Origin of the sequence: Thermogutta sp., from assembly GCF_039793925.1 — a bacterium.
GTDB lineage: Bacteria > Planctomycetota > Planctomycetia > Pirellulales > Thermoguttaceae > Thermogutta.
Window position 1 is genome coordinate 1 of record NZ_JBAMME010000085.1, and the last position, 57,515, is coordinate 57,515.

The 57,515-nt window shown below is 58.5% G+C and carries 50 protein-coding genes; 34 read left to right on the forward strand and 16 right to left on the reverse strand.

Annotation, left to right across the window (positions count from 1 at the left end; all coding sequences use genetic code 11):
• Window positions 1-840 precede the first annotated feature (840 nt).
• Entirely contained in the window at window positions 841-1,524 is a 684-nt protein-coding gene (locus ABJK56_RS02950; protein WP_347243173.1) for an FHA domain-containing protein, read from the forward strand.
• Window positions 1,525-1,549: 25 nt separating this feature from the next.
• Window positions 1,550-1,831 carry a hypothetical protein gene (locus tag ABJK56_RS02955; protein WP_347243174.1) on the forward strand — a complete coding sequence of 94 codons (282 nt, stop codon included), beginning with the start codon at window positions 1,550-1,552 and terminating at the stop codon, window positions 1,829-1,831.
• Between the two features lie 63 nt (window positions 1,832-1,894).
• On the opposite strand, the gene ABJK56_RS02960 is transcribed toward ABJK56_RS02955, so the two are convergent.
• The 3 genes from ABJK56_RS02960 to ABJK56_RS02970 form a co-directional block, all read right to left on the reverse strand.
• Window positions 1,895-3,412: a serine/threonine-protein kinase gene (locus tag ABJK56_RS02960; RefSeq protein ID WP_347243175.1), complete on the reverse strand. Its 1,518-nt coding sequence runs from the start codon at window positions 3,410-3,412 to the stop codon at window positions 1,895-1,897.
• Between the two features lie 142 nt (window positions 3,413-3,554).
• Window positions 3,555-4,139: a hypothetical protein gene (locus ABJK56_RS02965; protein WP_347243176.1), complete on the reverse strand. Its 585-nt coding sequence runs from the start codon at window positions 4,137-4,139 to the stop codon at window positions 3,555-3,557.
• A 40-nt stretch (window positions 4,140-4,179) separates the two neighbouring features.
• Entirely contained in the window at window positions 4,180-4,818 is a 639-nt protein-coding gene (locus ABJK56_RS02970) for a DUF1080 domain-containing protein (RefSeq protein ID WP_347243177.1), read from the reverse strand.
• A gap of 456 nt (window positions 4,819-5,274) precedes the next feature.
• Between ABJK56_RS02970 and ABJK56_RS02975 the strand changes: the two genes are divergently transcribed.
• The 4 genes from ABJK56_RS02975 to ABJK56_RS02990 all read left to right on the forward strand — a co-directional run bounded on the left by ABJK56_RS02975 (window position 5,275) and on the right by ABJK56_RS02990 (window position 11,061).
• Window positions 5,275-6,573, forward strand: coding sequence for a homoserine dehydrogenase (locus ABJK56_RS02975; protein WP_347243225.1), 1,299 nt, complete (start codon window positions 5,275-5,277; stop codon window positions 6,571-6,573).
• A gap of 121 nt (window positions 6,574-6,694) precedes the next feature.
• Window positions 6,695-7,906, forward strand: coding sequence for a cofactor-independent phosphoglycerate mutase (locus ABJK56_RS02980; RefSeq protein ID WP_347243178.1), 1,212 nt, complete (start codon window positions 6,695-6,697; stop codon window positions 7,904-7,906).
• 154 nt (window positions 7,907-8,060) lie between these two features.
• Window positions 8,061-9,836 carry an aspartate kinase gene (locus ABJK56_RS02985; protein WP_347243179.1) on the forward strand — a complete coding sequence of 592 codons (1,776 nt, stop codon included), beginning with the start codon at window positions 8,061-8,063 and terminating at the stop codon, window positions 9,834-9,836.
• 394 nt (window positions 9,837-10,230) lie between these two features.
• On the forward strand, window positions 10,231-11,061 hold the full coding sequence (locus tag ABJK56_RS02990; RefSeq protein ID WP_347243180.1) for a hypothetical protein: 831 nt from the start codon (window positions 10,231-10,233) through the stop codon (window positions 11,059-11,061).
• Window positions 11,062-11,184: 123 nt separating this feature from the next.
• On the opposite strand, the gene ABJK56_RS02995 is transcribed toward ABJK56_RS02990, so the two are convergent.
• Complete coding sequence (locus tag ABJK56_RS02995; protein ID WP_347243181.1) at window positions 11,185-11,880, reverse strand: RraA family protein; 696 nt, start codon at window positions 11,878-11,880, stop codon at window positions 11,185-11,187.
• Window positions 11,881-12,403: 523 nt separating this feature from the next.
• On the opposite strand from ABJK56_RS02995, the gene ABJK56_RS03000 reads away from it, so the two are divergent.
• The gene (locus ABJK56_RS03000; protein WP_347243182.1) at window positions 12,404-14,149 is read left to right on the forward strand and encodes a hypothetical protein; all 1,746 of its coding nucleotides are present in this window, start codon (window positions 12,404-12,406) and stop codon (window positions 14,147-14,149) included.
• A 289-nt stretch (window positions 14,150-14,438) separates the two neighbouring features.
• Here the strand turns inward: ABJK56_RS03000 and ABJK56_RS03005 are convergent, their stop codons facing one another.
• Together ABJK56_RS03005 and ABJK56_RS03010 are read right to left on the reverse strand one after the other, a co-directional pair.
• Window positions 14,439-16,907 (reverse strand): hypothetical protein, encoded by a 2,469-nt coding sequence (locus ABJK56_RS03005; protein ID WP_347243183.1) that lies wholly within the window; start codon window positions 16,905-16,907, stop codon window positions 14,439-14,441.
• 373 nt (window positions 16,908-17,280) lie between these two features.
• Window positions 17,281-18,399, reverse strand: coding sequence for an SAM-dependent methyltransferase (locus tag ABJK56_RS03010; RefSeq protein ID WP_347243184.1), 1,119 nt, complete (start codon window positions 18,397-18,399; stop codon window positions 17,281-17,283).
• A 175-nt stretch (window positions 18,400-18,574) separates the two neighbouring features.
• Here ABJK56_RS03010 and ABJK56_RS03015 point away from each other — a divergent pair, with 175 nt between their 5' ends.
• From ABJK56_RS03015 to ABJK56_RS03025, 3 genes are all read left to right on the forward strand, one after another.
• On the forward strand, window positions 18,575-18,979 hold the full coding sequence (locus ABJK56_RS03015; protein ID WP_347243185.1) for a metallopeptidase family protein: 405 nt from the start codon (window positions 18,575-18,577) through the stop codon (window positions 18,977-18,979).
• Between the two features lie 369 nt (window positions 18,980-19,348).
• Window positions 19,349-19,930 carry a UxaA family hydrolase gene (locus tag ABJK56_RS03020; RefSeq protein ID WP_347243186.1) on the forward strand — a complete coding sequence of 194 codons (582 nt, stop codon included), beginning with the start codon at window positions 19,349-19,351 and terminating at the stop codon, window positions 19,928-19,930.
• A 67-nt stretch (window positions 19,931-19,997) separates the two neighbouring features.
• Window positions 19,998-21,254: a UxaA family hydrolase gene (locus ABJK56_RS03025; RefSeq protein ID WP_347243187.1), complete on the forward strand. Its 1,257-nt coding sequence runs from the start codon at window positions 19,998-20,000 to the stop codon at window positions 21,252-21,254.
• Window positions 21,255-21,267: 13 nt separating this feature from the next.
• On the opposite strand, the gene ABJK56_RS03030 is transcribed toward ABJK56_RS03025, so the two are convergent.
• Window positions 21,268-23,337: an ATP-binding protein gene (locus tag ABJK56_RS03030; protein ID WP_347243188.1), complete on the reverse strand. Its 2,070-nt coding sequence runs from the start codon at window positions 23,335-23,337 to the stop codon at window positions 21,268-21,270.
• A 379-nt stretch (window positions 23,338-23,716) separates the two neighbouring features.
• On the opposite strand from ABJK56_RS03030, the gene ABJK56_RS03035 reads away from it, so the two are divergent.
• A complete protein-coding gene (locus tag ABJK56_RS03035) occupies window positions 23,717-24,748 on the forward strand; it encodes a DUF1559 domain-containing protein (RefSeq protein ID WP_347243189.1) in 1,032 nt (343 codons plus the stop codon).
• 62 nt (window positions 24,749-24,810) lie between these two features.
• Window positions 24,811-25,278, forward strand: a complete 468-nt coding sequence (locus ABJK56_RS03040; protein ID WP_347243190.1) for a hypothetical protein — start codon at window positions 24,811-24,813, stop codon at window positions 25,276-25,278.
• Window positions 25,279-25,328: 50 nt separating this feature from the next.
• Here ABJK56_RS03040 and ABJK56_RS03045 read toward each other — a convergent pair whose 3' ends face one another.
• The 4 genes from ABJK56_RS03045 to ABJK56_RS03060 all read right to left on the reverse strand — a co-directional run bounded on the left by ABJK56_RS03045 (window position 25,329) and on the right by ABJK56_RS03060 (window position 28,119).
• Entirely contained in the window at window positions 25,329-26,462 is a 1,134-nt protein-coding gene (locus tag ABJK56_RS03045) for a GNAT family N-acetyltransferase (protein ID WP_347243191.1), read from the reverse strand.
• A 54-nt stretch (window positions 26,463-26,516) separates the two neighbouring features.
• Window positions 26,517-26,663: a hypothetical protein gene (locus tag ABJK56_RS03050; protein WP_347243192.1), complete on the reverse strand. Its 147-nt coding sequence runs from the start codon at window positions 26,661-26,663 to the stop codon at window positions 26,517-26,519.
• Window positions 26,664-26,688: 25 nt separating this feature from the next.
• On the reverse strand, window positions 26,689-27,660 hold the full coding sequence (locus ABJK56_RS03055; RefSeq protein WP_347243193.1) for a hypothetical protein: 972 nt from the start codon (window positions 27,658-27,660) through the stop codon (window positions 26,689-26,691).
• Between the two features lie 180 nt (window positions 27,661-27,840).
• Window positions 27,841-28,119, reverse strand: coding sequence for an acylphosphatase (locus tag ABJK56_RS03060; protein WP_347243194.1), 279 nt, complete (start codon window positions 28,117-28,119; stop codon window positions 27,841-27,843).
• A gap of 466 nt (window positions 28,120-28,585) precedes the next feature.
• On the opposite strand from ABJK56_RS03060, the gene ABJK56_RS03065 reads away from it, so the two are divergent.
• Window positions 28,586-28,807: a Flp family type IVb pilin gene (locus tag ABJK56_RS03065; protein ID WP_347243195.1), complete on the forward strand. Its 222-nt coding sequence runs from the start codon at window positions 28,586-28,588 to the stop codon at window positions 28,805-28,807.
• 29 nt (window positions 28,808-28,836) lie between these two features.
• Here ABJK56_RS03065 and ABJK56_RS03070 read toward each other — a convergent pair whose 3' ends face one another.
• Window positions 28,837-29,286: a hypothetical protein gene (locus ABJK56_RS03070; RefSeq protein ID WP_347243196.1), complete on the reverse strand. Its 450-nt coding sequence runs from the start codon at window positions 29,284-29,286 to the stop codon at window positions 28,837-28,839.
• Window positions 29,287-29,400: 114 nt separating this feature from the next.
• Window positions 29,401-29,976 (reverse strand): sigma-70 family RNA polymerase sigma factor, encoded by a 576-nt coding sequence (locus tag ABJK56_RS03075; RefSeq protein ID WP_347243197.1) that lies wholly within the window; start codon window positions 29,974-29,976, stop codon window positions 29,401-29,403.
• Window positions 29,977-31,871: 1,895 nt separating this feature from the next.
• Between ABJK56_RS03075 and ABJK56_RS03080 the strand changes: the two genes are divergently transcribed.
• Window positions 31,872-32,612, forward strand: a complete 741-nt coding sequence (locus ABJK56_RS03080; RefSeq protein WP_347243198.1) for a hypothetical protein — start codon at window positions 31,872-31,874, stop codon at window positions 32,610-32,612.
• Window positions 32,613-33,349: 737 nt separating this feature from the next.
• Window positions 33,350-34,723 carry a Gfo/Idh/MocA family oxidoreductase gene (locus ABJK56_RS03085; RefSeq protein ID WP_347243199.1) on the forward strand — a complete coding sequence of 458 codons (1,374 nt, stop codon included), beginning with the start codon at window positions 33,350-33,352 and terminating at the stop codon, window positions 34,721-34,723.
• Window positions 34,724-34,854: 131 nt separating this feature from the next.
• Here ABJK56_RS03085 and ABJK56_RS03090 read toward each other — a convergent pair whose 3' ends face one another.
• Entirely contained in the window at window positions 34,855-36,330 is a 1,476-nt protein-coding gene (locus tag ABJK56_RS03090; RefSeq protein ID WP_347243200.1) for a hypothetical protein, read from the reverse strand.
• 539 nt (window positions 36,331-36,869) lie between these two features.
• Between ABJK56_RS03090 and ABJK56_RS03095 the strand changes: the two genes are divergently transcribed.
• The gene (locus ABJK56_RS03095) at window positions 36,870-38,657 is read left to right on the forward strand and encodes an HlyD family efflux transporter periplasmic adaptor subunit (protein ID WP_347243201.1); all 1,788 of its coding nucleotides are present in this window, start codon (window positions 36,870-36,872) and stop codon (window positions 38,655-38,657) included.
• Between the two features lie 61 nt (window positions 38,658-38,718).
• The gene (locus ABJK56_RS03100; RefSeq protein WP_347243202.1) at window positions 38,719-40,002 is read left to right on the forward strand and encodes a prenyltransferase/squalene oxidase repeat-containing protein; all 1,284 of its coding nucleotides are present in this window, start codon (window positions 38,719-38,721) and stop codon (window positions 40,000-40,002) included.
• Between the two features lie 14 nt (window positions 40,003-40,016).
• Here ABJK56_RS03100 and ABJK56_RS03105 read toward each other — a convergent pair whose 3' ends face one another.
• Window positions 40,017-40,892: a serine protease gene (locus tag ABJK56_RS03105; protein ID WP_347243203.1), complete on the reverse strand. Its 876-nt coding sequence runs from the start codon at window positions 40,890-40,892 to the stop codon at window positions 40,017-40,019.
• A 398-nt stretch (window positions 40,893-41,290) separates the two neighbouring features.
• Here ABJK56_RS03105 and aat point away from each other — a divergent pair, with 398 nt between their 5' ends.
• Window positions 41,291-42,019 (forward strand): leucyl/phenylalanyl-tRNA--protein transferase, encoded by a 729-nt coding sequence (gene aat, locus ABJK56_RS03110; RefSeq protein WP_347243204.1) that lies wholly within the window; start codon window positions 41,291-41,293, stop codon window positions 42,017-42,019.
• A 244-nt stretch (window positions 42,020-42,263) separates the two neighbouring features.
• On the opposite strand, the gene ABJK56_RS03115 is transcribed toward aat, so the two are convergent.
• Window positions 42,264-42,824, reverse strand: a complete 561-nt coding sequence (locus tag ABJK56_RS03115; protein WP_347243205.1) for a winged helix-turn-helix domain-containing protein — start codon at window positions 42,822-42,824, stop codon at window positions 42,264-42,266.
• Between the two features lie 710 nt (window positions 42,825-43,534).
• On the opposite strand from ABJK56_RS03115, the gene ABJK56_RS03120 reads away from it, so the two are divergent.
• The 16 genes from ABJK56_RS03120 to ABJK56_RS03195 all read left to right on the forward strand — a co-directional run bounded on the left by ABJK56_RS03120 (window position 43,535) and on the right by ABJK56_RS03195 (window position 57,508).
• Window positions 43,535-44,098 carry a helix-turn-helix transcriptional regulator gene (locus tag ABJK56_RS03120; RefSeq protein ID WP_347243206.1) on the forward strand — a complete coding sequence of 188 codons (564 nt, stop codon included), beginning with the start codon at window positions 43,535-43,537 and terminating at the stop codon, window positions 44,096-44,098.
• Window positions 44,098-46,026: a trypsin-like peptidase domain-containing protein gene (locus ABJK56_RS03125; RefSeq protein ID WP_347243207.1), complete on the forward strand. Its 1,929-nt coding sequence runs from the start codon at window positions 44,098-44,100 to the stop codon at window positions 46,024-46,026. Before ABJK56_RS03120 ends, ABJK56_RS03125 begins: the two co-directional genes overlap by 1 nt.
• A 38-nt stretch (window positions 46,027-46,064) precedes the next feature.
• Window positions 46,065-46,346: a hypothetical protein gene (locus ABJK56_RS03130; protein ID WP_347243208.1), complete on the forward strand. Its 282-nt coding sequence runs from the start codon at window positions 46,065-46,067 to the stop codon at window positions 46,344-46,346.
• 24 nt (window positions 46,347-46,370) lie between these two features.
• Entirely contained in the window at window positions 46,371-46,928 is a 558-nt protein-coding gene (locus tag ABJK56_RS03135) for a hypothetical protein (RefSeq protein ID WP_347243209.1), read from the forward strand.
• A gap of 69 nt (window positions 46,929-46,997) precedes the next feature.
• Entirely contained in the window at window positions 46,998-48,239 is a 1,242-nt protein-coding gene (locus tag ABJK56_RS03140; protein ID WP_347243210.1) for a GNAT family N-acetyltransferase, read from the forward strand.
• 84 nt (window positions 48,240-48,323) lie between these two features.
• Window positions 48,324-48,830: a helix-turn-helix domain-containing protein gene (locus ABJK56_RS03145; protein ID WP_347243211.1), complete on the forward strand. Its 507-nt coding sequence runs from the start codon at window positions 48,324-48,326 to the stop codon at window positions 48,828-48,830.
• Window positions 48,802-50,475: a hypothetical protein gene (locus ABJK56_RS03150; protein ID WP_347243212.1), complete on the forward strand. Its 1,674-nt coding sequence runs from the start codon at window positions 48,802-48,804 to the stop codon at window positions 50,473-50,475. Before ABJK56_RS03145 ends, ABJK56_RS03150 begins: the two co-directional genes overlap by 29 nt.
• Window positions 50,476-50,560: 85 nt before the next feature.
• Window positions 50,561-51,922 (forward strand): phage portal protein, encoded by a 1,362-nt coding sequence (locus tag ABJK56_RS03155; RefSeq protein ID WP_347243213.1) that lies wholly within the window; start codon window positions 50,561-50,563, stop codon window positions 51,920-51,922.
• Window positions 51,923-52,023: 101 nt separating this feature from the next.
• Window positions 52,024-52,893, forward strand: coding sequence for a hypothetical protein (locus ABJK56_RS03160; protein ID WP_347243214.1), 870 nt, complete (start codon window positions 52,024-52,026; stop codon window positions 52,891-52,893).
• A 241-nt stretch (window positions 52,894-53,134) separates the two neighbouring features.
• Window positions 53,135-53,602 carry a hypothetical protein gene (locus tag ABJK56_RS03165; RefSeq protein WP_347243215.1) on the forward strand — a complete coding sequence of 156 codons (468 nt, stop codon included), beginning with the start codon at window positions 53,135-53,137 and terminating at the stop codon, window positions 53,600-53,602.
• 71 nt (window positions 53,603-53,673) lie between these two features.
• On the forward strand, window positions 53,674-54,846 hold the full coding sequence (locus tag ABJK56_RS03170) for a hypothetical protein (RefSeq protein WP_347243216.1): 1,173 nt from the start codon (window positions 53,674-53,676) through the stop codon (window positions 54,844-54,846).
• Between the two features lie 66 nt (window positions 54,847-54,912).
• The gene (locus ABJK56_RS03175; RefSeq protein ID WP_347243217.1) at window positions 54,913-55,740 is read left to right on the forward strand and encodes a LamG domain-containing protein; all 828 of its coding nucleotides are present in this window, start codon (window positions 54,913-54,915) and stop codon (window positions 55,738-55,740) included.
• Between the two features lie 21 nt (window positions 55,741-55,761).
• The gene (locus ABJK56_RS03180; RefSeq protein ID WP_347243218.1) at window positions 55,762-56,160 is read left to right on the forward strand and encodes a hypothetical protein; all 399 of its coding nucleotides are present in this window, start codon (window positions 55,762-55,764) and stop codon (window positions 56,158-56,160) included.
• Between the two features lie 44 nt (window positions 56,161-56,204).
• Window positions 56,205-56,417 carry a hypothetical protein gene (locus ABJK56_RS03185; RefSeq protein WP_347243219.1) on the forward strand — a complete coding sequence of 71 codons (213 nt, stop codon included), beginning with the start codon at window positions 56,205-56,207 and terminating at the stop codon, window positions 56,415-56,417.
• 11 nt (window positions 56,418-56,428) lie between these two features.
• Window positions 56,429-57,064, forward strand: coding sequence for a hypothetical protein (locus tag ABJK56_RS03190; protein WP_347243220.1), 636 nt, complete (start codon window positions 56,429-56,431; stop codon window positions 57,062-57,064).
• 36 nt (window positions 57,065-57,100) lie between these two features.
• Window positions 57,101-57,508 (forward strand): DUF3168 domain-containing protein, encoded by a 408-nt coding sequence (locus tag ABJK56_RS03195; protein WP_347243221.1) that lies wholly within the window; start codon window positions 57,101-57,103, stop codon window positions 57,506-57,508.
• Window positions 57,509-57,515 lie beyond the last annotated feature (7 nt).

Genomic DNA, 57,515 nt, shown 5'->3' on the forward strand with positions numbered 1-57,515 from the left:
CCCCCGTTTTGCAGTCGATCGCCAAAAGGGAAAAATCCCTAGGAGATCGACTGCACTAAGCGTATAATCTTCCACCTGTCCTGTCAAGTCCCACACATGGAGGGTTTAACACCACCTTCCGTCGAAAATAGTCCACTCCGCCATGTCGTGCCCCCCCTGTAGAGCGGTAGACAGTACGCCCGCAGGCTTCAACCGCTCGACTGTCCCGCTCTCAAAGCTCTCGGCTCGGAGGCATGCCGCGATCGCCTTTTTCGCGGGCGTCGTTTCTTTGCCGCTCCGCAGGTATCGACACCTCGATAGAGCGTTCGCGGAGGGTAATTGGCCAATACAGGCGGAGCTTTGCCGTGTTGCGGGAGGCGCGACAGGCAGGTTCCTCGGAAGGGTCAGGGCACGAGAAGCATGTCCCTCCGCGATCAATGCTGCCGCTCCCCAGGATGCCTGTGGCTTGTTTTGATCTCTGAGCCACCCATCGGCTTGCCAACAACTTAAGCTTGGGCCGGGGTCTTTGACTTGCAGGGCGTTCTTTGTTACCATGATAGAGGGATGGAAGTCTGAACCTCGTTTTCACTGTTCGCCGACGCAGGTTTCGGCTGGGAAGCAGGAGGTCTGTGGAGAGAGGGAGCTTTGGGATCCGGCCGACGCCGACGAGAGGTGAAACGGGACCGTTAGCTTCGGAAGTGCAGGGCAAGAGCCGACAAAGGCGCGACGTTGGGAAATTGGTGTTGGGGGGACCCGGAGCCTGATCCGTTCCGGGGCAGCGGTCTGGCTCGTGACGGTCCGAAGTGCTTCGGTTCCAGGCAGGCGAACTGCCGAGTGTCTCTCTCAGATAGGCGTGTGGCGATGGAAGTCAAATTAGAAGTCGCAAACGGCAAGTACGCGGGAAGGTCCGTTCGGGTGACCGGCCCTAAGTTCTTTATTGGTCGGGGTGAGGATTGCCAGCTTCGTCCGGCCAGCGATTTGGTCAGCCGCCATCACTGTGTCATCATCACCGAAGGTGATTACGTGGCGGTTCGGGACCTGGGCTCCAAAAATGGCACGTACGTTAACGGTCAGCGTGTGCGGACGGAGATGCAACTCCGGGATGGGGATCGCCTTCTGGTAGGCGTGCTGGAGTTCATCGTGCGGCTGGGCGAAGGAGCCAAGGTGAAGCCCAAGGTGGAAACGGTTCGCGAAGCAGCGACACGGGCGGCATCGGCCAGTTCTACGGAGTTCGACGTTGAGCAGTGGCTGAGCGATGAGGAATCTGCCTCCGCGGAGGCCTCTCACGCGGAAACGCGCACGATTCAGATTGACCGGCCCAAGGACGCTGCGGAACCCACACCGGCACCGCACCACAGTCCGGAAAAGCCGATCGATGCGGAAACGCGCCAGGCGCTGGCCAGTCTCTTTGAGGAAGAGAATCAAGGCCAGAGCAGCGACGTTCCGAAGAAACAAGGGGATTCGGGCAAATTTGAGAAGCCCAAGCCCCAGGATACCCGGCAAGCTGCTGCCAACGTATTGAAGGCCTTTTTCCGCAAAACTTGAAGCAAGAGCCTCTCGGGGGTGTCTCGTGGCCGACGAAGCCCGTCACAATCAGGAAAATAAAAAGATCGCCGGTCTGTTGGGGATTGGTCTGGATAATGACGATGGCCAGACCCGAATCACACGTGGGAAAAACTTCGTTCTGTGGGGCGGCAGCAAAGACACCCATGCGGTGATGCAGGAGACGGCCATCAAGGTGAACGAACGTCTCGAGCAGAGCGGGAAGCGACTGGAAGACGTGTCGCTGCGGGAGCTCCGGGACATTATTCATGATGTGACGGAGTCGATTGGTATTAGGCGGCCAGAGTGACTCCGCCACCAACGAGCGACGAGGGTACCCGGCAAAGAGTTCGCCGGGTTATTTTTTGCGCTTTTACGGTCGGGTTTCTGCGTTTTCGGTGCCGTTCTGAAGCGTCTTCAGCCAGGAGTCCCATTCCTGTGCAGTAATTGGGCCCAGTTTTTCCCGCGTCGTGGTGATGGCGTAGTCCACGAGCCGGCGCATAAGCGGGTCGCGGAGGTGGTCGCGTATGGGCCAAAGCTGATTGAGGGTGTCGGCGGCCGCCCGGTACTGTTTTTGCAGCACGTGCACTCCGGCAATTCCGGCCAGGCCGAAGGCCCGAAGTTCCGGTTCCGAATCACCCGTCGCAGCGAGTTCCTGAAACAGCCGCAAAGCTTCGTCGAGGCGATCTTCGCGAAGGTAGATTTGGGCCAAGCGCATTTTCGCCCGGGCGGTCCAGTAAACTTTGTCTGGAAAGTATTCGATCACTGCGCGCCAGGCCTCTTCGGTTCCTAACTGACTGGCGTGGAGCCATTGTCCAAAGATCGTATCGTATTTGGGGACATTGAGGCGTGGTGGAGGGGTCGTTTCTGCGAGGAGGGGAGGCTCATGGATGCGATAGTAACCGAGCAAAAGCCCCACCGCCATTGCGATCGCCCAGAGACCTGCCAGTGCGGCCGCCCAAATCCACCAGCGGTTTCGAGTGGGAGGGGGTCCTGCCTTCATGGCCTCTTCCAGTTGGCGAATGGCCGACGTGCCGAGGACGACCGACCACTCACCAGTTTCCAGATCAGGAAGTTCCTCAGGCCAGCTTTCTCCGACATATTCGGCGTAGATTTTGCGAAGTTCCGCGAGCAGTGCTTTGGGAGAGGCAAATCGCTGACTCGGCTCCTTGGCGAGCATCTGATGGACTACCCGGCAGAGCGCTCGCGGGAGATCCGGCCGCTTGTTTTCCAGGGGCTCGGGCTCCTGGGTGAGGTGCATCACTCCCACGACCATGGCATTGTCGCCCTTAAAGGGTGGCTCGCCGGTCAGCAGTTGATAGCACGTCACGCCGAAGGAATAGATATCACTGCGGATATCCAGGGGTTTGGCCTGGATTTGTTCCGGGCTCATGTACAGGGGCGTGCCCATCGTCATGCCCACGCGGGTGAGCTCCAGGCCCTGCTCGGTCGGTCTGACCCGGGCCAGCCCGAAATCCGCCACTTTGACTTCGAGATTCCGGGTGATGAGAATGTTTTCCGGTTTGATGTCGCGATGGACGATTCCTTCTTCTGCGGCCTTGGCGAGGGCTGCCGTCACCTGCCGCATGATGATGAGGGCTGTTCGCAAGTCGGCCGGACCATTCTTTTGCAGCCATTGCCGAAGGTTGACCCCCGGGACGTACTCCATAGCGATATAGTGGATGTCGTCCTTCGAGCCGACTTCAAAAATCTGCACAATATTAGCGTGGACGAGTTTGGCTGCCGCCTGGGCTTCTCGACGGAACCGCTCCAGATATGTGGTATCACTGGCAAGCTCGGGTCGCAGCACCTTTAGCGCCACCTGCCGGCGCAGGGATATTTGCTCGGCTAGATAGACATCGGCCATCGCCCCCACGCCAAGGCGCCGCAAAATCCGGAAGTCCCCAACGGTCTGCCCGGAAAGGTCTCGCGAAAGTGAGGGAAATCGGGCCACAGCTCATGCCCTTTCGTGTGGCAGAAAGCTTATCGGTTTGCGCCGTCCTCTGCCATCTATTCTACACTGAGGAGGGATTTCACATGCCAAGCAATTCTTTCCGAAAAATCACCAGGATGGCCAGCACACAGACCAGCAGAAAGAGAACTATCAAGCCGACGGCCACCGCGGGGTCTTTCCAGAAGTCTCTGCGACGACGTCTCAGGAGCACGGTCACTGGGACGCTCTCACTAGGAATACTCATGGCTGATTGCGGCGTCGGCATCTCTAAAGAAGAACCAGAAATGATCGGATTGTCAGGCACCGGCCCCGCAAATGGCGCTTCCGTGGGAAGCGCCTGCGCCACCGGAAGGGGCAGCGCCACGCCACGCCGCTGCAATTCAAAAAACAATTGCTGGTCGTACTCTCGCTTGCGGACGGGATCGAGCAAACAGATCCGGGCAGCCGCCAGCTCATTGAGAACCCGCTGGCACACCTCGGCGTATTGTCCTGCCTGGAAACGCCGGACATGACCAATCTGGCGATCCGCCGCATTGATGATCACATCGGGATCACCTTCGAACAGCGGTATTCCCAGGAGCCGATAGTAGTTCGGCGGCTGTTCCTCCGGGGGAATGCCCAGCCATTTGCGGTAGGGATCGAAGGGGGGTTCGTTTTCACTCATTGGCAATGGTGCGACATCCATTCCGCCCGCATCGTCCAAGCTATGGAAGCTCCTTGATGCGGATGTTGCGGAATTCGACTTTCATCGGCGGTCCTGCATGCAACTGGAGGGCGATGATACCTTCTTTGGCGCCCTCGGGACTCTTCTCTTCGTAGTCCACCGTGGTGAAACCATTCAATTGCAAACGAATGCGGGGACCGTCGCAGGTGATGGTGTATTCATTCCAGTCGCCGGGCTTGACGTGCTTCGCTACCTCGTCGGGATTCACATCCGCGAGGATTCCCCGACCCCGCTCTTCGTAAAGGATCCCCATGTAGCGTTTTTCCGCAATGTCCGCCTGATAACCGGCCACGATGAAATCATCCAGTCGTTTGCTGCGAATTTGTACGCCGGAATTGTGGTTTCGCAGGCGGAACTCCAATTTCAGGATGAAGTTTTTGTAGGTTTTTGTGGTGCAGAGGAAGGTGTTATGGGGAGTTTTCGTTTCGTCGGTACTTCCCACAATCACGCCATCCTGAACGGACCAGAATCGGGGATCGCCTTCCCAACCGGCGAGCGTTTTGCCGTCGAAAAGCGGCTGGAAACCTTCTTCCTCCGCTGCCGTGACGCTGGCCGAGCGCAAGCCCAGCAGAGCAATCAACACCACCGGCCAAACCTCGACGCACAGGCTCTTCCTCATGGCAGTTGTCCTCCAAGCAGCAATTGCAGGCGGTTTCACCCTCAGTGGGGTAATCTCCACGGACGGACAAAAAGGCAGGAACTCATACTTTTGCCCAGAATACCATCACCTGCCCACCAACTCAAGCGCCAAGGCGTGATGACGATTCTACCACTGGTGAGAAAGAGTTCGCGGCGGACCCGAGACGTGTGCCACGGCGGTCGAAAGTCATCGTTTTTTCTGCCTACTCTGCTGGGAATTGCCCTGTTGGGCGCCCCTGCATGTCCTCAGTCAAATCAAAAGGAAACAACCCGCGGGGTTCCGTTCGGTCTTTTGTGCTTTACCTTTCAGGCCGCCTGATTTACGATAGGGGTTTACACTCCTAGAAGCAGAATTGGGCTTTTTCCGCAACCCGCGTGGGGTCGGGCGGCAGTTTTGAAAATGCCTGGGGCATCAACGGACAGGCTGTCAATGTCGATGAGTCCAGTGAAAGTTGCCATCATTGGGTTTGGAACGATTGGTTCCGGTGTGGCCAAGCTCCTTTTGGAGCATGGCGATCGGATTTCGCGGCGGGCGGGTCGGCCCATCGAGCTTGTGCGGATCGTGGATAAGGACCTCGTTCGTCCACGCAACGTCAGTGTGCCACGGCAGTTACTGACAGATGATATTGAGAGTGTCATCAAGGATCCCACGATTTCGATCGCGGTGGAACTAATCGGTGGGTTGGAGCCTGCGCGCTCTATCGTGCTGTCCCTTCTGGAACACGGAAAAGATGTGGTCACCGCCAACAAGGCGCTCCTTGCGGAGCACGGTCCCGAGCTTTTCGAAGCTGCCCGCAGGTTGGGCCGATCGATCGCCTTTGAGGCGTCGGTGGCGGGGGGCATTCCGATCATCGCGGCGATTGGGGAAAGTCTGACCGCCAACGAGATTCTTTCCATCCACGCGATTCTCAATGGGACCAGCAACTACATCCTCACCCAGATGGAGGAACAGGGCCAGGAGTATGCAGCAGCGCTGGCCGAAGCGCAACGGCTTGGATATGCGGAAGCCAATCCCGCCATGGACGTAAGCGGCGCAGATGCCGCCCAGAAGCTGGCTATCCTTGCCCAACTGGCTTTCGGAGCGGAGGTCAATTGGAAGGAAATCCCGCGGGTGGGAATCGATACCGTGCAGGCGGCCGACATGCGATACGCTACAGAACTAGGATACCATATCAAACTGCTGGCCGTTGCGGAACGGGTCGATGGAGACCTGGAACTCCACGTCTCGCCGACGCTGGTGAAAAAAGGCACACCGCTGGGCGAGGTTCGTGGCGCGTATAACGCGATCCGCATCGTAGGGGATGCTGTGGGGCGGGTTTTTTTCCACGGTTTGGGTGCCGGCCAGATGCCAACGGCCTCGGCGGTGGTGGCGGATATTATTGACACGGCTGTGGGTCGGGCAGCGATCACCTTCCGCACCTTGCGGCTTTGGTCCAACGAAGGCCCCAAAGTCCGGCTCCGCAATCCCGACGAAAGTAAAAGTCGCTTTTATCTGCGATTCAACGTGCAGGACCGGCCAGGTGTTCTGGCGGAGATTGCTGGAATTTTAGGACGGAACCAAATCTCCATTGCTTCTGTCATCCAGCATGAGACCGAAGAAGAGGCCGAAGGGATCGTTCCCCTGGTGATCATGACTCACGCGGCGGCCGAAGGGCCCATGCGTCGAGCGATGGAACAAATCGATCGACTTCCCGTGGTGCGTCCTGGCAGCGTGTGGATGCGTGTCCGCGATTAGCGCATGCCGCGGGGAGGAGGTATCCGCTTGGTTTTCAGCTCAGTGTCGGGAGGAGCACAACTCAGAGAGAGATTGAAGTCACCATCACGCGGACAACATATCTTTGAATACGATTTTTCCCATGAAATACGCGATCATCATTCCTGACGGTTGTGCTGACGAGCCGCAGGAGGCATTGGGGGGAAGAACTCCCCTGGAAGCCGCCCAAACCCCCACCATGGACGCCATCGCGCGGCAGGGTGTGGTGGGTCTGGCCAATCATGTGCCCCAAGCTCTGCCTGCGGGCTCTGACGTGGCCAATTTAAGCCTGCTGGGGTACGATCCACAGTCCTACTACACGGGGAGGGCCCCGCTGGAAGCGGCGGCTCAGGGAATCGAGCTGGGGCCTAATGACTGGGCCATCCGCTGCAATTTGGTGACGATCATCGACCAGGTGATGCGGGACTTTACAGCGGGCCATATTTCTACGGAGGAAGCCCGGCAGTTGATGGCGGCGCTCCAGGAAAAGTTGGGTTCCGAGCAGTTGCAGTTTTACGCCGGTGTGAGCTACCGAAATCTGCTCATTTATCGCGGAGGGTCGCAACCTGCCCCGTTTTCTCGCGACACATTCACGGTGCCGCCGCACGACCTGACCGATCAAAGCGTGTTGGACGCATATCCACGGGGGCCGGGGAGCGATCTGCTGGCCCGACTCATGGCTGAAAGCGAGGCTGTTCTGGCCCATCATCCTGTTAATCAGGCGCGCAAAAAGGCGGGCAAATTGCCCGCCACGAACATCTGGCTGTGGGGACTGGGCGGAGCTCCGCAACTCCCCCGATTCGAAGAGCGGTACGGCGTCAAAGGTGCGATGATCACCGCCGTGGATCTGCTGCGGGGTCTGGCGACGCTCTTTGGCTGGCCGCGAATCGATGTACCTGGCGCCACGGGCTATATCGACACCGACTACGCGGCCAAAGGGCGCTACGCCGTAGCCGCCCTTGCCGATTATGACCTCGTGTGCGTGCACATTGAGGCCCCCGACGAAGCGAGCCACGAAGGCAGCATCGAGGAGAAGATTCGGGCGATAGAGAATATCGACGAGAAAATTGTTGCTCCGGTGTGGGAGGCCCTCCGCTCGTATGGTGAATACCGCATTATGGTTTCCCCCGACCATCCCACGCCTGTCCGCATCAAAACTCACAGCCACGGATATGTGCCGTTCGCCATAGCCGGGACCGGAATTGAGCCGCAGAAGGCGTCCGGTTATCACGAGAAAGCGGCTGAGCAATCCGGCCTGGTCTTTGAACAGGGTTGGAAGGTGATGGGATATTTTCTCCACGGGGAGGGCCGCTAAGGCGGGTGCTTCTTCGCCGACGTCGCGAATGTGGCAGTTTCCAGGATCGGAAATACTGTGGCACAATCAATCTTCAAACCGCTTCCATCACAAGCGGAAGGAAGATCATCGAGAAGAAATCATCAAACTGCAAGTGAATCGAGGGTGACAGACGATGGCCATTCTGGTGCAGAAGTTCGGTGGGACGAGTGTTGCTGATGCTGAAAAAATTCTCGCGGCAGCCCGGAAGGCGATTCGGGCGCAGAAGCAGGGCTACCAGGTGGTAACGGTGGTCAGCGCCATGGGGCATACTACCGATCACCTGATCGAACTGGCGAGACAAATCAATCCCGATCCACCCGCTCGCGAAATGGACATGCTCCTTTCTACCGGGGAGCAGGTGAGCGTGGCCCTGATGGCGATGGCGATCCACCGCTTGGGACATCGTGCCATCAGTTTTACAGGGGCACAACTGGGAATCCGCACGGACAGCACACACACCAAAGCCCGCATCCGCTCGATCCAGACGGATCGTATCCGGCAGGCGCTGGATGAAGGGTACATCGTGATCGCCGCGGGTTTTCAAGGCGTCACCGACACGGCGGATATCACCACCTTGGGACGCGGTGGGAGCGACACCACGGCAGTGGCCCTGGCCGCCGCTCTGCGCGCGGAAACCTGCGAGATTTACACCGACGTGGACGGCGTTTACACAACGGACCCGCGACTGGTCCCGGAAGCCCGCCGGATGAGCCGCGTCAGTTACGATGAGATGCTGGAATTGGCTACAGCAGGCGCGGGCGTCATGCACAACCGCTCGATTGAATTCGCCAAACGTTTCTCGGTGCCCGTCCATGTGCGGAGCAGCTTCAGCGATATGCCGGGCACGCTCATTTCGTGGATGCCGGAATCGCGGAGTGTTCCGGTGTGTGGCGCGGCCGCCATCCTCAAGGAAGCGCGCGTCACCGTCCGTGGTGTCCCAGATCAGCCGGGCAACGCAGCAGCCATCTTTTCTCGACTGAGTGCCCGGAACATTGCCACCGACATGATCGTTCAAAACGTCGCCGAGGGTGGGCGGGCCGACATTTCCTTCACCGTCTTTCAGGAGGAGCTCCCCGCTGCTCTCCGCGTGGTGGAAGAAACAGCCCGCGAAATCGGAGCCGAAGGTGTCAGTTACGACGAAAACGTGGCCAAGGTGTCGGTGGTGGGCCTTGGAATGGCCAAACAACCGGGCGTCGCCCAGCGAATGTTCCAGGCCCTGGCTGATAAGAACATCAACATCCTCATGATCACCACCAGCGAGATTAAAATTTCTGTGCTTGTGGAACGGGACCGTGCTATCGAAGCCCTGCGGACGGTTCACGCTGCATTTGAGCTGGACAAAGAACCCCCGCAGGCCGAGGAAGAGGCCCGACCAGAGGAGATCACTAATGACCGCGACCGAATTATCGGGCGGCTCCAGGGGATGGAGGATCTTGTGATCGAGTCGATCTGTCTGGATGAAACGCAGGCGTGCGTGACACTCTCCGACATTCCAGATCGCCCGGGGCTGGCCGCCCGCGTCTTCCGTGAGGTCGCGGAGCGTGAAATCGTCGTCGACATGATCGTGCAAAGCGTTGGGCGGGACGGCAAGGCGATGATGAGTTTCACCGTACCGCAGTCGTCCTACGAGGCGGCTCTGGCTGCCTGCCGGCCCTTCTGCCAAGAAATTGGCGCCGCTCTCCCAGCCGGCCGACCCCGCGTGGCCAAGCTCTCCATTCTGGGAACGGGATTGAAGAGCCACATCGATGTCGCCAGTCGGACCTTCAAAACCCTCGCTCAATCGCAGATCAACGTGGAAATGATCAGCACCAGCGAAGTGCGGTTGAACGTGGTGACAGCGGGCGACAAAGGTCGGCAGGCCCTCACCGTCCTGCGTCAGGAATTTGCCGAAGAGCTTGTCGATTTGTGATTTCACCTGGCGCGACCGCGGCGGTCAGAAACGCGAAATAGTGCTCTCTCACAACCGTCTTCCGTCATTGAGGGCAGGCCTCTCTGTCCCTGGGTCATAGTGCATGGCTTTTTCGGTGGGCCTTCTTTTGCGGACACGACGAACGTGTCCCTCCGGGAGGTGTCCGTGCCACGAACTTCCCGAATGAGGCCTGAGTGTTAGTCCAGCCCACTTTTCCCTCATAATGAAATGGGAGAACGCCGGGCCGGGAGGGAAACTTCGCGGTCGATCGACGGATTGTTGGGGGAACGCCAGCGATGAACTCGTGATCAGAATGGGTTAGTAAGAAAATCGGGCGAGATTGAATGTCCGATCCGCTGCGATTGCCTGGAGACAAACACTCGGGAGTCCCGATATGCTTCTGGAAAGAGAAGAATACATCGAGCAGGCGTATTTCTTTCGAGCGCTTCGTGAGCGACTTGATCAGGGTGTTTCCACTCAAGAACTCCTCAAAACAATCAAACAGGAAATCCTTTCCACGACCAAACTTCCCCTGGCGATCGACTTCATGACCACCGAACTCCGCTTCACCGGGGGATTCGCATCGGCCATGGCTAGGCTCAGCCACTATTTCACCCCCTTTCAAGCGTTCGTCATTCACGAAGCGGAACGGGAGGACGGACGCCTGGATTTTCGTGTCGCTCTGGAGATTCTGGAAAAAGAAGCAGAGTACAAAGCAAAAGGCGGGAGTGTTCAGGGTGTGTTCCTTTATCAATTCGAAACCCTCTGCCGCAATCGCCTGGGGTACGACAAGGGGCTGGAAGCGATGGCCGGTGACCCCGTCTACGATGACAACTGGCGGGAATTCATCCTCGATCTCCGCCGGCAAGTGGGGCTTATCGACATTGCGGACATGATCTTCGTGCGGAGTGAGTACTACCGGCAGCTTCGCGGTGATTCCGAAAAACCCGTCCTTTTTGGCGAGAAAGAAGGAAAGATCGCGCTGGCCAATCGGCGAAAGGATCCTCTTTACCTGTTCGCCGCCTTATCTCGGCATCTAGGTTATCCGTCGGTCCCTCGGCCAAAGCGCGAGGAAATGGTGCTTCTCAACTACTACACGCTTCTCCGCCGTGTGGAACGGCTGGAAATGCGGATCAAACTCCTCGAGGAAGAGCAACGCGGCGGAATCGACCTCAGTCAGTTCTACGTCAAGCCGGACGATCAACAGAAGGACAAATCCCGTTGACCTTCTTTCTGCAAGTGCCACCCCAGCGGCCCCATGTTCAGGATAGAGCGACCGAAAGCATCATGGTGTGAATACCCTGAGAATGGCCGGCAAAGAAAGGAGCTTTCGTGCCAAAGGACCGCGTCAGATCATGTTGTGTCGGGAAAAGACCTCCACCGCGGTGGCGCCGGCCTCCAGCTCCCGGCGGGCTTCCGCGCGCTTCTGGACGCGCTGGAGAGCGGCCTCCACCACATCGCCCTCGGCGCCCTGGGGAACAATGCATACCCCTTCGTGATCTCCGAAAACCAAATCACCCGGCCGAATGCGCACATGCCCAATCTGTACCGAGACACGAAAATCCACCACCTTGCCGCGGGTCCGCTGATCCTGGGCGAACGCTCCGCGAGAGAAAATCGGGAAAGCGAGTCGGGCAAGGGCGGCGGTATCGCGGACACAGCCATCCACCACAGCACCGGCCGCCCCCAGCTGCATCGCCCGGACAGTCATCAATTCACTCCACATGGCGAGCTCGTTGCGGCCGCCCGTGGCGACAAAAACCTCCCTCGGACGCAGGTCATCGAGTGCCTCGAGCATCAGGCCGAAAGGTTTGGCAAAAACCGGATTGAGACCGCTGGGCGAAAACGTCTCGTAGCAGTCTGCGAAAAGCACCGGCATCGCCCGACCCACCAACACCATCCGAGGGTCCAGTGGGCGGATACCAATTGGCAAAAACTGGGCGCTGAGCCCGATTTGATCGAGCACCTCTCCCACCACAGCCGTAGAAAGCTCTTGCCGAAAGAGGGCGAAGAGCTGCTCGTCGTTCTTCCACAACTCGTTCATGAAGTTTCTCCGGTGACGAGATCGAGTCCCTTACGCGGACGTTTCGCCAGGGACTCAGTCGCCTCAGTTTCACCTATCAAACATAGTTTGCGCAAATCGGTCAGATTGTCAACTTGTTCATAAGATTTTCGCATGAGCCGGCAACGAACGCCGTACCCGCTTCCCTAAGAGCCGATTTTTCGTTTCTTATCGGAGGTGCCCAATCGGCCGACTACCCCCAAGCCGAGGCAGGGCCCAAGTTCATCTGGTAAAAATACTGCGGACTATAAAAACTCTGGTGCTGTCGCTTTTCGGAAGGAACTTCCTTATACTAATCTATGCTTTTGCGAGCGAACGCAGACAAACCGATGACAAGTGCGATGCGGGAGCGCATTGATTTTCGGGGCGAAGAAAGAAGTGCCGTCCATCTCGTCTTGACGTAACGTGTCAGGGAAGCAACGTGTATAGCCTGTGGAGAGAATAAGTCTGACAAACAGGGTTTGTTGTACCCTCTGGTTTAAAAGGGAAAGAAAGGAGTTGCGTCATGAGGTCGTGGAATCTGTTCAGAACTTTTCTGGCTGCAACATGCGGCCTACTGTTGTCGTTGCCAGGCCAGCTTGTGGCTCAGCAACAGCCGGTCTCACCTAGTCTGGAGGTCAAGCCGGTTGTGGTGGTCAGCTTTTCTGGAATTGACCGGCTGTTTGAGGATGTTGAGTATCTGGGCAAAGTGGCGGGCGTGGAGGGCCTGGCAGACAATCTGAAAAACGTTCTGGCGGCTCAAACTGGCGAGGCGGGCGTCCCCGGCGTGGATGCCACGCGTCCGTGTGGTGTCGTCGTCCAGACCGACGGCTTTCAATTCCTGGTGACCGGCTACGTTCCCGTCACGGATTTTGACAAGACCCGGGAGTGGCTGAAAAGCAAAGAGGTTGAACTGAAACAGGATGGCGATATTTGGTCGGCAGATCTTCCCAACGGCCAGACGGTGTTCGTCTCACACAAGAACAAATGGGCCGTCATTGCTCTGGATAAGCAGGTGTTTTCGCAGATCGGCGATAATCCCCCGCCCGCCCTCACGGAGCTTTCCAGCGACCACGATCTTGGTATTGTGGTGTACATGGCCAATATTCCCCCCATGTTCAAACAGCTTGGGCTTTCAATGATCCAGCAGGGGATGGATATGGCCCTCCAGCAGCAGGCCAAAGAAACCGGCCAGGACGTCACCGAGCAGCGGAAAATGATGCAGCAGTCTTTCCAGCAAGTGCAGGTGATGCTGGATGAAATCGATACTGTGACCGTGGGATTGACGGTGAATAGTCCCAGGGCCGCCGTGTCGCTGGTGTTCACGGTTGTTCCTCGACCGGGAACCGAGTATGCCCGGAGCATTCGTCAGAATCGGGACCTGAAGACTCGCCTGAGCGGCTTCGTGCTTCCAGATTCCACGTTTATGCTGCGGGAGACGGCACGTCCTAGCCCGCGAGATATTGAGCAATTTAAAACGATGACCATTCCGAATTATAAAAAGCTCTTCACCAAAGCATTAGACGAAGAAAAAACTTTGGGTAAAAAGGAAAAGCGACTGGCAACAGACCTTGTCGATGCGCTACTGGATGCTGTGGGAGCCACAATCGATAAGGGCACGCTCGATCTGGCTTTCTCGGCTCAATTGAGTGATCAGCAACTGAGCATGCTCTTCGGGATGATGTTGGAAAATGCCACCAAGGTGGAGGACGCATTCCTTAATTTGCTCAAGGAAGCTGCGAAAAACGACCCAGACGTGAAAGAGCACTTCCACGTCAATGCAACCGAATACAAAGGCTTCCGCTTCCACGTTCTCGACCTGTCAGTGAGTGACATGAAGGATATTCCCGAGGCCATGCGCCAGATGTTGAGAGAAGACGTCGCCTTTGTCCTCGCTTCTTCCGATCATGCCTTTGCGATGGCTTTCGCTCCCAAAGCGGTTGATCTGCTCAAAAAGGCCATCGATCAGATGGATAGCGAATCCAGCGTGTCGAAACTGCTTGACATGTATATCGCCCTGAATCCTCTTCTGAAGTTCATCAGCGTGGTGGCAGAAGAACAGGAGACCCGCGAGCAGGTACAGCAATTGTTGCCGCTTGTGAGCGAAAAGGACCGTGTCACTCTGACTACCAGCATCGAGGCGGAGAAGGCTACCATCCAATTCGGTATTGACGAGGGCGTGGTGAAGCTCCTCATCAACATGGCCATGACCCTCCAGCGCAAGGCCGCCGAGGGTGCTCTGCCACTTCCGGTTCCATCGGCCAATGAGTGAGGTCGACACGCACTTTTGCCAGCATAACGGCGGGGGAGTGATCGCCATCCCTCGGTGCGGCTACGATTCGCCGCTGTTGTATCAAGAGTGACGCAACCGCGGCTTGTCGGTCGGTGAGAAGCTGTCAGAACAAAAACAGGGACGACCGGTTGGCCGTCCCTGTTTATTTTTCATCAATCTTTTTTCTGACGCTGGCCACGGTTGCCTGCACTTTTTGAGCAGGACTGCGTCGGGCCGAAAGAACGGGGTCCAAACGCCGCGCAGGGCAAAACGCGGCTGGTAGGGATGCCTATCGCGAAGCGCCCGCGCTGAGAGCGCCCTGGGAATCGGGGGCTTCGTTCTGAGCGGCTTGCAGTTCTTCTTCTTTGGGGCGATCGACGATGAACCCTCCTGACCCCCGCCGGGTGATAGCATTGTTTTTCGCGCCGCTCCCATAACGATCCAACCCACCGTAGTCCACCACAAAGCTGAAATTGCCGCCGCAAGTGGGATACGGGTGGTAGGTAATGGCGCTCGACGAGTATCCCTGGCTGGTGCCGCTGTACTCGTCAGCTCCTGCAAAGTCATAGAGAACTCCCAGGCTGGCCTGGGCGCCCTGCCCCTGAACTCCTCCCACCCTGGCGAGATAGTGATCGTCGCCGCCGAGTTCCAGGAGATAACCCACCGAGAGGTCCCAACCAAAGCCGGTTCCCATTATGGAGCCGTGGTACTCATCGTCGCCTCCATCGTCGATGAGCGCACCGACACCCATGTGGCAGCCCCAACCATTGCCAAATCGTTGGAATCGTTGCTGCGTTCGGGCGGAGCCATCGTAAGGCTTCAAAGTGGCCCCCAGGCGGCGGTCATTACCGGCAAAGTCCCGTGCAAAGCCGATGGCAAGCCAGTAACCGCCGCCTTGGCCGAAATAGTCGAATTCGTAGGTGTCATCCCCGGCCCCCTCGAGGAGAACCCCGATACCGCCGTTGGCGGCTCCGCGAATCCCCGAACCGACGCCCTGGCCCCAGCCTTCGTAACCTGGGGTCTCGGGATAGGAGTCGTACCATCGACCACCGACATAATAGTTGTCGTCTCCGGTAAGATCGTCGATCAGGCCGAAGCCCAGTGGACCTCCGAATCCCTGGGCCCACATCGCCGCGTGATAATCGTCCTGACCTTCGCGATCGATGAGCAATCCCACGCCGCCGATCGCCTGCCCCTGGACGCGGCGAAGCCCAAGATATTGGTCGTTGCCGGCCCAGTCCACCAGGATCCCCACACCACCGAGAGTACTTCCCTGCGCCACATCCTGCGCCCAGTAGATGTCATTGCCCGCCATGTCGATCAGCAGAGAACCGCCGAGGATTGCACTCCCCTGGATTCCCGGCAGTTTGCCCTGATATCGGTCGTTTCCTGAATAATCGATGATGGCCAGCAGCGGGCGGTCAACGGACACCGTCCCTTCCCAGTACACGTCATCCCCGCCCAGATCCACAATCGCCACCACATCTTTCATCTCTTCCAAGCGGTACTCGTTGACGCCCGATCCGCCCACGACAATAGTTCCCACAGAGGTCTCGATTTTCTGGAGGATGGTTCCGCTGACGCCAGGCACCGCTGCCTGCGTTCCCTCATTTACTGAGGTGCTGAGCGATTGACGCAGGCTTTCCAGGAAGGAACGGTCAACGAGGCCGGCCAGTACCTCGGCCATGTCCCATTGCGCAGCCCGATCCATTTTTTCCAAAAGCTGCACAAGCCGTCTTGCACTCCCGCGGTCATTGACGGTGTGTCCGACATAGGTATTCGTGGTCATCACGTAATTGATCCGTCGGGCGAGTTCGCTAAATTCCGCCTGCGGGAGCGGCTTCACCGCTTGCGCGTAAAGGTTGTAGGCCTGGACGAGCGTTTGTTTGAGGAATTCGACCGGGTTGCCTGTTTGGTCGGTGAACTCGATCGTAGAAGAAGGCACATCCATTCGGGCTCGTGCCGTTCGCAGCAGGAAGCGGAGTCCCGCTGCCCTGTCGGAAAGCGCCCCAGCATGGAGGTACCGCGTAAACTCCTCAGCTTCCTGCGGTACGCGAAGCGGTTCGCGAAGGAGGTGGTCGAACCAGCTCAGACGGGCCAGACCGTTGATCTCGTTACCGGTGTACACCCCCCGTGTGGCCGCCAGTCGCGATGCCGCGTAACTGAGAAACTGCTGGAATCGGCTGTCCACACCGGTCGAGCGCATCTGGCCGACCATTTCCGGCACCAGCAGTTTGACAATGCCCGGCGCCAGGGGATGGCCAACCGTCGAGGGGTCGATCTTGGGAACGCTGGTCTTCTGGGAAGATAGTTCGCGCTGTTGGCCGTTTTGAGCGGAAGGCGATTCCGGCGTCTCCTGTTTGCCGGGAGCTTTCAATTCAGGGGAAGCGCCTGGGTTTTCTGCTGCGGAGGGCGGAGCCACATTTTGAGTGGGAGATCCCTCCGATGGACTGGACCTGGCTTCTTCACGAGCCGGGTTTGAACTGTTAGGGGTTTCGTCGGCCTCTGCTTTGGGAAGTGCCCCGGCCGAGCCCGATCCACTTCCCAGGTCCAGCTCTGGACCTTCCATTTCATCCGGGGCGTCTACGTACACTACCTTGGCCGATGAAGCGAGTCTGATGGCCGTGGCTCGGCTGTCCCACCCGAAAACGTTAGAATCGCTCGCTCCGCCAGAGACCAACCCGAAGCCACCCATTCCGCAGACCCCAATCCCCAAAACGGTGCACCACTTCACCAGGTAATGGCATTTGAGTGTCATCTAGGACTCCTTCGGAATGCTGGAAGGCTCGATGGGACCTCCAGGGAATCCGGGGCAGCAATGACGGCTGAAAAAAGAATCTCCCCGAAACCACAAGAGGGCGACTATTCCTTTATCGGAAGGAAATGCCGAAGCAAAACATGCTAATCCAAACATTGGAAAGCCCAATTTAAGCAATTTTCATAAAAGGCGTTATTCTGGGCGTCCCAATGGCTGACTGCGCCCAAAAACGTGTCAGGAAGGTTCACCCAAGATTACTGGAACAACTGCTCTCGGGGGCGAATGAGGGGCAGATCGCTCTGGCTTCAGGGAGAGGTCGCTGCGACCTCGCTGCCGATCCGCTCTTCCTGCTTCCCACCCATTTTGCTTGCCGCTAGGAAGCCGGCTTACGCCTGGCCCTTTGACGTAGGACAACGGGCTTGCGTTTGAATGGCCGCATCAGGGCCGCCACGCAGATCTCCTGCTTGTTATACCACAGATGTCGTGCCCGAACCACGTTATACCCCCAACCGCGAATGCGTTCGAGATATTCGGGGATTTTGTCTGCCAGGCTCCACTCGGGCAACTTGAGCGTGAGAATCATGCCCCGGACATTGATCTGAGGGTAGGTGACAAGACTTTCCACAGCATCGAGTGTGTAATTGGGAGCTGCGTTAATGTCAGCAGCGAGCCAGCGAATCTTCCTGAACGCGCGCCGCGGGGCCTGGGTTGTCCGACGTCGCAGGTGGGTGAATTTGGGATGCGAAAGCACAGCGGGATGCATTTCAGCCGGGTCTACGCCCAGCACCTCGTAGCCTCGATCCAAAAGAGCTTGACTCGCCCCACCCGGCGCGCTGCCAAGCTCCGCCCATCGGGCATTGGGGGGAATCGGAAACTGTGACCACCTCAGGGCTTCCTCCATTTTGAGGTAAGCCCGCGAAACAGCGTGTTCTGGTAAAGAGAGAGGAAATCTACCGCCGGGATAGAAAGTTTCCGGACCTTCTAGGCGGTGAATTCCCACCCACCATTCGTTGGGCTCCACAATCACACAATCGAGCGCCCATTGCCCGCGAAGTCTTCTGCTTGGAGAAGTCTCCGGCGGGACGAGATTCACGGACTCGGGAGCGGCGGCCTGGATGAGGGAGCGGATCTTCTCGACTTCACTCGACCAGGGGGTGTCAGGATCGCTTCGGCCGGGCGGTGCCGAATCCCGCGGCCAAACGTGGATCATGCGCACGGGGATTTCCGCAATCAGGGCCCAAAGTTGTCGGGCAGCCTCTGCCTGATCCCTCACGTCGATCTGCCCCAGCGTGAAGCCCCATGCCCGAGCAAAAACGGCCTCGAAGCGGAATCCCTCCAGAGGGTGGGTCTCGTCCGCGAATTTAAACGTGACAAAACCGCGACGGCTGAACGCCGGTCGCAAAAACGGGTACTGTCGGGCAACTTCCCTCTTGAGAACGTTCTCGACCCCCGATTGACACGTCGCAAAAATAAAAGGCGGCAAAGCGGTCATACTTTAAGCATACGGGGATTACGGCCCAGGGGGAGGACCGGGCTTCCCTTTCCAGGCTTTGTTCGAAGACGCAGGGGTCCCCCTTCCGAAAGGCGTACGAGGGTCCGCCGTAGCTGTGTACCGCCCTTGTGTAGCTCAGATGATTAACATTCGCCACCATTTCCGAACATCACCCATGGACAGAGGCACTCGGGATTGGTTTGATGCTCTGCTGGAAGAGGTCATCGAGACCCTCCCCGACATGGTCCGCAATGCCATGAAAGAGGTCGCACTGTACGTCGAAGACCATCCTTCCAGAAAGGTCATGGAAGAGCTGAACATCTCCGATCCCCGCGATTTGTGGGGGCTTTTCACCGGCGTTCCTCTCCATGAGAAAGAAAGCCATTGGCTGGGCGGGCCTCCACGTTTGCCTGACCGTGTGACGATCTATCGCGAAGGACTGTTATGGTCGGCCGTGACCCCCGATGGGACAATCGATCCGGAAAAACTGAAGGAACAGATTCGCAAAACAATCCTTCATGAGTACGGTCATTATTTCGGTATGACCGAGGAGGAGCTGGAACGATTGGGCTACGGTTGACCGGTGCGCGAAGCGGTCTGGCCACACGGCTGGTGCGTTCCGGCCAAGCTTCCCTGTCTCGATCCTGACTGTAGCTCATCATTAGCGAAACGGCTACAATAGCGCGCTAGTGTCTGTTTGCCGACGGACATTCCGTAATGCTGCTTGCGGCAAAGCACCAGAGGCCGCATGAAGGCGGTGCCGAGGCACTGGGTTCCCCATCGCTTTTACCGAATCAGAGACGCATTCCGAAAAGTCCCTGGCGGATTGGGGCACTGTGCTTGCTCCCAGCCGCCACGAAACGCGGTGGATATTTGTCTCTGGAAAAAACTGCCCAAAATCGGGAAGCCGGTTGGCCGCGCTTGCTCGTGGGAAAGTGAGGACGTCCCGATGAAACCGAAACTCCTCCGGCTGCATCCCCAGGATAACGTGGTGATTGCCACTGCGGCGATCAAGGCGGGGACAACTCTGCGGTTGGACCGCATCAAATTGCAGGTCATTTCAAATGTTCCCATGGCCGGCAAAGTCGCCACACGTCCCATCGCGGAAGGTGAAAAGATCATCAAGCTCGGACATCCTATTGGCCATGCCACCCGCAACATCGAGCCGGGGGAGTGGGTCCACACGCACAACTTGGCCAGCGACTACCTGCCGACACCGGAGCGTGCTCCAGCCAGGGCTGCGCCGGAGCAGGTGGAGACGGCCGTCCCTGTGCCTGCCGGGGAAGATTTGACCGAATTGTCTTCAGAAGTAACCGAAGGCCTGGAACCGACCGCCGATCTGGCGTTGACTGAGGAAACGAGCGAGCAGCCACAAACGACGATGGAAGAAAGCAATGCCGTTGGCAACGCCGGAGAAAGCGTCTGTGCGCCGCCTGCGGGTGAGAGCCTCACTGCTTCGGGAGAAGCAATCCCTGAAGGCGCGAGCGAGTCGGATGGGACCCCCGAACGTCCCGGCGACGGATCAGGTTGATTGACTGTCGGAACCGTGGGCTGACCGTGACAAACGCGATTAGCGTTTGGATAAGAGGAGAAAAACTATGGCGCCTAGCCGCGTCGATAAACAACAGTCGCCTGTGCAAGGGCAACCCGAGCAACATACCTGGCAGGGATATGCCCGGCCGGATGGTCGTAAGGGCATTCGCAATCGACTGCTCGTCGTGTACTTGGTCGAATGCGCCCGGCATGTGGCGGAAGAGATCGCCGCTCCCTTTCGACGACAGGATGTGGAAGTGCTGGGATTTCCTGGTTGTTACCCCAGCGCGTATGCCGAGCGGATCCTCCGCCAACTGACGACGCATCCCAACGTCGGCGGTGCCCTGCTTGTTTCCCTGGGGTGTGAAAGCTTCGATCGGGATGGTCTGGCCGAGGCTATCGCCCAATCAGGTCGGCCGGTGGAAACCATTGTCATCCAGGAAAACGGGGGTACCACAAGAAGCATCAAACGGGGACGACAATGGGTGAAAAACACCCTCCGGCAACTCGCCGATGTCCCCCGCTGTGCCATGTCCATCCAAGACCTGGTGGTGGGGACGATCTGCGGAGGTTCCGACGCCACCAGTTCTTTGACGGCCAATCCCGCGTGTGGGCTGGTCTTCGATCGACTGGTGGACGCTGGAGCGACGGCGATCTTCGAGGAAACTGGCGAACTTCTCGGGTGCGAGTCCCTGGTGGCCCAACGGGCTGCCCGACCGGAGCTCGCGGAGCTTCTGCGGGCAACCGTGGAAAAAGCCGCTCGTTATTATGCAACGCTCGGCCATGCCAGTTTTGCTCCGGGAAACACCGAGGGCGGCTTAACGACCATCGAAGAGAAATCGCTCGGTGCTTATTTGAAGAGCGGCCACCGTCCAATCGCGGGAATCCTCAAACCAGGCGACATTCCCCCACAACCCGGCCTGTACCTTCTGGACGTGGTGCCCGACGGCGAGGTTCGTTTTGGCTTTCCCAACATCGCCGACAACGCTGAAATCATCGAGCTTATCGCCTGCGGATGTCATCTGATCCTGTTCACGACAGGGCGGGGATCTGTGGTCGGATCGGTGATTTCGCCCGTTATTAAGGTCTGCGCCAATCCCGAAACTTATCTCCGCATGAAAAATGATATGGACGTCAACGCGGGTGACATACTCTCGGGCAAGGCCACTGTTGAAGAAGTTGCGGACAAGATATTCAAGCTCGTGCTCGAAGTGGCCGGAGGTCAACAAACCGCTTCTGAAAAACTGGGGCACCGGGAGTACATTCTGACCTACAAATACTTTGAACCACTAGGTCCGGCGTGCCTTCCTGTTTCACGCTGAACCTTTTCCAAGATCAGGACTCTTGAGCTCGGTTGGTGCTGGCATCATCTGACTCGACCGATTCCTTCTGCCGCGCAACCTCGGCGGCGAGAGGGCGATCGCCAACGTCGGCGGCGAGAAAACACGTGCTCCCAGTTGTTATCCCGTATTCGCATGGAATTCCCGAGACCTGCCGAGCATACTTGGCAACCAGTTTGAGGAGCGTGCACCGATCGAGCGGTTTGGTGGCGAAATCATCGCATCCTGCCGTAAAGCAGCGCTCCCTTTCACCAGGCTCGGTACCCGCTGTTAACGCAATAATGGGTGCCACGTAACCGGATTCCCGCAACAGCCGGACGACCTGGTAACCCTCCATATCGGGAAGATTGATATCCAGAAGAATGCAGTCGAACGGCCTTCCTTCCACATGGTTCTGAAGGGCTATGTGAACCGCATCGCGGCCAGTCTCTGCGGTGTATACCTCGACCCCGGCCGACTGCAAAATATGTTGAAAGAGACGCCTGGTCTCAATCGCATCCTCTGCCAGGAGCACTCGTGCCCGGATACGACATCCCCGGGATACACCTTTGGTAGTTTCTGGGGAAGCGGTTTCCTTAGTTTTTGCCTCCCCACGTAACTCAGCCGGATCCACCCACTCAAACTGGTCGGCAGTGCCAAGGGGAATGGTGACGCGGAAATTGCTTCCCAGGCCCACCTCGCTGACGACCGTGATGTCGCCACCGAGACGTCGTGCCAGACTGCGGCTCAAGGCCAGCCCCAAGCCGGTGCCAGGAAAACGGGCATTGGTGCTGGCGTCCCCACGGTGGAAAGGCTCGAAAATTTTTTCGCATACCTCGGGCGGAATGCCGATGCCGGTGTCAATGACCTCAAACACGAGAGAGCACTGACCATCCTCGGTGCGCGGCACGTGAACAACGAGACGAACCGATCCCGACTCCGTGAATTTAATCGCATTGCTGAGAAGATTGATGAGAATCTGTCGCACGCGGACAGGATCGATACGAATGCGACGCGGCACACGGCCGCGAATGTCCAGGCGGAGTGGCAGTCCCTTGGTCCGCGCGCGGATCTCCATCAATCGGATGATATCCTCGACAAGTTCTACCAGGGAACAATCCTGGGCGTTGATTTCCAAACGTCCCGCTTCGGACTTGGCAATCGCCAGTAAATCATTCACGATCTGAAGAAGATACTGGCCATTGCGCAGGATTGTTTGAATGGCGGCAATGCGGGTGGACGGAGCGCGGTTGAGATCGCCTTCGATCAGAAGCGTCTCGGCATACCCGAGAATGGCTGTCAGGGGCGTTCGCAGTTCGTGCGTCACACTGGCCAGAAATTGGTCTTTAGCCCGAAGAGCGGCCTGGGCTTCCTCCTTGGCTTCTTCCAGTTCCCGCACCAACTGTTCGAGCTTCGCGGTGTGATCGCGGAGGGCAAATTCGGCCTGTTTTTGTTCTGTGATGTCGGTGACTAACCCCAGTCCCCCGCAGTACCGCCCGCTTTGGTTGTAGACCGGTGCCACAGCCGCGAGAACCCACCGCGTCTCTCCGTCTTTTCGCACGATTCGGAGCTGGTAAGTGGAAGAGAGTCTCTGACGTCGTAACCGAAGCTGTTCCCGGACAAGCTGATGATCCTCTGGATGAACAAAACGAAGCAGTTTTTGGCCCACGATTTCTTTTTCCGATCGGCCAAGGATTTGGCAAAAGCTCTCATTGACGAGAGAGAATCGGCCGTTGGGAGCCACGAGAGCGATGGCAGCTTTCGTTTGTTTTGTAATGAGACGGTAAACGAACTCCTCGCCGGTGTCAGTTTCCGAACGGGTGTAAATCCGCAGAAGTCGGTAACCGCCGAGGATAATCGCAGACATTCCCGCCACCCAAAGAAGCCCCAACCCGAGGACCACCCCGGGTAATCGGATGTGCGGATCGGCCAGAAACGTCCCCCATAGGGCGGCGAGAATGATACTCGACCACACCAGCGCCACCAACCACACGGTGCGCTGCATGTGATGCCGCGCGAGACTCGGCATCACATTTGGTGGTTCCCCTTGCTGGAAATACCGGTTGTTCGGAGGTATCGCAGTCAAAGGCGCCCGTCTCTCCCCTCAGGATTGCACTGGACATACCCTGCCCACGCAAAAACGGTGCGTGGGTTTCCCGCGAAAAACATAGGTTTTTCTAGACCATCAGGACGTCGGCCGGCGGTTTTCTGCCCCCGTAAAGGACAATTTTCACACGTTTTTTGCCGAATGTATCGGTGATATAGGCTGCGCCGCGAACAACGAACACGGTCGTAGGGTCTCGTTCCTGAAAATCCTCAGCCAGTGCGTTTGTGCAAAATGACAATCGATTTGCGCAAAAGTGGCTTGCTACCGATACGTCAAGGGAGTAAAATCACATTGGGGGAGGCTGGCGTGCGTCATCGTTTTCAGTGACTAAGGTTTTCTTCGAGAGGAGGGTTCTCCTATGGACGTTCATCCTCTGAAAAGACGTGGATTCACGCTGGTGGAGCTGCTCGTGGTGATCGCCATCATCGGGATTCTTATTGCATTGCTCTTACCGGCGGTCCAGGCTGCCAGAGAGGCAGCGCGACGTTCGCAGTGCGTCAACAACATCAAGCAACTCGTGTTGGGCTGCCACAATTTTCATGACAAGTTCAATGAATTCCCCTATGCCCGAAAGTACGACATCTGGGACACTTACACGTGGACGGAATTGGTTCTCCCGTACATCGAGCAGCAGGCCGTCTACGAAAATTACTGGACACTACCGCAACGGGGCTATGTGACCAGTTATCCTGGGCCGAACGGTCCGATCGGGGATGACACTCGGCTTCGTTCTGCCCGCCACACTCGCATTCCCGTTTTCAACTGCCCGAGCGATGGCGGCCCGTGGGGAAATGAGCTTAATACCAGTTCCTACGGTTTTTACCGTGGCAATTACCGGGGATGCGTGGGCTCCGGGGACATGTACGGCGAGGACGTGCAGGACGGCACCAGTGGCCCCTGGAAGCCGGGCGTGTTCTCCGTCCGTCACAACCAGAGTTTCGACACGGGGGCGGGCGTGGAAACCCGGGGCGTACGAATGGCCGAAATTATTGACGGAACCTCCAACACCACCATGATTTCCGAAGGGATCATGCCCACCGTCACCTGGTGGGGTGGGCCTATCGGGAGCATCATTTACGGCAACATGGGCGGAGCCCTGTACAGCAACGCCATCACCCCCAATTCCACTGCACCCGACCGAATCATCGGCCCCTGTCCGCAAAACCAAGGTGATACCATTTACAACGAACCGTGCGTGAGCATCGGGGGCAACGCCTGGTGGACCCCGAGTGCCGCACTGGCTTACGCTGGAGCCCGCAGCCGGCATCCCGGCGGTGTTAACGTGGGCATGGCGGATGGCTCGGTTCGGTTTTTCAGCAACACCATTGACCTGCTCACGTGGCGCTATCTCGGAACGCGAGCAGGTCAGGAAAGCGTTCAGGCATTCTGAAATCCGGATCGTTGGATGCAAACGGTGGCAAATCGCAACACGGTGAAACGAGGGATCGCACTATGATCTCGCACGATTTACGCGCGATTACCAGGCCATCTCTTTTCAGGTTAGCCCAGGGACTCGTCCTTCTTATGGGATTCGTCCTGGTCGCTGTCTCGGGATGCGGCAAATCCAGCGGGGTGACGGTCTCCGGGACGGTGACATTTGACGGCCGTCCGGTGGAGGAAGGTTACATCACCCTTTCGCCCGCCGACGGAAAGGGGCCCAGTGCAGGTGGTCCCATTAAGGAGGGAAAATTCTCGATTTCTGGTGTTCTTCCCGGGGAAAAGATCGTGTCCGTCACGGGCGGCGGCAAAATGCAGTTCCCCAAAAGCAGTGAAGAGATGGCCCAAATGGCGGCCCGCGGACAACAAATTCAGGCGGCTCCCCAAATCCCGCCCAATGCCAGGGGGAACAATCAGAAGGTGACCATCACCGGTCAGGCCCAACAAACCCTGGAGATTAGCCTGTCATCGCCTGGCTCCTGACTCACGCGATTCCGTTGGGCAACACGCGGAGAATCGCGGAAGAAGAATTCTCACGCGGAACACCGGGCGAGACGCTGCTCGGTGGAGAGCAGGCGGCTGTCCCACCAGCGCTTCCAGCGAAGAAGTTGCGCGCGAGGGGACCAGGGCGAAAAGTACGTGTAGCGATAGCTGTCCACGAAATCGGTCGCCCACGGTTGCTTGCTGGAAAGATTCCCAGGTCCCAGGTCGAACTCTTCGTCTCCTCGTTCAAACGAGTCGCGAATCATCCACAGTTTGAGCACATTCCCGGGGCTGGCGTCCGCCCAACCGGGATCGTATCCGGTGCGCAGACCGAAGACCCGTCCTCCGCAAACGTAGTTGTAGGCAAAGGCGATGGGCTGACCGTCCACGGTTAACAAATTGAGGTCCAGACAGCCCAGCTTGGCCGCGGATTCGTGGACCTCGCGGAGAAAACCGTAGACGGATTCGTGGGAAAGCGTTTTACCCTGATCCTGGTGGCCCTGCCAACTGCGGGATGCCAAATCGACGCACGCATCGAACAGATCCCACCGTGGATCGTCTTCTCCCCGGGCGGCACCGGCGGGACGGTAGCGCACCAGCTCTGCTCGCCCACGTATTAGCACTCGTTTTTCCGCCCGCCGCAGATTGTTGCGAAACTTGCTGCTGCGGGTGGCCCAGTACTCCGCCCATCCGATCCGACCGTCGATCACCGCGGACCGATCCCAGATCTGCGCGAGCGGCGTGAAACCGACCTGTTTCATGGCCATCGGGGTGCGGAGATGATCGCAGCGGTCCTGATCGACCCATCGCAGGTCGAGGACATCCCAATCTCTTCGTGACTCGGCAAGATAGCGCAGCCCGGCCAACAGGGTCGCCGTGGGATGCGGTCCGATCGGCCCAAAAAAGTCACCCCAGCTATCCAGGGGATACGTCAGAACATGGAACGCCCCCAGTCGGGAAGACTCCCGACGAAGGACAAGCGGCAAGAGGCCGACCACTTTGTCTCCGCTGGAAATGACGAGCACGCGGAAACTCTGCCTGTCGCCGAAGTGTTTCCATGCGGCGGAGAACCACTCGAAACTCTGAAAGAACGAGACCCGGGGGGTCTTTCCCCAAAGTTCGCGCCAGACAAGCCGGAACGGGATGAGGTCGTCCCATCGCGTGATTTCGGCGACATGGACCATGGCACAGGACGTCCTTCGAGGGCACGCACTTAACGGAGAAAGGTAACCGCGTCCCTAATCCAGTGCAAGTCCCATGCCTGTACCGGAAACAACGGTGATTTTCTCGTAAGAAGACGCAGAAAAACCCGGCAGGATGTCGGCGACGGCGTTGAAAAAATGACCCCCCAGGAAGTTCACGCTGCCCAAAAGAAACACCGACATGCAATCGTATCGTCTGATCTTTCCCTCAAGCGAGGTCACGGTCCTCAAACAGGAGCAACCCCAGGACCATGGTCAACCCCATGTAAACGAGGCTGTACAGACCGGCCAGGGCCAAATAATCCCACGAGACCAGTCGTCCCGTGGCGATCGCCGTTTCCATACTGAAGTACTCCAATCCCGGTAGAACGACGGCCAGAAGTTTCGCCGCAAATGCCACAAACTCGAGGCGATCCGCCGTTTCGATGACGACTGTTGGCAAAAGATGACCGAGCGCGTAGATCGACGCGCACACCAGAAGATTGGGAAGGAGCGGAAATCGGGTGGATATGGCTGCCGCCACGGAGGCCATCACAAGGGCCTCCAGGTAAGCCAGCGCCAGGCCGGGGACGCTCTGGAGAATCTCCCCACGACATTCCTCGACGGTGGGTTCAGGACGGGCAACTTCCCTTGCATCGTACTTCACTTTGTAGGAGACCGCACACAAAAATAGGGCTCCCAGCACGATGAACATCACCGTAACGGGCAGCATCACCCCCAAAAACTTTCCAACTAGCATTTTCCATCGCGCCACCGGCTTACTGAGCACGGTGAGAGCGGTGCGCCCTTCGATCTCCTCCGCGATGGACACACTAGCGGTCCACACCGCCATGACAATCGCCAGCAGCTTGATGAACGTCAATCCCTCCGCTTTGAGGAGTTTGATGTCCTCACCGAACGTGTTGTACGGGAGAATCGGCGACAGAAGCAGCATCACGATTCCCAGCGACAGAAGTATGTAGAAGAGAGGCTGCGATGTTGCTTCTTTGCTGGTTGTCCGCAAAATGGCAGCCACCCGTGGGGCCAGCCGTCCCAAAAGGGCCAGCCCGACCCACAGTCCAACCACGGCCGCCACGACGCCCACCGCGACGATCCACAGGGGCTTGATCCACACAGGAAGCATCGCGAAGAGCGTTTGCAGCGAACTCAACCAATCCGCTACGGGGAGGTGTGCGTTCATAATCCACATCGGCGAGAAATACACCAAAAGGGGGTTCAATACCCTGATTTTTCACCAGAAACACTACTTCGATCACTGGCCACCGCGTGTTTCGCGTTACGCTCTCCTTCTTATTCTGGTTCACAGGAAGCAATTTTGCCAGATTTTGGCGGGTGCCCTGTTGCGGAGGAAACAGGGGGCTTACATCGTGCCGTAACGGATCGAGAACCTCTGGAATTTCTGTGTGGCCGGTCCCCGGTTCACGTCTGCCGAGCGAATGAAACCTCCCAGATGTTGGTAAATCTCACTCACAAACCGATCAATCTCTTGTGGATCCCCCTCCACCACCAGGTGAACGCGCCCATCCGAAAGGTTCTCCACGTAGCCTGTGACGTGATACCGGGCGGCGATTCTTTGCGTCGTGTATCGGAAGCCCACTCCCTGAACCATTCCCGAAAAGAAAATCTCCCGTTGTTCCATAGCTCCGGCCTGCCTTCTCGTTACGGGGAAGACCACATCATGGCGAATCTATTCGCTTAATGGTCACAATAGTAGTAATTGATGCGACAGCTTTTGCCCGCTGTTTCTTTTTTTCATTATGGGACTTTCAGCACACAGACGGGAAGAGTGTGCCACCGGCCAAATGTGAGGCCCGCGCCGTTCACCCTCATCCATATCAATTGCTGGGATCCCGCAATGACTCAGTTTTGGACCCCTTCACCCGACAACTTCGCCCACCATTTTCACGAGCTGGTCACCGCCTGCGACTTGACGCTCCTTCTCAAAAAAACTAGGTTTGTCATGGAGCCTTTTCCCGTCGAACCCGTGTGCCCACGGCTTTTCAGACTCGCGCGACGGCGTGTCAGAAGACCGGGCGCGGCCCGTGAGGCGGCACGCGGGAACTCCAAGTATCACGACCTGAATGACAATCCGGTGAGACGATCCCATGAGTCATTCTCTTCTTTCGTTTCGGCGAACACCTCCGTTACCCCGTTCCCTGAGCCAATTCATTTGCGAGGAGGATGGCGCGACGACCGTGGAGTACGCCGTCATGCTGGCGTTGCTGCTGGCCGTCATGATCGGCGCCATCAGTCAGGTCGGAAGCCAGACCAACGGGCTATGGTCCGGGATTATCAGTGGTCTTCAGGCCGTGGGGTTTATCCCCTAGAGCACCTGCCGTGGACGAATGCCGACGGATCACGGGGCAGCATGGGGTAGACGGTCTGGCGGGGGAAGACTCTGACTGACCGTGGTCGTCGGCTGGTCAGACTTCCCTGAGGGCAAAACAGAATTCTCCGCAGTGAGGTGTCGGAACCAGAGCACCCCAGCCGCAAAGCCCACCAGTAGACTGAGAATCACTCCGTAGATGAGGCCAGGACGCGGCGAATCTGGAGCGGACATCGGGGGCGGCGAAGGGGCACCGGACTCGATCGCCTCGGTCAGCCGGAGCAATTTCTCTTCCGCCCAACTTTGTGCCAACTGGCGAAGCTGGCAGTGCAGCCCGAGATACTGCCGGAACAGCTCGCGGGCCTCCGCGTCGGCCAGCAACAGACTTTCCAGCCGACGGTGCTCCTCGGTGGTGATTGTCTCATTCACGAGGGCATCCAGAAGAGTCAGAAGTTCATCGCGGGTTTTGCTAGAGAGCATGGCTCGATCGGGATCTTTCCAATTGGCCGACCGACGAGAGCGCCCTCTGCTTCGCGCAGTCCGCAAGCGCAGCATCCGCTCACAAATGACTCGTCAGCAGAGGCAGCATCCACGTCAGTTTTCGGCCAGGGCCTGTTGAACCTCAGCGAACAGTTTCCGACGGATGAGGTTGAGGCGGTTGTACAGCGTTTGCGCTGCCTTCCCGCGTCGCTCTGCGATTTCCCGGATCGGGCGACCTTCCGCATAAACTTCCAGCAGCAGGTCCCGCTCATGCTGTGGAAGTTCCGCCAGGCAGCGGCGAAGCACTTCCAGGCGTCGGTCGCCTTCCTCGGGATCTTCGCGCTCTTGTGCCATTTTATCCAGAAGTTCCTGGCTGAACGAGAGGCGCGAACGCGAATTGACGCGGAAATAGTTCCTCACCTCATTGTAGGCCATGCCACAGGCCCAGGCGAAGAAATCCGCTTCCCGATCGAAATTCTCAAACTTCTGCCAGAGCAAAAGACACACCTTCTGGAAAATGTCCCGTGCATCCTGCTCGTTCGGCACCATACTGAAGATGTATCCGAATATCCGCCCATGATACCGGGTGAAATACCCCAAAAACTCTTCGGTCCGGTCCCTGGTCGCCTGCGAAACGGAAGAATCGGCCCAGCCCCGCACCTCGGACACATAATCGGCGACGGCTCCCATGGTATGACTCCTCTCGCTCGGACCATGGAGGGTATGCGAAATCCGGCGGGCTGGCGTCCAGCCATGCAACGTCGTCCGTGACGGAGGGTCAAATTCTCTAAGTCAGCGTGAGCAATTCCTCGCTGTGCCAACGTTTCAGCCCGGTTTTCCGTTCCCAACTTATTCAACCGGCTTATATGATGGTCCGTCGCACCGCTCCGTAATGCCCGTTGGCGATGGACCAGCTGACAGCACCATGTCGCGTCCGTCAGTGGTGCTCAATCAAGGTGGGAAATGTCTCAGGTGGGGGAGTATTCTTCTCTGCTCGCTTCACCATTCTATCGTCCCTCCTCGCTCAATTTTACCGGTTATAACGCAAAAGTCACCGCTTTTTCCGAGCTCTGGGCTAACCGCGGGCACCAGCTTGGGGGGAATACCGGAGATTTGGCCTAAGACTTGCTAGAGCTGCCCCCAGGGCCAATTCAATTCTCTGGATGCGCGGACCGGCCGGCGGGTTGCCACCCGATTCCTCGAAACGCCATCTTGCGCCTGAGCGGATCCACAGCGGTTTATTCAGAATTCTGCGACCAAACACCGCCTCAGCGCGGAAGACTTCATCTCCCTTCAAGCGGCCATGATCCACCCATCTGAGAACCGCGAGAGAAAAGTCGCGCGATTCTCACGCACCACACCAATCGCAAGCGTATTCCTCAGGTGCCAGCTCGGTCTTTCATGCGACAATGTCAGCGTGACGAGCACGACCAGTTCTAGAAAACTCCTGTTGCAGCCCGGAAAAACTTTCGGTAAAAGTTCCGTCCGGTTGTACGATAGAAGGACGACGGGACAAAACGAACCCACCGAAAACAAAAGACGAAACACCTGAAGCGATCTTTCCGATAAATCTGGATGGAGGGTTGAAACCAAGGAATGCCGAAATAAGTCCTGGCAGCGAAAAACGAAAAATTGGACTTGCGGCAAACCCCGTGATCCTGTAAATCCTCCATCGCACAGCAAAGGCGAACGAGACAAGCTTCAAAGAATTCGCAGCGACACTAGCACCGGCCACGACAAGCAAAGCGTGGCTCCCGCCTGACAGAAAACCTTCCCGATTGACCCCCCTGTTACATCCGATCTGCGGTAACGTGTGAAAGCAATTTCGCAGATCCTCACCCGAAGCAAATGGGAGATTGAAGGTCCCGCCACCACAAAGACAGCCCATGCAGAACATGGGCGTGCGAGACCAATCCACCCGATGAACATGAAAACACGTTCCATGCCACAGGATGCGAAGAGCATCCGCTTCCCGCCGGTCGGTCACACAAAATCCCGCCTAGGACCGACCCCCTGAGGCACCGCCTCCGCCCTGGGAGGCTGTCGTGGGTCCGGCGGCCTCCCAGGTCGACGCTCGAAACAAGACTAGGCCGTTGCCCTACGCGACGACGGTCGACCCGGTACAGTGAACACATGAACACATACGCCACTCCGAGAGAATCCATCCCTGCCCAAAGATGAGCCTCCGGCTACTTTCTCGAGGGCAGGGACTACCAAACGGAAGAAAAGCAGGATGTCTGGAGTAACGGCAGAAAGGAGGTGATCGGCACAGCACAAGGAGCGATGACATTATCGAGCCCAGGGTGTGGCTGAACCTAGCTTGAGAATGGCCCCCCAAACCCTCAACGAGGAAGTACCCTCGCACTCACCAAGTAGAAGTCCCACCTACAATCCTTCCAAGAAGTCCCACCTGAAACAAACTTGAGCGGTACGCTCACCCTCCCCAAGAGTAGCTGCGCAGCAAATCTAGGGTATTCACCCTATATGTCAAGACTGCAGCGAATTTTTCGGAAACCAGCGGTTTTTGGTCGTGTGAAGTTGCGTCTCGGTATTTGTGGAACCTTCCAGCACAAGGAGTCCGTACCATGACACGTTTCGTCACCCTCTCCGCCGTTTGTGTGTGCGTGTTGGGAATGGTTGCGGCTAAGGCCTTCGGCCAGGCAGCCGTACCCCAGGCGTGGGAGAATGAGACCTACGTTTATGCCGCGTCGCAGATGGAACTGTCCAAAGGTCAGGCGGCCCTCATTCAGGCTTACGCGGCCTTGGTACAGGCGCAGGCCGCCATGGTGAAAGCGCAGGCTGATGCCCAGGTCAGTCTTGCCCAGGCACGTAAGGCCCATCTCGAATGCAACGCCATCCAAATCGACAACTCGCTGAAATACGCCAAGACCTACTGGGACCGCAAGCAAGCGCGGGACACCTATCTGGCACTGCAGAACAAACCCACTCCCAGCCCGGGCGAAAGCAAGCATCCCGCTCAGCAGACAGCAGCCATTCAAGTCAAGCCGAACCGTCTCACCCCTGCGGAGCTGGATCCTGTGACCCACACGATTCACTGGCCTGCGGTGCTCCAGGGTGAACGCTATGCCCAGTACCGAGCAGCGATTGAGGAACTCTTCGCTGCCCGTCAGCCCGCCGACCATGGGGCTGCGAGTCCCTTCTACAGCGAGGTCCGGAAGAATGTGGAGATTCTGAGCAGCATGCTCCGGGAGGAAATCGCCAAGGTCAGCCCTGCGGAATACCTGGCCGGGAAGAAATTCCTGGACGGCCTGCGGAACGAGGCCCTTTACCCGCCGCAGATCAACAACGTGGCCATGAACAAGTAAGTCAACTCACCACCAATCCCCTGAAACAACAACCTTCGCAAATCCCACCCGAAAATCCCACCTTAATCACCTACCAAAAATTCCTGCCTGAAAAATTCCCACCTTGAGTCCACAGCATCCAAGAGCAAACGACGAGCCTGCCCGATGCGACCTGTGAGATAAGCAACTCAGTCCAGCGGTTCGTCCTCCCTGACAAAAAATCCCCAGATTGATCACCCCGGTTAACCGAAAGACGCCTTGCCGAGTCACTAACGGAGATCAGTGGGAGCCCAGAGGAACCGACATCCTCCACGCCACCAACCGACCGACGCCGCTCCCAGGGTTTCACGCGAGATGACTCGACAGGAAGTCATGAAAGGTCAGCCGGGGTGATTTGTTTTCTTGACTTTCTTGACCCTCAATCACCTCTTCCGTTATGACCGACGCCGCAAGGACTCTCCGGTCGGGCTCCTTCATGAATCGCCCCCACACCACATCGAGCCTTTGGCTTCTGAATGACGCTGAGACAAGTGGCGATGACTCAGATCGCCTCTCTATTGACAGCTCTTCTTCATTGGCGACAATGAATCCATCGGTTTTGCCCCCATGTTCCGTGCTCTCCAGTGCCATGCATGGATTGGCAAGGCTCGCAACGCGACTTTCCTGCGGCGACCTGTCCTGCCGCTTATGGTCGGCTACGGGAATTTTAAACGTAAGTCTCTCGGACCAATCTCTCGATGCACGACAGGAGGATCAGTATGAACGACGTCACCCACGGCACGACGCGACGGAACTTCCTCAAGACCACAGGCCAGTTGGCCGCGCTCTCCACCCTCGCAGGGACCGCTATCCCGGCTGTCCATGCTGCGGAAAACAACACCATTCAAATCGCCCTCATCGGATGCGGTGGTCGCGGGACGGGGGCTGCTGGGGACGCCATGTCGGTTCAAAAAATTCTCAACGTCCCCATCAAATTGGTGGCCATGGCCGACGTCTTCGAGGACCGCGTCAGCCGCAGCCACAAAAGCCTTAAAGAACGCTTCCCAGATCAGGTAGACGTGCCTGAGGACCGCCTGTTCGTGGGATTCGACGCGTACAAGAAAGCCATGGACTGCCTGCGGCCAGGCGATGTGGCCATTTTTGCAACTCCGCCGGCTTTCCGCTGGGTGCATTTCACCTATGCCATCGAAAAAGGCGTGAATGTTTTTATGGAAAAGCCAGTCACCGTTGACGGCCCCACGTCACGCCGGATGTTCGAGCTCGGTAAAAAATCCGTGGAGAAGAATCTCAAAGTGGGTGTCGGCCTGATGGTTCGTCACTGCCGGGGACGTCAGGAGCTGAAGAAACGCATTGAGGATGGCGAAATCGGCGAAATCCAGTTTCTGCACGCGTACCGGATGGGCGGCCCGGCCGCCAACATCCGACGCAAACCCGATAACATCAGCGAGCTCCGTTACCAAATCCGCCAGTTCCACAGTTTCATCTGGGCCAGCGGCGGCGTTTACAGCGATTTCTACATCCACCAGATTGATGAATGCTCCTGGATGAAGGGCGCCTGGCCCGTCAAAGCCCATGCTTTGGGCGGCCGACACTATCGCGGCGATGCCGTCGATCAGAATTTTGACACCTACTCCGTGGAATACACCTATCCCGATGGAACGAAGCTCTTCTACTTCGGCCGACAGATGGCCGGCTGCCATAACGAGTTCGCCAGCTACGGCCACGGGACGAAGGGCTGCTGCATCATCTCTACGTCTGCTCACACCCCGGGCCGGGTCCGCACGTTCACGGGCCAGGATTTCAGTCAGGACAAACTTATCTGGGCGTTCCCGCAACCGGAACCCAACCCCTACCAAATGGAATGGGTAGACCTCATCGAGGCAATCATCAAGGATCAGCCGTACAACGAAGTAGAACGCGGTGTGCAGGCCAGTCTGGTAACCACCATGGGACGGATGGCCGCCCACTTCGGTCGAATCGTCACCTACGAGGAAGCACTCAATCATCCGCACGAACTGGCGCCGGACGTCGACAAATTCACCGACGATTCGCCGGCCCCGGTTCAGTTTGATGAAGCTATCGGCATGTATCCGCAACCGATGCCCGGTATCAAAACCGATCGCGAGTACTGATTCGCCGCGGCATCGGTCCGCGCCGATGCCTGTGATTCGTGAGAAAAACGCAGACAATTCGGCGGGGTCTGGCCTATCCGGTCAGATCCCGTTTTTTTCGATCTTAAAAAAGGACCAGCCAACACGTTCGACTAACCGTCCGACAAACCCGACGAGGAGGGTGATGTGCCGGAAGTAGTGGACCGCCGGGATGAGCCGGTTGTCGAGCCGCGTTCGGCCTTTGTCCGTAACTGGCGGCGGAGCTCTCTGATCTGAGCCCGGTAGCCGAGTCGATGCAGTCGCCATGCATGATCGCGTTCCGCAAGCCGCGCCGCCTGCTCGGCCAGCCTGCGTTTTTGTTCGGCCAACTGCTGGGCCAGTTGGTCGAGTTCCTCCCATCGTGCGGCCACAGCGGTTTCCAGGCGGGCTTTTTCCTCGCGAACCTGCTTCAGAAGTTCTTCCGTTCGGTGATGGAGTTCTGCAAGTTTTTGCTCCTTCTCCTCCTGTCGCTCCGCTTGCTCTTTCAGAAGAGCCTCGCGCTCTTTGCGAAGGGAAAGAATTTTTTGGGTGACCTCCGCAATTCTCTCAGGCGCGACCGCGGCAATTGCCTCCCGAGCGGCCAGGTGATGTTCAAGGGCCGCCAGTTGTTTGGCCTCGATTTCCCGCCGGAGTCGAACGAGTTCTTCATGGAATTGGGAGAGGGCGTGAGCGCGACGCTGGAGCGATTGTCTTTGCTCTTCGAGTTCGGCCAGTGCGCGACGTTGCTCCTCGGCCCACTGGCGACGCCATTGCCGCTCTTCCTGCCGAAAACACTTGCGTGCCTCCCGCAGTTCTTGGAGCAGATTCCTCGCCTCGTTCAGTAGTTGGCGTAACTCCGCCTCCTCGTAGTGGGACGACGATCTGGGATTGGAAGCGGGCAGAGTCCCGGCGGATCCCGTCGGGGCCGGTTCCACCAGGACTGCCAGGGCCGTCAAATCCTCTTCCCGCAAACGCAGGGAATCCTCGCGCTGGAGAAGGTCTTTTCTACGGCGCTCTAGTTCCTCTTCCCGATCCCGCAGTTCCTGTTCACGTCGGCGGAGGGTTTCTTCCCACTGGCCGAGAAGGTGCTCCCGCTGTTGAAGCTGTTCCTCGCGCTCTCCCAAATCCGCCCGACGACGAGCAACAGCGGCTGCCTCGTCCGCCAGAGCCCGTCGTTTCTCTTCCCAATCCGCCAGGCGCTCCGCATGCAAAAGGCGAGTGGCCCGCAGATCGTTTTCCAGTTGGGCAAGTTGCGCGTTAAGTCGAGCCTCCCGGCGGTCGAGATCCGCCTGGCGACGCCGCAGATATTCAGCCAGTTGCCGTGCCTGTCGGCGGAGATGCTCCTGTGTGACCGGAATATCCCCCGGCTCTTCGGTTTCCAGAAGAAGCTCCGGAAGCAGCCCGGCTTCCGCAGACGAGGTTTTCTCCCCAGCATAATCGGCTGCGTCTTCGGTGCGGTTCTGAGCGGGAGAGTTGGGTTCCGGCCCGGTCGAGTGAGCAGGATCGATTCGTGCGGAGACCATAACCTCAGGACCGAACGGCGTCGCCTCGCTGGCGAGCGATTCCTTTTCCGGAACGGCCGTTCTCTCCTCACTCCTAGGGTCGGACATGGTCGAATCGCTGTCTCACTGCGAAGCTGCACACCGGCACAATCTCTTTTCCTGCATTTCGCCTAATCGGCAGTTTCCGTCGGACTGCGCGACTCCGGCTGATCGATAGAATCGTCAAAGTTTTCCAAAATCTTCGGGCAATCCCGGAAGAAAAGGAGAATTTTGCGGGTATCGCAGGCCTTTCTCGTCCGGCAACGAGATTTTTACGGAAGGATCCCCGCATTCAGCACAAAGTAACAAAAACAAACCGTCTACACAAAATAAGAAAATTTTTACGAATACCGTGGCAAGTGCGTCTGCGGCGGATATGATTAGACAATCATTGCGGCACGTTTTTGAACCTTAGAGTGGCCGCCGGTTTGAAATCGCTGGCATCAACCGAACCGGTATTCTATGTTTCTCCAGGTGAATCTTTGCAAAATACGTGCGAATTACTCTCGTGCCAGTTCGGACAGGGAGTCTTCTTCCTTCCCACGTGGCCACAATTTCAGTTTCAGCCGTTTGAAAGCTGGTTCGTCCTAAGTGGAGGTTTCCCTGCAATGTGTCACACCTCAAGTCAAGCGCGCGTTATCGTCAGACTGCTCGGAGGAATGTGGGCCATCAGTGTTGCGATGCTTTTTGCCTTGCGTGCCTCGGGCAGTACGGTTGAAGACCACGAGCGTTACGCCGTTACCCCAGCATCGCAAATTGTCTTCGAAGAACCGAACGATCAAAAGGAAGAACAAGAACACAAAGAGAAAAAGCACGAGGCCGATGAACACAAACCCGCCCCCAAGGCAGAATCTCATGCCCCGGCTCACGCAAACCACGCTGCGTCCGACGAAGCCGCCAAAGCCGAGGGAGAATCCGGCCAGGGCAAGGCGGGCGAACAAGCCCAGCCTGCGCAGCCTCAGGCCAAGCCAGCACAAGAGGCAAAACCCGCTCCGGCTCCTGCAGCTCAGGCCGCGGCCCCGTCCCGCCCTGACCGATACAGAGCGAAACGCGAATTGATCAAGATTGAGAAAACATATACCGCCACGTTGCAACCCCGCGATCCCGTGGAAATCTGTTTGGAGGCCAAAACCTGGACGAGCTTCCAGGTCAAAGAAGTTGTGGACCACGGACAGGAAGTCCGTCAAGGCGATACGCTCGTGCGATTTGACACGGAGGACATCGATCGCGCCATCGCTGACCAGGAGCGAACGGTTCGTTCCACGGAGCAGTCCCTCAAGGACGCCGAGCGCCTCCTCGCCCTCATGGAAAAAACCGTTCCCTTTGATCTGGCCACTGTGGAACGCAATCTCAAGATTACCAAAGAGGACACCGATCGCTACTTCTCCAAGGAACGCGACCTGCTGATTCGCAACTACGAAATGAATCTCAAGGCCGCCGAGTGGTCGCTCGAATCGGCCAGGGAGGAACTCCGTCAATTGGAAAAAATGTACAAGGCTGATGATCTCGTGGAAGAAACTGAGGAATTCATCCTCAAACGGCAGCGCCAGGCCGTGGAACGCGCGGAGTTCTATTACCAACTTGAGAAGGATCGTTACGAACGGTTCCATGCGATGGACCTCGCCCGGCGTGATGAAGACGCTCGCCGAGATCTCGAGCTGGCCTCGTTTATAGCTGAGCGTTCCCGCATCAATCTCCCGTCGCTCCTCATTCAACAGCGAATGAGCGTCGAACAACTGCGGACCGACCTTGAAAGGGCGCAAGACCGCCTGGCAAAACTTCGGGCGGACCGGACCCTCTTTGAAATCAAGTCCCCCTGCGATGGTGTTGTCTACTTTGGTCAGTTCACTCGGGGAGAATGGTCGGGGGCAAGCGTCCTTCAGAGCAAACTTCGGCCGGGTGGATCGGTCTCCAAAGGTGACGTGATCATGACAGTGGTGCATCTTCCGCCGGCGACTGTTCGCTTCAAAGTGGGTGAAGAGGATCTGCGGTGGATGGAGCCCGGCCGGGACGGAACCTTCAAACCGACAGCCCTTCCCGACCTGGCGATCCCGGCTGCCGTAACAAAAGTCGATCGCATCCCGATCGCGCCCAACCAGTTTGAAGTGCTGGCCGAGCTGGACCTCCCCAAGAAGCCACTTGGCCTTGCCCCGGCCATGGGAGGAAAGGTCCGCTTCTTTGTCTACGTGCGGGAAGATGCGCTGGTCGTTCCCGCAAAAGCCGTGTTTGCAGAAGACCTCGATCCTGAGCAGCGGTACGTGTATGTCGTCAAAGGAGATACCCACGAAAAGCGACCCGTCAAAGTGGGCGAGCAAGTGGGCGACAAGATCGAAATCCTCAGCGGACTCAAGGAGGGCGAAGAAATCCTGCTCGACCAACCGGCAAGCTCGAATTGACAGATCGAGCAGGGCGATCCAATCCAGGATTGAAAGAAGAGCAACTTTGAGGGCTTCAACGATGTGGTGGCGATTGTTTGTGCTTCTGGCCGTATGGGTGGGTGGAGTTCTGCTGGTTTATGGCCACCAATCGGTCTTTGCGGAAACGCCACAGACCCCGCCCAAGCCGCCTGCGCTAGCTACTGAGGGCCCCAAGCCGCCGCCCATCGTGCCGCCGACTCGCGAAGAGGTCGATCGGGCGATTCGCCGGGGAGTGGATTTTCTGCTCCTTCGCCAGAACCGGGACGGATCCTGGGGATCGGCCCACAACACTAAAGGCCTCAACATCTACGCTCCCGTGCCCGGGGCACATCAGGCCTTTCGCGCAGCCGTGACCTCGCTGTGTGTGGCCGCCCTCATTGACGTCCAGGATTCCCGCTCCGAAGTTCAGGAGGCGATCGACCGCGGTGAAGGGTGGCTCATTGCGAATCTGCCAAGAGTTCGCCGAGCCACTCCCGACGCCATTTACAACACGTGGGCCCATGCCTACTCTCTTCAAGCACTGACACGCTTGATCCGTCGTCACGAGGGCGATCCCGCCAAACAAGCGGTCCTCCGCGAAATCATGGAATCCCAGCTCGATCGGCTGATCCGCTATGAATGCGTCAACGGCGGCTGGGCCTACTACGATTTCGAGTACGGTACCCAAAAGCCTGGCGGATCCACAATCAGCTTTGTGACGGCCACAGTCTTGGTGGCCTTCCACGAAGCCCAGCAGGTTGGGCTCAAGGTTCCAGAAAAGCTCATCGACCGTGCCAAAGCCTCAATCCTCCGCCAGCGAAAGCCGGATTACAGCTACTGCTACGGGGAATACCTCAAAATGCGCCCCCTTCATCCGGTCAACATGCCGGCAGGAAGCCTCGGGCGCGCCCAGGCCTGCAATCTCGCCATGCGCTTGTGGGGCGACAAAACCGTCACCGATGATGTTCTCCGCACCTGGTTAGATCGCTTTTTCGCCCGGGACGGCTGGCTCGATCTCGGCCGAAAACGCCCCATCCCTCATGAATCGTTTTTCGCCATCGCGGGATACTTCTTCTACTACGGCCACTATTACGCCTCGCTGTGCATTGGGCAACTTCCCGAATCGGAGCGACCGGACTTCTACGGGCGGATGGCAGCCATTCTTCTTCCTCTCCAGGAAAAAGATGGCTCCTGGTGGGATTTCCCGTTCTATGACTACCACCAGCAATACGGCACGGCGTTCGCGCTGCTTTCACTTGCATCCTGCCGGGGTAGCGCACCGTCAAAACCAGCTAAACCGCCTGAAGAAAAAGCTGTCGCCCAGTCACAGCCGGTACTGCGCTGAGCTGTCGCGGAGACTCACGGGCCAGAATTTCCCGTTAACGCCATAAGCCGGTCGATCGTTTCCCGAATGAAGACCGACGGCACGATGATCGCCAGGCCCATGCGGTGACGGAACTTGCCGCTTTGATAGATGAGCTTGAATTCCTCGTCCACAAAGTGCTGGCCGCTGACCAGTCCAATGACGTACCCGCTGCTCAGTCCCCCAGCATCGCGGGACTCACCGTTTCTTCCCGCTAGTGCGAAAACAGGTCCGCCGCTATCCCCTTCAAACGTATTCATGTCCACTAGGAAGTGAGGATTCTCCTTGGTCGGAAACAAAGGATAACTGGCGATGCAGCCCAATCGTGCAATGCCGAACTCTTCCGGATTGCCTTTGAAAATGTTGGCATGGGGAAATCCCAGTGCCCGCACGATAAGTCCCGGTTCCAGCGGTAGTTTTTTCAGAACCTCTTCTGTTGCCAGACAGTCGTAGGGCAGAACCCCCAGGTTGGCATCGTGTTGAACATCGATCTTGAGAGCCGCCACGTCAGCCGTGGGGTGTTTCTTCCAAAGGTCCTTGTTTTCCCGACGTATAGCAACGGTTTGCGGGTATGTCGCAATTCGGCCGTCTTCTCCCCGGCGGTGCAAAATGATTGTGCATTCTTCCCCCTTCATGGTTGAGAACACATGTGCTGCAGACACCAGCATCCATTGCCCGGTCGGCAGCTCCACGAGAAATCCCGAGGCTGTTGAACCCGGATTGGTGATCTTCACGGTGGCCCAAGTCACCTGGGTGAGAAACCCGGGGGCTTCCGAAGCCCCTTCCGCCCGAAGTTGTTTCGTGATCCCGATCCCCCACCACACCTGGCAAATCATCCAGAGCCCAATCGCCACGCAACGATGCTTCCTCACGGATGCGTCTCCTTTCCCCATCGTCAATAAATAAAATCAAACACCGGCCAGTTACCGTGACTGCCTGGGAAATATCCCATGGGGCATTCCTGCGGCAATCGGTCGCGAGAGAGTGCCGGTCCGACGAACACCCATCGGGCGTTCCCGGAAGAGCGCCGCAGATCTTCTAACCAGCTCCGCAGTCCGACTCCTTTCTTTCTGTTGTTGCCAGACTCGTTCGCGTGTTGCAAGTTTTCCCCATTCACGCCGGAGCTCAGCGGCAGCCATCGACCGCTTAAGGGCCAAACAGGCGACTGCAAGTGAATGATCAATCGCCTGAAAGTCTTCTGGCAGTAACGATCTGTGCCGCCGACAAGCACGAATTAGAATAGACAAAAAGTACTCCAGCCCATGCAGCCATGGACGATCTGTCGCCTTTCCGTCCTTCACGATTCTTTCCGCCGGCAGAATCGGCCAATCGATATGGCGTGGTGGCCGTTGGGGGGACTCTCCATCCGGAAGTACTCCTCGACGCCTACGCTCACGGTATTTTTCCCTGGCCGATCGATGAAAACTCGCCCATCGTTTGGGCCTCGCCGGGGACTCGGGCGATCTTCGAATGGGAACACATCCACATCCCCCATCGCCTGCGACCGATCATCAAGCGCGGGGATTTCCAGATCACTGTAGACCGCGATTTCCCCGCCGTGATCCGCGCCTGTGCCACGGCGAATGGTCGGTCCGGCGCCACCTGGATCACACCGGCAATGATCGAAGCCTACATCCGTCTCCACGAGCTTGGCTATGCCCACAGTGTCGAAGCCTGGAAAGAGGGCGAACTGGCCGGTGGTGTGTACGGCGTGGCGCTGCGTGGTCTGTTCGCGGCAGAATCCATGTTCTATCGCATTAGCAACGCTTCCAAGGTGGCGCTGCTGTATCTGCTCGCCCACCTCAAAACCCGGGGCTATCCGCTTGTGGACATCCAAATGCTCACGCCGGTCACGCAATCGCTGGGGGCACGCACGATTCGCCGACGCCAATACCTTCATCGTCTGGCTTTGGCCCTCCGGGCAAACGTGACATTTGGTGCAACCCTGGCGGCAACCGCCACCGACGTCCTCGCTCTAGAAAAGCCCGGCGCTCAATAGGCAAACTTGCCCGGTGAGTAGCTTTGACGACCTGAATGCCTCGAAGAAGCGCGGCATTTGACTGGCCCATTGGGGCATCGTCCGTCAGCGCGATAGGTTTTTGCGACGCTTCAGAAAATACGTATCCTTTAAAGTGAAACGATCGTTCAAAATGACACACCTCCCGGGCGGAGAAGGAACAACGTCGCACCGGCTACCCGAATGCGGTTTGCAAAGAAAGGGAACGGCTGTTCGCCAAATGGATTTAAACCTCTCCGCGATCAAGGGCGGCACGTCCCTTGTCCGAAATTTCCCAAATTCCTCTCGCTGAATCAGCTCGCATTAAACCTTCTGTGACGAGGGTGTTGCGGCACCACTGCGCGGTATTCCGCCACCGCACAGTCTTCGAATCCGAAGGCAACGACTCGTAATCGTACTCGTTCAAAATACCCTTCATTTTCTCCTGCACGCGCTGCAAGACATCCTGCATGGGGGCACGCCCTTTCAATTCCACAAGGGCCTCCAAAATGGGTCTGCGAAAGGCATCCTCAGGTGTACGTAGGCCCTTCGGTAGTCGACGAGATTGTCTCCGCTCAGTTTCTCTTCTGGGCTGTTCGGACCTCGCGAGTCGGTTCCATTCTGCTTGAAGTTGTCGGACCTTCCCACGAAAGTCAGTAACCCGAATTTGCCACTCAATGAGCGCCCGCGCGTCGTCATACGTGTCACGTTTGAGCAATTCTTTGCTTTCCTTTTCTGCGATGTCGATGACCTGCTCGATTTCTTCCAGCAAGATCTCAAATGCGACCCCCACTTCATTCGTGTCCATGATTCATTCCTTCGCTTTTTCACTGGGCAAGTTCGTATACGTGGACGTGCATCACAACGATCCTCACATTGTAATTACGGCGTAGACGCCGGGTAACTAACAAACTCAAACAAAGATTGGGGCGTAGTCTTTGTGACGTAAGCAACCTCCCATTTCGGTTTCCGTCAGTTGGAAAAGACTTTCCCGAATTTCACAACTCCAAATCGAGCTTCGCACCTGGCAATCCGATGCGGGGTTTTCCTGGTTCGTATCCAATACCATTAGTCTTCGTGCATTTGTGTTGTACACATCCACTCTGCCGCAGTTTAGTGCGCCTACCAGGGGGAACCGGTAGTCCGCCGCAGCGACGTGCCGCGAATGCCTTCAAACCTCTCTCCGTTCCGCCCCGCTCGTGCCTGACATCACTCTTGCCATGCGTCAGGCGCGCATCAAGTATACATCTTTTTCCAGAATGATCCCTTGAATATGCTTGCAATTAGTCCACTTAATGTGCTATACTGGCCCACGTGTTGAACAAACCACCGACGTCACGCGTGGGCAGGTCGATCTCGTGCGAGCGCTTTCGTCGCCAGTCTGAATGGGTTCTCTGAGAGCGTTTGAATTTCCCAGCACTGATCGCCTGCCTCGTTTTGGCGTCATCGAAGTGTACAAATGAACACTATATCGAATTCGCTGGAGGGGAAGGGGCCTGTACCCCAACGGAGGCTATCGTGATCTCGCCCGCACTTGCTGCAAAAGTCCGTTCTCTCCTGGTTGATCAGAAGCTGAGCCAGCGGCAGGTCGCCAGGCTCACCGGCATTAGCCGCACCACTGTGAAGGCGATCGCCTCGGGCGAATGGTTTGATCGCCACCGCGCCCGGCACGGTGGTGATGACGCCATCCCGATCCTCGCGCGCTGTCCGGAATGTGGCGCGATGGTGGAAACGCCCTGTCGTGCCTGCGAAGTACGGCGACTCAAAAAAGCAGGGCGAATTCGGCCGCTCCTCGCCACCGAGGACGGACCGCCACGCGTGGAACTCCGCGGCTCGGAACATGCTCGCTATCTGGAAGTCCGTGCGGCGGCGCTCGCGCGAGGGGAACCCGATGCCGACCCCGCCTGGTCACCTGATGGCAATTGCCCCGACACCTGCTTCGACGACGATCCCTTCAGCGATCTGGAATCTCCCACCCAAGCTGACCTCGCCAGTCTCGATTCCCCCTTCGAAACGACCTCTGAAGGTAACGATTGGGTTGAGTCTCTCATTGTGCCAACCAAACTGCGGAGGGCCGCCTGATGCACACCATCCGTGTTCATGTACCCCTCAACCAGGCCCAGGAATGGATCCGCGACGGCGATTTGCTCCTCTTCCGCCGACGAGGCCTGATCGCGGCTGTCGGTCGGGGAGAGCACTCCCATGCGGCCCTTGCCGGATGGTGGGGCGAAACGCTCTGCTGCCTGGAAGTCCGCGCCCTCTGTGGTGGCAGAGTCGTCACGCTGGCCAGTCAGGTGAATCGTTATCCCGGTCAGATCGACGTGTATCAAGCCGACCCCGACAACCGCTGGCCCGAGTTCGACCGCCAGCAAACCGTCCAATTCATGCTCCGATATGCGGGAGAGCGATACGGTTACGGCGGGATTCTCCGCGTGGCGCAGTATCATATTCCGCTCCTTCGACTAATCTGTCGGCCGAAGCTCCACGATGAGGCGTGGACGTTGTCCCGGCCGTTTTGCAGCCAGGCGTGTGTGACGGCCACACGAATCGGTGGTGGCGTGGACCCGGTTCCCCAGTTGGCGGACGAAGCGACGGAACCGGCGGACCTTGCGCGAAGTCCGTTTTACCGCTATCGCGCCACGCTCGTCCCTGACGATGAACCCGCTGGTTGTCCACCCCGAAACACCCCAACCAGACGCTCTAGAGGAATTCGTTCCTGGATGGGGGTTCTGCTTGGAGCACTGCTGGTCATTGCGATCTGTCCGGGTGGAAGGCAACGGGCGGCGATCGCCCAGGGATGTCCCCAGGGGTTTTGCCCTGTCACACCATATCAGTCCGGCACGGATATTTCACAGGGTATTGGTGCCGGCACCTTTGCGAATCTACCGAATGGCTCCTTACCAACGAATTCTTTGGCCCGAATTGAAAACAAACTCGCCACAGGGATAGCCGTTTACGGCTCAGGCGTGCTCATCCACAAAGATGAGCGGTGGGGTTGGCTCCTGACCTGTGATCATCTCTTCCGTGAGGGAGTTGGCCGATTGACGGTGTGGTTACCCGGTTCTTCGGGATTCTCCACCTACGAAGCCCGCCTGGTGGCGCGAAGCGCCCCAGATGATCTCGCGGTTGTCGGCATCGCATCGCCACCGAACCCCACGGCGGCCATTGCCGAAACGGTTCCGCGACCGGGGGACGTCGTTGCACTGGCAGGTTTTGGCCCCCACGGATCACTCCGCGTGGCCCAGGGGACTGTCCTCGGCTACGTGCAAACAGCCGGCAGTTCCGGAGTGGAGACGCTCCAGATCCGTGCGGCCGCCCGCGATGGCGACTCTGGCGGCCCGATCCTCGATAACGCAGGCCGCGTGGTGGCCATCCTCTGGGGAACAGACGGCTACCGCACCGTGGGCACCTACTGCGGAAGGATCCGCCAGTTTCTGGCCGGGATCTTTGGCGACCAGCGGCCGATTCCCCGCTCGCCGGAAAACCCTCTTGTGCCGATTCCTCCGCAAGAGGCAGCGCCATCCCCATCCGGGCCACCAGAGAAGTCGATCGCCGGCAGTCAGAGCCCGACAGATTCGCCGCTCGCACAATTGCACGCGCGACTGGAAGATCTTCGTCAGCGACTGGAAGCCCGTCTCGCCGGTGACGAATCCCTGAGCGAGCGTCTCCGGCAGCTCGAGGAGCGAACCTCACTGGTGAGCGAGTTGCGGCAACGTGTCGAACACGCCGAGCAGGTCGTCGGCGCGGAAAACATTCGCGCAGTGATCCGCCAGACGGCCGCCGATCTCCTCGCGGAAAAAGGCCCCGGCTGGCTGGACACAATCCTTCCCGCCGTTCTGACGGCCCTGGGATGGACCGGTCCACCGTCCATTGCGCTGGCTTTTGCGGCCCGGCTTGGTTTGCGAATCCTCGAGCGGCGGCTGCGCCAGCGCGTGGCAGAAGCCCTTTCCTCCGAAAAATCGACTGCCACAAACGCAAAATCAGATCAGAACTCATTGCCCTCGAACTGAGACATTTTCAAGAAGCCGCAGGTGGAGGAGCTCGCAAAATGTCACCGATTGATTGGGGATTTGCCACGGCTCTCGTGACAACCGGCGTGGCAGTGCTTTTACCCTGGATGCTCATGGTCCACGGGCGGATCGCGGTAGTTATCAGCAAACTCCAGGATCTGGAAAAACGCATGACCGCACTGACCGAGCGGCTGGATGCCCTGTGCGAACTCGAACACCAGCGCAAGCTGGATTCCGCCCGCTGGCAAGCTCGCCTGCGGACGCTGGAAGAGCAACTGGGAGAGATCCCCGAAATTCCAGGTGATTTTCCCGTTTCCTAACCCACTGTGCAGAAGAAGGCGACCATGCACATTCGTGATCGGATCAAAGAATTACGGCGTGTGCGGGCGGGAGATCTTCGCCCCAACCCGCGCAACTGGCGCATCCATCCCGACAAACAGCGTGCAGCCCTGCGTGGGATCCTGGCGGAGATCGGGTACGCCGACGCCCTCCTTGCCCGGGAATTGCCGGATGGCACCCTCGAGCTGATCGACGGCCATCTCCGCGCCGAGACCACACCCGACGCAACTGTTCCCGTGCTTATTCTGGACCTCAACGACGAGGAAGCGGCCAAGTTGCTCGCCTTGCTGGATCCCCTGGCTAATTTGGCAGAAGCCGACACCGAAGCACTTGCCGAACTTGCCAGTGAACTGGACCTTCAAAGTCCCGTCCTCCGCGATTTACTCCATGAAATGATTTCTCTCCCCCACAGCGACGAGGAATCGCCCAATTCCTCCAGCCTGCCGCAGTCGCTTCCGGAAAGCTTTCAGGTCGTCGTGGAATGCAAGGACGAAGACCAGCAGCGCGAAGTGTTCGAACGACTCTCTGCCGAAGGATACAACTGCCGTTTGCTCACGTTGTAGCACACTACCACAGAGGCTGAGAACAACTGTCACTTCTGGCTGTAGTCACGTGATAAAAAGACCACACCCATGTCTGAACCGTTCGTGATCGAGCTGACCCTGGAAACTCCGGTAGCCAACAGTTTCCGTGTGGCCCAGGTTGCTGGCATGTTCGACCTCGACCTTCAGAAGGTGACTCGGGAAACGATCACCCTGACCATTCCCCCGCAGAAAGAGGACTGGCGGCTGGGTGTCATCGTGGGGCCGTCGGGAAGCGGCAAATCCACACTCGCACGGTGGTTGTTTGGCGATCGGGTCCTCTCCCGTTTCTCCTGGCCCACTGATCGTCCCGTCATCGATGCCTTCCCCGATCTTTCCATTAAGCAAATTGTGGGCCTGTTCACCACGGTGGGATTTGCCTCACCGCCGGCCTGGTTACGGCCCTACCGCCTGCTTAGCAACGGGGAAAAAGCTCGTTGCGACCTTGCGCGGGCCCTTGCCCAAGCTCACGTCTGCCCCTCCGCTGAAACCGAGATCCAGCGATGGCACGGGCTCCTTCCGCCTGACGCCGACAAACAGCTTCCCCTTGTCGTCTGCGATGAATTCACCAGTGTGGTGGACCGGCACGTCGCCCGGGCCATCGCCACAGGAATTCACCGCCGGATGCAGCGCGGTGAGCTGGCCTGCCGCTTCGTCGCCGTGACATGTCATTATGACATCATCGAGTGGCTGGCTCCGGATTGGGTGATCGACATGGCGACGCGCCAGTTCGCAAGGAGGTGTCTTCCACCACCTCCCATCACGCTGGCGATCGTTCCCTGCCGGCGCGAGGCGTGGCGGGCCTATCGCCGTCATCACTATCTGAGCGGTTCGCTGCCCGCCGCTGCCGAATGTTACCTCGCTTTGTGGCAGGGCGAGGCCGTCGCATTTTGTGCGGTCGCCTCGCAAGTGGGAAATCGCGGTTACTCCCGAATCAGCCGCCTCGTGGTGCTGCCTGAGTACCAGGGCATGGGCATTGGCTCGGCGGTGCTGGACACAATGGCCCGAGTGTATCGCGGCCGGGGCCAACGTATCGGGATCACGACTTCTCACCCCGCCATCATCCGTCATTGCCAGCGGAGCCCGCACTGGCGTCTGGTGGCCATCCGCAAATATGGTTCCCGGGGTGGGGGAAGAAATCTCCCGCAATATCGCGGCTCGCAGGGTCGCGCGGTGGTTTCCTTCGAATACCGGCGACCCTCAGGCCCTCCCGGAAAAACATCGGTGGTTTCGAGAAAGCGACTGAATAAAGAGATGGCCACCGCTGGACCGGCAGCCTGCCAACTGAATTGATGTGGATGCCACCCCGGTCGTTTGTTCCTGACACGAATCAGATCGAACAAAACTCCCTGATGAATGCCCACAAGGCCAGCACCGATGCCCAGTCCGCAAACCAGCACTTCCATGCCAGAACCGACTTCCCGTCGCGGTCTGGACGAATTCCGGAAGCGTGAAATCCTCGCCATCCTCAGCGTGGGGTGCAGTCGTCGTACGGCGGCCCGGTATGTGGGGTGCTCCCCCTCCACCATCCGTCGCACGGCAGAGCGCGATGTCGAGTTTGCCGAGGCCCTTCGCAAGGCCGAAACCAAAGCCCAGATCCTGTTCATGAAAAACATTGCAGCCGCCGCCCGAAAAGAACAGTACTGGCGTGCCGCGGCCTGGGCTTTGGAGCGGCTCAATCCCGAGGACTACGGCCCACGTTCCCCTCACGCGGTGACGCTGGAGCAGATTCGCGCCCTAATCTCCGAATTCGCCCGCATCATCGTGGAAGAAGTTCCCATCGCCAGCCACCGCAAACGGATCCTCAAGCGTCTCGATCGACTCGGGGCCCAGTGGCACCAGGAAGGAGAAACCCATGATCCAGGCGAATCATCGGAACACTGATATGGGCCCCCCCAGTACGATCGACCCTGAAAGCAATGCCGGGGCGCCGGATATTTTTCATGACCTGCCGTGGATGTCTCAGGCCTTTCGGTGGTTGCGGCAATCACTGGCGCAGGAACACTCCCGTGCCAGAATGCGTCTGCGGATGAGCGGAACTTCCAGGAGACTTCTGGAGTGGGCCCGCTTCTTCCTCCCCCACCACTTCGCTTTGCCCCCGTCCCGGATGCACGAAGTCGTGGCACGTTACCTGGAACGGGCGGTTCGCGATCGCGGTCTGCGGTTGAACGTGCTGGCCCCACGTGGTTCCGCCAAATCCACGCTGGCCTCGCTGGCGTATCCCCTGTGGTGTCTCCTGGAAGGACACGAGCCCTATATCTGGTTAGTTTCCGACAGCCGACATCAGGCCCGGGCGCACCTCGAAAACATCAAAAGAGAGCTGGAGTCAAACGAACTGCTCAAATCGTACTACGGCCGATTGACCGATCCCGGCCGCGTCTGGCGGGCGGAAAGAATCACGCTGTCATCGGGCGCCACACTGGAAGCCTTCGGCACCGGCCAGCGGATGCGGGGCCGCCGCCACCGTTCCCATCGGCCCACGCTCATCCTCGCCGACGACCTTCAAAACGACGGTCACATCGTTTCACCCCGTCAGCGGGAGCATTCTCGTACCTGGTTCCATGGGACACTGCTGGCCGCGGGCAGTCCCCAAACGAATGTCGTGCATCTGGCCACAGCGCTCCACTGGGATGCCCTGGGCCTCCAGCTCAGCCAAACACCCGGCTGGAAAACCCTGCTGTTCCGCGCCATCCAGCGGTTTCCCACACGCATGGACCTCTGGACCCAATGGGAAAGCCTCTACAGCGACCTCCGTGATCCGCACGCCGCAGAACGCGCACGACAGTTCTACGAACGCCACCGGGCGGAAATGGATGAGGGCGCGGTTGTCCTCTGGCCGCAGCGGGAAAACCTCTACCAGCTCATGTGCCAACGGGCGGAAATGGGAGCGGCGGCCTTCGCCCGGGAAAAACAGAATCACCCCGTTTCCCCAGAATCCTGCGAATGGCCGGAAGATTACTTCGACGAGGACATCTGGTTCGACACCTGGCCCGAACAACACCGCCTGTGTGTCCTGGCTGTTGATCCCAGTCAAGGGAAAGATTCCAGGCGGGGAGATTTCTCGGCGGTGGTGGTGCTCATGATCGATACAGCGGGCCGGATGTTCGTGGAAGCCGATCTCGCCCGACGTCCCGTCCCGCAGCTCGTTGCGGATACCGTGGCCTGGTGCCGACGATTCCCGGTGGATGCGCTGGGCGTGGAGGCCAATCAGTTTCAGGAGTTGCTCGCCGAACCGCTGGAAGCGGAGTTCCGCCGCCAGGGGCTTGTAGGGTGTTCACCCTGGATGATCCATAACCACGCCAGCAAAGTGGTACGGATCCGACGGTTAGGGCCGTTCCTGGCGCGACGGATGCTTCGCTTCCGGCGGAACTCGGCCGGCACGCGACTGCTGGTGGAGCAGCTTCGGATGTTTCCCACGGCCAGTCACGATGACGGGCCCGACGCCCTGGAGATGGCCATCCGCCTGGCCGGTGAACTCCTGCGAGCCCCTGCGGAAAAACACAGCATCTCCCGGATGGCGGTAAAGTGACTCAACAAGCTGGGAAAAAACGCATTGGCGCACTATTGAGCATTCCCGTTATTGGCACTGTGATCAGATTCGGGAGGCCACATCGATGTCTGTTCGCGAACGCTTGAAGATTCCCGAGCGCGCTCTCTGGCGTGCCGTCCACCACTTTCTGGAAGGTTGGAGCTCGGCAGAATACGATGAGGACCTGGACGGTACGCATTGGTGGCCGCTGGGACCGAAAGGAGCTGCATCCCCGCGTGTCCCATTTTCCAACGAAAGCCAGCTCGACCAGATCCGGAGCGAATGCCGGCGTCTCCTCGTGGAAAATGAATTTGCCATCAACGCCCAGGAAAACCGCATCAGTTATGTGGTGGGAACAGGTCATCGCTATCGGGTGGTGAGCGGCGCTTCGCAGAACACACATGAAACTCTCCTCCACGCCGCTCAGACCGTTATTGACGAGTTCCTCCGCGAAAACCGCTGGCACCGCCGCCAGCAGGAAATCATGCTCCGGCTGGATCGGGACGGTGAAGTCTTTCTCCGGTACTTCGCCGGTGAAGACGGTCTTTTGCGGGTGCGCTTTGTCGATCCCGAACAGATTCGCACCCCCTCCCGCTACGCCACCAGACCCGAACACAGCTTTGGAATTGTCACCGATCCCCAGGATGTGGAAACAGTTCGTGGCTACTGGATAGATGACAGCTTCGTGGAAGCGTCGGAAATTCAACATCGTCGGGCCAATGTGGATAGCCACATCAAACGCGGACTGCCCCTTTTCTATCCTGTGCGGAAAAATCTTCGCCGCGCGGAAAAACTCCTCCGGAACATGAGTGTGGTGGCCGGTCTCCAGTCGGCCGTGGCGCTCATCCGGAAACATGCCGGAGGACGAACGAGTGTAGAACGGTTTCTCGCTGATCGGGAAAGCCAGTCAGCAGCGCCGGGTTCTTCCGGTGGTCCGTCTTCCGTAGAACATTTTGCGCCGGGAACGATTCTCGACGCGACAGCCGGCATCGAGTACGAATTCCCTGTCGCTGCGATCGATGCCGCCCGCTATGTGACCCTCCTTCAGGCGGAGCTTCGGGCGATCGCCAGCCGCCTCGTCATGCCGGAGTTCATGCTCACGAGCGACGCCTCCAATGCGAATTACGCTTCCACCCTGGTGGCCGAGGGACCGGCCGTCAAAATGTTCCAGCGGCTTCAGCAGGAGATGATCGAGGCCGACCGAGAAGTCCTGGAACGCGCACTGCGGACCGCTGCCGACCACGGACGCCTGCCCAAAAGCGTTCTTGATGAGGTGGCCATCGAGGCGATTCCGCCCTCTTTGTGTGTGCGTGATCGACTTCGCGAGGCCCAGGCTGACGCGATTCTCTTCCGTTGCGGTGCCCTTACCCGGGAGCAACTTGCCCTCCGCCACGGACTACCGGTGCCCGATCCGCAGGCACAACCGCCGTCCGGTGAGGAAATGTGAACTCCCACGAATCCAACCAGGGTTTCGGGACAAGCACGCCGAAACATATTCGAGATGCTGAATCAAACGCAGGACAAATGAAAAAGTATCGAGGTGCAGTAATGAGTGAAATGAATCTCCGCGAGTATCTTGGCTGGGGTGATCACACTGTGCAGGTGGACGTCACAGCGGGGGTCATCCGAGGCGTGAAAGTATTGGGACTCGAGTCCCGCAACGGCCGCCGGTACACCGAAGAGGCCCTTCGCACGGCCGTACCGCTTTACGAAGGGGCCAAAGTGAACGTCAACCATCCCCAAGGGGAAGCGGCGGCACCCCGGGATTACCGTGACCGACTGGGATTGTTGCGACACGTGCACTACCGTGCGGGTGAGGGGCTGTTCGCCGATCTGCATTTCAATCCCAAACATGATGTGGCAGAGCGACTCGTTTGGGACGCCCAGCACGCCCCGCAGAACGTTGGCCTGTCCCACAATGTGCTGGCCCGCGTCAGCCGACAAGGCGAGCTCACCGTGGTGAACGAAATTCTCCGGGTGCTGAGTGTCGACGTGGTCGCCGATCCCGCCTCGACCCAGGGACTCTTCGAATCGCGGTCGGCATCCGCCGACAGCTCGGCGGTCGAGAATGGCACCCTGCCTGATCGGGAGACGTCGGCCAAGTTGGCAGAAGAAATCCAACGTCTCCGCCGGGAACTTGCTCTCCGCCGCCGTTTGACGAATTCGCTCTTAAAACCACCCGGGGACTCACAGCCGGGACGGATTCCTATCGGGAATGCCCTCTGGCAAACACTGCTCGAGGAGCGCGACGAGTTGCGACGCTCGCGCTTGATGGAGGATCTCAACCAGCTTGTGGACTTGGCCCGGCAAAAAAGCGCAGAGCAGGCCTTTCAACCCCGCTCCCGGGATGGACTCCTCAATTACGTCGAATTCACTGCCGAGGAATTTGCCCGCGCTCTCAGAAGCAAACCCTTTTAGCACGTCGTAACCACAGAAAGCTCAGTACCAGCAAGTGGCACAACCGACCGGCGACAACCTTTGAAAAATTCCAAACCGACTTGCGACGTAACTGGTCGGATGATTGCGTGGAAGAACCATGGTTCCTGCCTATTTGGCCCCGGAAAGACTCGCAAATTTTTATCGTGCAATGGTGATCCACGGGGCGGCATGATGTCGAAGCTGCCCCCATGCTTCGTTTCTCAGTGTAAGGAGGTTTTCCATGTCTGACGTCATGCGTTGGCGTTACGGCGACACCCAGCCGGTCGTTGCACCGGTGGACAGCACCACCGTGATCGAAATTGGGGATCTTGTGTACTGGGATGGCGACGACGCCAAACCGGCCTCGCTTCAACCGGACCAGGGCAGCGAGGCCGCCAATCAGCAACTTTTTGCCTCCAAGTTCCTGGGCGTTGCCATGCAGCGGAGCCCTGCAGGAAGCACCAGCCCGATTCGCGTAGCCACGGCCGGCGTCTTCGAATTTCCCACCCCGGAAGCCTCGCTGCAACTGGGCGACTGGGTGGGCGTGGACGAAAACGATGCCGGTACGGCCCTGGAAAACCAGCGGCTCGTCAAGGTGACCGCGGCCGACAACGCCGTGGGGCGCGTGGTCCGCGCCGCCAGCGGCACAGTTTGGGTGGCGGTCTGCTCCACAATCATGGCAGGCGGTGTCAAAGGCACGACCACCTGAACGTCCGACGCACTCTGGGATTGTTTGCTTTGTCCTCTAAAAGAAGACCCGTTTCTTCGAAGGAGAAGACTATGCCCACGATTTCCTACCGTGAATTGCGCCGTCGTTATGATTTGGATGGTCCCCAGAAGACCGTGGCTCACCTTGGTGAAGCCCTGGCGCAGGGGCACCTCCACCCGGAAGATTTCAGTCTCCGCGATCTTGCGGAAGCGCTGATACCGGACGGCCATCACTGGGTGAAATCGCTTGATCCGCGGCAAACCGGCCCGGTGGCCCTGCTGGAGGCCGAAGACGCAGTGGACGTCACAGCCTTTCTCAACGTGACCGGACAGGTGGTGTATTCGAAGATTCTCCAGGCGTATCAGCACGAGGCCTTTGTCGCTTCCCGCCTGGTGCAGACCATTCCCACACGATTCGACAGTGAAAAGCTTCCCGCCATGGGGAGCCTTCCAGATACGCTGACAGAGGTCCACCCCGGCATGCCCTACCCCCAGGTGGGCTTTGGGGAGAGCTATGTGGAAACCCCGGCCACTACCAAACACGGCCTGATCGTCCCCATCACCCGTGAGGCGATCTTTTTCGACCGCACCCACCTCGTGCTCCGCCAGGCAGCGGAAGTGGGTCAAACGCTGGGTCGTCGTAAAGAAAGCCGCATTCTCGATGTGGTGCTGGGAGCAGTGAACACCTACAAGCACAACGGCGTTAGCTACAACACGTATTACGCCGCCACTGACAATGGGCCTTGGATCAACGCCCTGGGGCAAAATCCTCTCCAGGACTGGGTCAGCGTGGATAAGGCCGAAAAACTCTTTGCCCAGATGAAGGACCCCGTCACCAGCGAGCCCATCCTGATCCGCCCCAATACCGTGCTTGTTCCCACTGCGCTGCGGCACACCGCCCGGCGAATCTTCCACGCCACGACGATCACCTTTTCGGCAGATGGCTCCCCGACCGCGACGACTTCCCCCAATCCACTGGCGGACTACCGGGTGTTCGACAGCCAGCTTCTCTATCAGCGGATTGTAGCCTCGGGAGTCAGCCCGACCGAAGCCGAGACATGGTGGTTTGTGGGCGACTTTGCCCGGGCATTTGCCTACATGGAAAACTGGCCGCTCACGGTGACGCAGTCGGCTCCCGGAAGTGAGGCCGAGTTCACACAGGATATTGTCGTTCGCTTCAAGGCCAGCGAGCGCGGAACGCCCGCCGTCCTCGATCCCCGTTATGTCGTCCGCTGCACGGCATAAGCCGATCCTGACACTCTCTGGTTGATTCCGAATTTGGGATGAAATCCGATCCCCGGGAGGCCGGTCATGGCACGGACCTTTAATGGAAGCACCCAGTTTCTCCGCCGTGCAGAAGCCCTCAGCATCACGTATCCGCTGACTCTGGCGCTGTGGGTGTATCCCCAGCGAAGCAACCTATACGAGGATGTGCTGTGTCTGGCACGCTCCGCAGACAACAGCACGGGATGGTTCCTTCAGCTTCGCGGACCCGACGGGATGAAAGCGGCGGCTGTTACTGCCTACCAGAACACATTCGCCATTGCCCGCAGCAGCACCACATTCGCTCTCAACCGCTGGTGTCATCTGGCTGGGGTGTTCACGGGGGCCAGCTCCCGGATGGTCTATCTCGATGGAGTGGCAGGCAGCGTCGAGGGAACCGGCCTGGCCGTACCGACCGTGGATCGGATTCTCATTGGGGCATGGGAACGTCAGGGGAGCTGGATGGCGTACTTCGCCGGTTATACTGCCGAAGCCGCCGTGTGGAAGGTCGCTTTGAACGCTAGGGAAATCGCGCAACTGGCATCGGGAAATTCGCCCCTGCTTGTCAGACCCGCCGACCTCGTCGCCTACTGGCCGCTCGGAGGACCCTTCGGGAACGACGACCGCGATCACCTGGCCGGACTCTACGACCTGACAGCTTTCAACAACCCGGGCTGGACCGATCATCCCAACATCGTCTATCCGCAGCCGGAGCCCCCGCCACAGCCCCCGATAGTCCGCCCGGCACCACGTTTTCCCGCAGTGACCGGGCATGTCTGGACAGCCACCGCCGAGAGGGGAACCGTCTTTTGCCCGGGGGCCGTGAAAGGTTGTTCGGTAGGCCACGTGGCCGCCGGAGTGGTTCGCAATCTATGACCTGGTGCCAAGGAGACGATCATGCCCGACGCCGCTGAGATTTACGGGATTGTGTTTCAAAAGGCCTCGGCCACCCTGCTGGCCCGCGTCCTCGGTGCCGACGGCAATCCCATCACACCCTCTCAGATCACCGCGGCGAGATACTCGGTTGCCCTCGTCGATGATGAGGATCCCACACTGCTGAGCCCGATTCCCGGCCATTGGGAAGTGGCCCTCACTCCTTCCACCATCATTCTTGCGACAGTTCAGAAAGATGCGCTATGGAGCGTGGACGAGACCGGCTACAACTTTCGCCACATCCTCGATGTGACGCATGCTCCGGCCTTTCCCGAAGCTCAGCGCACCTACCGCGTCGAGTATCGTTTGACGCCCCAAACCGGGCAGGAAATCGTTGTGCGATTTCGCCTGCGCGCTATCTGATGTGGACGCCCCAAGGTCGATCCTGAATCTGAGGAGTTGATGTGATGCCCGATGAAGATGTGTTGAAACTCATCCGCTCGCAAACCCTTGCCATCATCCAGCAGGTTACCGCTCAGCCCAAACCCAGTTACGAGCTGGATGGCCAGCGGGTGTCGTGGTCGGAGTACCTGGGGCGCCTGACGGCCGTGGTGGAGTGGTGTAACGCACAACTCGCCCGGGAAACGCCCTGCGAAAGGCGGTCCTGCGGTACGACATGAGGAGCCCAACTGTGAATGACCTTTTCCCCTGGGATTTACCCGAGGATTTCGCGGACGGCTGTCAAACGGTCACCTACTGTCGCAGGGGGCGCCCACCCGGTGTGACCATCGCAGGGGCCATCTTTCGTCCGGTGTCGCCAACACGCATGGACCGCCAAACCGGCTGGGCGGCTGCGGACGCCGTGTGGCATATCCCCGAAGGAAGTCTGCCTGGTTCCGCTCGGCCGGGCGATGTCCTGTACGACGCAGCAGGAAGGCGGTGGACGGTGCTCGTTGCCTCGGCAACGGCGACCGGGCGACTCATCCTCTGGACACGCGACTGGGCAGCGTCCTTTGCAGCAGCTCAATCGGCAGATATCGAAGTCGCCGAAACCACTCAGGGACTCGACGGCGAACCGGTAACCCATTGGCGTCCCTGGCTCACCAACGTTCCCATTCAGTTCCATTCTTCCCGCAGCCAAACGCCGAATGTAGAAGGTGGCACGCCAACCTACCGCGTCCTCGTGGCGGCGGAGCTCCCCTCACGGACGCTTCGCCTTAAAACCTCTGCTGGGGTTTTGTACAGGGTAGATCGGGTGGAGCGGCCCGGATTGCCGGGACATCCCGCCGTGCTGTTCGTTCACCCAGTCACGCCAGACGTTTCGTGAGGTTGCAGAATCGCTTGCACAGGAGAAACCTCGCCCATGCTCCGGCTGGAACATGCCCTCTACACGCAGTGGTCTGAAGACGCCACGCTGGCCGGCCTCATTCCGCCGCAAAATGTTTGGACGGGCTGTCAATCTCCCCCGCGGCTCCCCGGTGCCTGCATCCGCTGCCTGGCAGAAGAGCGCGCCTGGCTGACCGCGAAATCGGAATGGGCGGACCGCGTCCATATCCAGGTGACGCTCTGGGTGGAGAGCTTCGACCACTTGCGAAAGTCAATGGACGCCGTGCGGCGTGTTTATCACGGGACGTCCCTGGACCTGGGAGACGGCGGCCGGATCGTCCGCATCTCCTACCGCCGGATGGCCGTTGAAGACCAGGAACCCAGTGTCTGGCGGGGAACCGTAGAGTTTGACGCCCTCACCCTCCGACCTGTGCTGACGACGTGACAATCCG

Coding starts and splice junctions, on each gene's coding strand:
- ABJK56_RS02950 (WP_347243173.1), top strand. CDS start 841: ATGGAAGTCAAATTAGAAGTCGCAAACGGCAAGTACGCGGGAAGGTCC.
- ABJK56_RS02965 (WP_347243176.1), bottom strand. CDS start 4,139: ATGAGTGAAAACGAACCCCCCTTCGATCCCTACCGCAAATGGCTGGGC.
- ABJK56_RS02970 (WP_347243177.1), bottom strand. CDS start 4,818: ATGAGGAAGAGCCTGTGCGTCGAGGTTTGGCCGGTGGTGTTGATTGCT.
- ABJK56_RS02975 (WP_347243225.1), top strand. CDS start 5,275: ATGAGTCCAGTGAAAGTTGCCATCATTGGGTTTGGAACGATTGGTTCC.
- ABJK56_RS02980 (WP_347243178.1), top strand. CDS start 6,695: ATGAAATACGCGATCATCATTCCTGACGGTTGTGCTGACGAGCCGCAG.
- ABJK56_RS02985 (WP_347243179.1), top strand. CDS start 8,061: ATGGCCATTCTGGTGCAGAAGTTCGGTGGGACGAGTGTTGCTGATGCT.
- ABJK56_RS02990 (WP_347243180.1), top strand. CDS start 10,231: ATGCTTCTGGAAAGAGAAGAATACATCGAGCAGGCGTATTTCTTTCGA.
- ABJK56_RS02995 (WP_347243181.1), bottom strand. CDS start 11,880: ATGAACGAGTTGTGGAAGAACGACGAGCAGCTCTTCGCCCTCTTTCGG.
- ABJK56_RS03000 (WP_347243182.1), top strand. CDS start 12,404: ATGAGGTCGTGGAATCTGTTCAGAACTTTTCTGGCTGCAACATGCGGC.
- ABJK56_RS03005 (WP_347243183.1), bottom strand. CDS start 16,907: ATGACACTCAAATGCCATTACCTGGTGAAGTGGTGCACCGTTTTGGGG.
- ABJK56_RS03010 (WP_347243184.1), bottom strand. CDS start 18,399: ATGACCGCTTTGCCGCCTTTTATTTTTGCGACGTGTCAATCGGGGGTC.
- ABJK56_RS03015 (WP_347243185.1), top strand. CDS start 18,575: ATGGACAGAGGCACTCGGGATTGGTTTGATGCTCTGCTGGAAGAGGTC.
- ABJK56_RS03020 (WP_347243186.1), top strand. CDS start 19,349: ATGAAACCGAAACTCCTCCGGCTGCATCCCCAGGATAACGTGGTGATT.
- ABJK56_RS03025 (WP_347243187.1), top strand. CDS start 19,998: ATGGCGCCTAGCCGCGTCGATAAACAACAGTCGCCTGTGCAAGGGCAA.
- ABJK56_RS03035 (WP_347243189.1), top strand. CDS start 23,717: ATGGACGTTCATCCTCTGAAAAGACGTGGATTCACGCTGGTGGAGCTG.
- ABJK56_RS03040 (WP_347243190.1), top strand. CDS start 24,811: ATGATCTCGCACGATTTACGCGCGATTACCAGGCCATCTCTTTTCAGG.
- ABJK56_RS03045 (WP_347243191.1), bottom strand. CDS start 26,462: ATGGTCCATGTCGCCGAAATCACGCGATGGGACGACCTCATCCCGTTC.
- ABJK56_RS03050 (WP_347243192.1), bottom strand. CDS start 26,663: ATGTCGGTGTTTCTTTTGGGCAGCGTGAACTTCCTGGGGGGTCATTTT.
- ABJK56_RS03055 (WP_347243193.1), bottom strand. CDS start 27,660: ATGAACGCACACCTCCCCGTAGCGGATTGGTTGAGTTCGCTGCAAACG.
- ABJK56_RS03060 (WP_347243194.1), bottom strand. CDS start 28,119: ATGGAACAACGGGAGATTTTCTTTTCGGGAATGGTTCAGGGAGTGGGC.
- ABJK56_RS03065 (WP_347243195.1), top strand. CDS start 28,586: ATGAGTCATTCTCTTCTTTCGTTTCGGCGAACACCTCCGTTACCCCGT.
- ABJK56_RS03070 (WP_347243196.1), bottom strand. CDS start 29,286: ATGCTCTCTAGCAAAACCCGCGATGAACTTCTGACTCTTCTGGATGCC.
- ABJK56_RS03075 (WP_347243197.1), bottom strand. CDS start 29,976: ATGGGAGCCGTCGCCGATTATGTGTCCGAGGTGCGGGGCTGGGCCGAT.
- ABJK56_RS03080 (WP_347243198.1), top strand. CDS start 31,872: ATGACACGTTTCGTCACCCTCTCCGCCGTTTGTGTGTGCGTGTTGGGA.
- ABJK56_RS03085 (WP_347243199.1), top strand. CDS start 33,350: ATGAACGACGTCACCCACGGCACGACGCGACGGAACTTCCTCAAGACC.
- ABJK56_RS03090 (WP_347243200.1), bottom strand. CDS start 36,330: ATGTCCGACCCTAGGAGTGAGGAGAGAACGGCCGTTCCGGAAAAGGAA.
- ABJK56_RS03095 (WP_347243201.1), top strand. CDS start 36,870: ATGTGTCACACCTCAAGTCAAGCGCGCGTTATCGTCAGACTGCTCGGA.
- ABJK56_RS03100 (WP_347243202.1), top strand. CDS start 38,719: ATGTGGTGGCGATTGTTTGTGCTTCTGGCCGTATGGGTGGGTGGAGTT.
- aat (WP_347243204.1), top strand. CDS start 41,291: ATGGACGATCTGTCGCCTTTCCGTCCTTCACGATTCTTTCCGCCGGCA.
- ABJK56_RS03115 (WP_347243205.1), bottom strand. CDS start 42,824: ATGGACACGAATGAAGTGGGGGTCGCATTTGAGATCTTGCTGGAAGAA.
- ABJK56_RS03125 (WP_347243207.1), top strand. CDS start 44,098: ATGCACACCATCCGTGTTCATGTACCCCTCAACCAGGCCCAGGAATGG.
- ABJK56_RS03130 (WP_347243208.1), top strand. CDS start 46,065: ATGTCACCGATTGATTGGGGATTTGCCACGGCTCTCGTGACAACCGGC.
- ABJK56_RS03135 (WP_347243209.1), top strand. CDS start 46,371: ATGCACATTCGTGATCGGATCAAAGAATTACGGCGTGTGCGGGCGGGA.
- ABJK56_RS03140 (WP_347243210.1), top strand. CDS start 46,998: ATGTCTGAACCGTTCGTGATCGAGCTGACCCTGGAAACTCCGGTAGCC.
- ABJK56_RS03145 (WP_347243211.1), top strand. CDS start 48,324: ATGCCCAGTCCGCAAACCAGCACTTCCATGCCAGAACCGACTTCCCGT.
- ABJK56_RS03150 (WP_347243212.1), top strand. CDS start 48,802: ATGATCCAGGCGAATCATCGGAACACTGATATGGGCCCCCCCAGTACG.
- ABJK56_RS03155 (WP_347243213.1), top strand. CDS start 50,561: ATGTCTGTTCGCGAACGCTTGAAGATTCCCGAGCGCGCTCTCTGGCGT.
- ABJK56_RS03160 (WP_347243214.1), top strand. CDS start 52,024: ATGAGTGAAATGAATCTCCGCGAGTATCTTGGCTGGGGTGATCACACT.
- ABJK56_RS03165 (WP_347243215.1), top strand. CDS start 53,135: ATGTCTGACGTCATGCGTTGGCGTTACGGCGACACCCAGCCGGTCGTT.
- ABJK56_RS03170 (WP_347243216.1), top strand. CDS start 53,674: ATGCCCACGATTTCCTACCGTGAATTGCGCCGTCGTTATGATTTGGAT.
- ABJK56_RS03175 (WP_347243217.1), top strand. CDS start 54,913: ATGGCACGGACCTTTAATGGAAGCACCCAGTTTCTCCGCCGTGCAGAA.
- ABJK56_RS03180 (WP_347243218.1), top strand. CDS start 55,762: ATGCCCGACGCCGCTGAGATTTACGGGATTGTGTTTCAAAAGGCCTCG.
- ABJK56_RS03185 (WP_347243219.1), top strand. CDS start 56,205: ATGCCCGATGAAGATGTGTTGAAACTCATCCGCTCGCAAACCCTTGCC.
- ABJK56_RS03195 (WP_347243221.1), top strand. CDS start 57,101: ATGCTCCGGCTGGAACATGCCCTCTACACGCAGTGGTCTGAAGACGCC.